This window comes from Mesorhizobium sp. M7A.F.Ca.US.011.01.1.1 (genome assembly GCF_003998295.1).
In the GTDB taxonomy this organism is placed as follows: domain Bacteria; phylum Pseudomonadota; class Alphaproteobacteria; order Rhizobiales; family Rhizobiaceae; genus Mesorhizobium.
Window position 1 is genome coordinate 54,280 of the sequence record NZ_RZRT01000005.1, and the last position, 55,654, is coordinate 109,933.

Below are 55,654 nucleotides of genomic sequence, written 5' to 3' on the forward strand. Positions count from 1 at the left end.
TCCGGTGCTCACGTACCCAAACGTACGCTCCGCTCCGGTTCTCGGAACCCACCATTTTCGGCTCGGCCTGACCTGAATCTCAACAGACCTGGGGCGAGAAACAATCGCCCATGTCTGCCCACGGCCGCAGGCAACGGACATATGACAATCAGATGTCGAAACTGACGACCTGATCCATCGTCTGCGACGGCAGAAGCTGGTCCATCTGGCGCGACGGCTGATCGCAGCCGGTCTCGCCGACGACGCGGGCCGGCACGCCGGCAACCGTCTTGTTGTGCGGCACCGGCGACAGCACCACCGAGCCGGCCGCTATCTTCGAGCAATGGCCGATTTCGATGTTACCGAGGATCTTGGCGCCGGCGCCGATCAGCACGCCGTAGCGGATCTTGGGGTGGCGGTCGCCACCGGCCTTGCCGGTGCCGCCCAGTGTCACGCCATGCAGGATCGACACGTCGTCCTCGATGACCGCGGTCTCCCCGACCACGAGGCCGGTGGCGTGGTCGATGAAGATGCCCTTGCCGATGCGGGCGGCCGGGTTGATGTCGGTCTGGAAGACCGAGGACGAGCGGCTCTGCAGATAGAGCGCGAAATCCTTGCGCCCCTGGTTCCACAGCCAATGCGCCAGCCGATGGGTCTGGATGGCGTGGAAGCCCTTGAAATAGAGCACAGGCATGATGAAGCGGTCGCAAGCCGGATCGCGATCGTAATAGGCCTGGATGTCGACACGCACCGTCGTCGGCCACTCCTTGTCGTCGGCCAGCATGGACTTGAACGTCTGGCGGATGAGATCGGAGCCGATGTCCTGGTGCGCCAGCCGCTCGGCCAGCCGATGAATGACCGCCTCCTCCAGGCTGTCCTGGTTGAGGATGGTCGAATAAAGGAATGCAGCGAGCAGCGGATCGCGGTTGACAGCCTCCATGGCCTCGTCGCGGATCGAACGCCAGATTGGATCGACCGGCTTCAATGCGCTGTGTCGGGAAATGCTGATGCTGTTCATCGCCGTCTGGTCCTGCGTCCTGCCTGGCTTGCCTGTTGTGCTTGCCTGTTGCCTGGCCGCACATATAAGCCAGATCATAGCACGATTGAACTCAATTTTCCTTAGTGCTTTGTCAAATGGATTTGGTTCGCGGGAATTCAAGCAGCCATGAAAAACGAACCCTTGATCGACGACGCGCTGAAAAGCGAGCTTTCGGCTCTCTACCGGGCGCCAGGCCGCCACTATCACAACCTTTCCCATATCGAGGCAATGCTGGCGCTCGCTGGCGACTATCGAAGGTTGCTCGGCGACCCCGAGGCGATCGAAGCGGCGATCTGGTTCCACGATGCCATCTACGACAGCAAGGCCAAGGACAATGAGGCGCAAAGTGCGGCCCTTGCCGAGAAAGAGCTGGCGGGCCGCGCGGATTCTTCACGTCTCGACCGCATCTCGGCAATGATCGTCGCCACCGCCACGCATCAGGTGCCGCCGTTCGACGACGCGGCGGCCATACGGGACGCAAGTCTTTTTCTGGATATGGACCTGTCGATCCTGGGAGCCGCGCCGGACGCCTTCGACGCCTATGAGCGCGCCGTGCGGCGCGAGTACCACTGGGTGGAGGAGCCGATGTGGCGAGCCGGACGCAGTGCGGTCTTGAAGAACTTCCTCGCCCGCCCGCATATTTTCCACACCGAAGAGTTTCGCCGGCGTTTCGAACCGCAAGCCCGGGAAAACATGACGCGGTCATTGCAGGCCCTGCAAACCCCTTCCTGATCTTCGCCGCAGGCGCGCTTGCTCGTGGCCCTATCCTGCCACGGGCGTTGCATCGAACAATGCGCCGAGAAACGCCTGAACGAGCGAGCGCTGGGCGTCGGTCTTGCGATAGGCGACGCGGTGTATGGAACTGAACGAATAGGCCCTTGGCTTGATTGCCCGCATGTCTCCGGCCGTGATCCAGGGATCGGCAAAATGGCACGGCAGAAAGCCGATGAAGTTGCCCGACAGGATCAGCATCAACTGCGCTTCCATGTGAACGACCGATGCACTCGCCCTGGGATGGCCGACCAGGTAGAGGTCGTCGAAATGCCGATAGCTGCGCACCGAGAACCGCGCTGCGTCGACGGCGCCTTGATCGATCCTTGAATCGGGCACTGCAAAGAGCGGGTGCCGGCGGCCGCAATAGAGAAGATGCGGTTCGCCGCAATAGTCCCGATAGACGACCCCAGGAGCTTTCTGCGACAGCGGCCCGATGACGACGTCGCGACCGCCATCGGCGACTTGTTGCTCGAGTTCGGACGGCGTGCCCACCGAAAGGTCGATGAAGACGTCGGAATCGGGCCCCATAAAGCGGCTGAGGGCGTGCTGGATACCCAGTTCGCCGCTGGTGAAGACCCCATCCGACGTGCCGACCCGCAAGCGGCCCGACAGGCTGCCGCTGGCTGCATTGATGCGATGTCCGAAATCGTCAAGGTCGCGGAACAGCTTCTGCGCCGCATCATAGGTCGCCTGTCCAACCTCGGTCAGGCGGAATTGCTTGCGTCCGCGATGGCAGAGCTGGGCACCGATGCGTTTCTCCAATTCCGCCAGATGCGTGCTCAGCGTCGGCTGTGACAGGTTGAGCGTGATTTGCGCAGCGGCGAACCCGCCTGAATCGGCCAGCGCCACGAAAACGCGCAGCAGGCGGATGTCGATATTGTCCAGCCGGCGCATGCCGCCCCCCAATAATGCACGGAACGATACATCGATGTTATTCGATGTATCGTTCTAAATAAACTCATTTACATCAATGTCTGAAATCGCGAGCCTGTACGGAACAAAATTGGGGAACAATTATGAAACCGTTACTCGGCACCGCCTTGTCCGCAGCCCTGCTGCTCGCCAGTTCGGAGCTCGCCCTCAGCGCCGACCAGATCCGCATCCTTGCGCCGACATGGCTGGGATTTGCGCCTGTCCATATCGCCAGCGACCTTGGCTGCTTCGCCGCCAAGGGCCTTGATGTCAGCATCAAGTTCGAGGACGACCTGACCAACGTCATGGCGGCGATGGCGCGCGGCGACATCGAGATGCAGATGCGCTCCGTCGGCGAATATCAGGGGCGCCCGCGCGATGCTTCGACGCCCGGCATCATCATCGGCACGATCGACGAATCCGTCGGCGGCGACGGCGTCATCACGGATGACAAGATCAAGTCGGTTGCCGATCTCAAGGGCAAGGTTGTCGCGGCCGAGCCCAACATTCCTTCGCGCCTGCTGTTGCAGATGGAGCTGAAGCAGGCCGGCCTGTCGCTGAAGGATCTTCAGATCAAGGACATCGCGACGGCCGATACGGGCGCGGTTTTCGTCGATGAATCGATCGCCGCGATCGCGACCTACGAACCGTTCATGTCGCAGGCGCTGAAGGCCTCGACCCGCCCCGGTGCCCGCATGCTGATCTCGTCCAAGGATCATCGCGGCATCATCATCGACGCGATCATCGCCCGCAACGACGATTTCAAGGCGAACCCCGACAAGTACACAAAATTTCTCGGCTGCATCTATGAGGCGGTCGACTTCATCAAGGCCGAGCCGGACAAATTCGCCGACATGGCCTCCAAGCATTTCGGCCTGACGCCTGCCGAAGTGACCGATATCGTCAACTCCAGCCTGTCCTACACGACGCTTGCCGAATCCCTAGCCTATATGGGCAAGCCGGGAGAAAAAGGCACGCTGCACGGGATCTTCGACACGGTGATGGATCTCAACCTGGAAAATGGTGCGGCCGACACCAAGCTGGTGGCGGCCGACCAGGTCGACAATACGGCAATCAACAAGCTCCCGGCAAAATAGCGGCCGCGCGGCCGGACCGGCAGCCGCTCGGCGGCTGCCGGCAGGTCATTCCGGCTCGCCGTCGGTGACGGCCGTTCTTTCGATCATCCGGGGATAGTGATTTGTTCAGCAGCCTGTTTGTCTTCCGCGGTCGCGCATCGCCGATGCTGGAGTTTGCCGTCAGCGTCGCCGCGGCCGTGCTCGTCGTTGCCCTGTGGGAGCTGGCGGCGCGCGCGGGCATCATTGCGCCGCAGTTCCTGCCGTCGCCGAGCCGCGTCGTCGTCGCGCTGTGGACGATGCTGACCGAGCAGAACCTGCTCTGGCACGTCGCGGTTTCGGGCACCCGTGTCTGGATTGCCTTCCTGCTGGCCGCCGTCATGGCGATCCCGATCGGCATCATGATGAGCAGCTACCGGATCGTCGGCGCCGCCCTCGAGCCGATGATCGATTTCATCCGCTATCTGCCGGTCCCCGCGCTGGTGCCGCTGTCCATCATCTGGTTCGGCGTCGGCGAGGAGACCAAGATCTTCCTGCTCTGGCTGGGGACGTTCTTCCAGCTCGTGCTGCTCGTCGCTGACGACATGCGGCGCGTGCCGCAGGAGTTCGTCGAGGTCGCCCGCACCGTCGGCGCCAATTCGAGGCAGGTCATGGTCGACGTCGCCCTGCGCTGGATGGGGCCGACGCTGCTCGACAATCTGCGCATCACGCTCGGCTGGTGCTGGACCTATCTGATCATCGCCGAAATCGTCGCCGCCGATTCCGGCATCGGCTATATGATCTGGACGGCCCGGCGCTTCGTCAAGACACCTGAGGTCATGGCCGGCGTCGTCGTCATCGGCCTGATCGGCCTTGTCACCGACCAGCTTTTGCGCCTGCTTCACCGCCGGCTGTTCCGGTATCTGTGAGGAGCATGACATGACCGGATATGTTCAATTCGTCGACACGGCCAAGTCCTTCGGCCCCGTCGATGTCGTGCGAAACACCAGCCTTGGCCTCGAGCGCAATTCGCTGGTCGTCTTTCTCGGCCCATCGGGCTGCGGCAAGACCACCTTGATGCGCATGGTCGGCGGCCTCGACGAGCCGAGTTCGGGCTCGATCCTGCTTGGCGGGGAAAAGGTCGTCAGGCCGGACCGTCGGCGCGGCATGGTGTTCCAGTCCTATTCGTCGTTTCCCTGGCTGACGGTCAAAAACAACATCGCTTTCGGCATGCGCTACAGGAAGGATCTCGGCGCAACCGAAAGGGCCGAGCGTATCAGCCACTATCTCAAGCTGTTCGGGCTCGCCGACTTTGCCGACTCCTATCCCAACCGTATCTCTGGAGGCATGCGCCAGCGGGTGGCCATAGCGCGCACGCTCGCGGCGGGTTCGGACGTGCTGTTGATGGACGAGCCCTTCGGCGCCCTCGACGCGTTGACGCGCGAGCGGCTTCAGGTCGAGCTGCGGCAGATCCAGATCCGCGAGGAAAAGACCATCATCTTCGTCACCCACGACGTCGAAGAGGCGGTGTTTCTCGCCGACCGGATCATCCTGTTCTCGCGCCGTCCAGCCTCGATCGTCGCCGATATCGACGTGACGGCAGAGCTTGGCCCGGACCGGCCGCTGGAGATCCGGGAAACCCAGAAATTCTTCGAGCTGCGCAACAAGGTCCTGCATCTGATCCGCAACGAAACCGGAGTGGTCGTATGAGCCTCTCCTTTTCCGGAAAGACGGTCGTGATCACCGGAGCGAGCCGAGGCATCGGGCTCGGCATCGCCAAGGGCTTCGCCCAGGCCGGCGCCAGCCTGCACCTCATTGCCAACGACGCGGCCGTGCATGAACGAGCCCGCGACTTGGGCGCCATCGGCATGGAGGCCGACATCGCCGACCGCGAGGCGGTCGGGGCGGCACTCGAACCGATCTCCCGGATCGACGTGCTCATCAACAATGCCGGCCTCGAGCTGATGACGCCGATCACCGACAGCAGCGACGAGGCCGAAGCCGCCTTCCGGCGCATCATCGAGATCAACATCATCGGGACGGCGGTGGTCACCGCGCGCGCCTTCCCGCGCATGCAGGCCGGCGCTTCGATCATCAACACCGCCTCGATCTGGGGCCGCGTCGCCGAAGCGCGGTTCGGCGCCTACGTCGCCTCCAAGCACGCCATCATCGGCCTGACGAAAACCTGGGCCAAGGAACTTGGATCAAAGGGCATCCGCGTCAATGCGGTCTGCCCCGGATGGGTCCGCACGGAAGCATCGATGCGCTCGCTTGGCCGGATGGCCGAGCAAGGTGCCGTCAGTGAAGCAGCACTGCTCGAAGACATCGTCGGCGCGCAAGCCCTGCCCGGCCTGATGGAGCCGGCCGACATGGCCGGCACCTATCTGTTCCTGGCGTCGAATCTCGCGGCCAACATCACCGGGCAGTCGCTCGGTGTCGACAGGGGAGAAGTGCCTTGGTAACTCCATTGCACGGAAAACGCGCGCTGGTCACCGGTGCGGCCAGCGGCATCGGCCGTGCGACCGCGCTTGCCTTGCGGGACGCCGGAGCTATGGTTCTCGGCTTCGATCTCAAGGCATCCGAAGGCGATATCCCGATCCTTGCCTGCGACCTTGCCAATGAGGCCGACATCATTGCCGCGGTCAGGCAAGGAGCGCAACGGATCGGCGGCTACGACATTCTGGTCAACAATGCCGGCATCCTCCAGGAAGCACCGCTTGAGGCGATTTCGCTCGACCATGTCGACCGCATGTTCGCCGTCAATGTGCGCGGCGCCATCATCGTGGCACGGGAAGTCCTGCCGCACCTTCCCGATGGCGGCCGCATCGTCAATATCGCCTCCGAGCTCGCCTATCTCGGCCGGGCGAGCGCCTCGGTCTATTGCGCGACCAAGGCGGCATTACTCGGCCTGACCCGATCCTGGGCGCGCGAGCTTGCCCCTCGCATCCTGGTCAACGCCGTGGCGCCGGGGCCGACAGACACGCCGCTTCTCGGTTTCGAGGCGCTGAACGAGAGCCAGCGCGCGCTGGAAACGACACACCCGTTGGGGCGGATCGGCCGGCCGGATGAAATCGCCTCCGCTGTGGTCTTCCTTGCCGGCCCCGGCGCCACCTTCTTCACTGGACAATGCCTGGGCGCCAATGGTGGCGCGGCGATGCTTTGAAATGAGGTGATCATGAAAGACCGGGTTTTCCTCGCTGAACTGCCATGGCCCGAAGCCGAGAAGCGGATCGCCGCCGGCGCGCCAATCTTCCTGCCGCTCGGCTCGACCGAGCAGCACGGCCACCACATGGCGATGAATGTCGATGTCGTGCTTCCCACCGCCATCGCCGAGACGGTGGCGAAGCAGGTTGGCGGCCTCGTCGCGCCGACCATTGCCTACGGCAACCGCTCGCAGCCAAGAACAGGCGGCGGCCCGGCCTTCCCCGGCACGATCAACATCACGGCGCATACGTTTTCGCTGCTGGTCAAGGATGTGATCTGCGACCTCTATCGCCAGAAGGTCCGGCGCATCGTTGTCCTCAACGGCCATTACGAGAACATCGGCCCGTCGATCGAAGGCATCGAACTGGCGCTCGATGCCATCGGCCGCGAGCGTGCGGCGGATCTGACGATCCTGCGCATCGATCATTGGGAAATGGTGCGCACAGAGACGCTGGCGAAAGTGTTCCCCGACGGTTATCCCGGCATCGAGCTGGAACATGCCAGCGTCATCGAGACCTCGATGATGCTGGCGCTGCGTCCCGAGCTCGTCGACCTCGGCAAGGCACTGCATGACGGCCCGGCGCAGTTCAGGCCATATGATCGCTATCCCAAGCCAGCCGAGGAAGTGCCGCCATCCGGCGTGCTGTCGCTGACCGAGGGCTCATCAGCCGAAAAGGGCCGGTGGCTGCTCGACGACTGCGAGACCCGCATTGCGGAAATCGTCAAACGTGAATTCTTCTGAGGTGCCGACACCATGAGCAGCAATTTCTTCCAGCCGATCGACGCTTCCGCCGTTCCTCGCTTCGCCGGACTTTCGACCTTCATGAGACTGCCGGCCGTGGCAAGCGCGGAAGGGCTCGACATCGCGCTCGTCGGCATTCCGTGGGACGGCGGCACCACCAATCGGGCCGGCGCACGGCACGGCCCGCGCGAGATCCGCAACCAGTCGAGCCTGATGCGGCGCGCCCATCACGTCTCGGGGACCGAGCCGTTCAGCATCGCCAACGTCGCCGATGTCGGCGACCTCTCGGTCAACCCGATCAACCTGCTGGACGGGCTGAAGCGCATCGAGGACGGCATCGCGGCGATCGTGGCAGTGGGCGCCATTCCGCTGGCAGCGGGCGGCGATCATCTGACGACGTTGCCGGTGCTGCGCGCCGTGGCCCGCAAGGCGCCCGTCGGCATGATCCATTTCGACGCGCATTCCGACACCAACGACCGTTATTTCGGTGACAATCCCTACACGCATGGCACGCCATTCCGCCGCGCCATCGAAGAGGGGCTGCTCGATCCCAAGCGCATCGTCCAGATCGGTATCCGCGGCTCGATATACGAACCCGGCGAACATGACTGGGCGGTCGCCCAAGGCATCCGCATCATTTACATGGAAGAGTTCGTCAGGCGGGGCGCGGCCAGCGTCATGGAAGAGGCGCGCGGCATCGTCGGAAACACGCCCATTTATGTGACTTTCGACATTGACTGCATCGACCCATCAATGGCCCCCGGGACCGGTACGCCCGAGTTAGGCGGCTTCACCACCCGCGAGGCGCAGGAAATGGTCCGCCTGCTCGACGGATTGACCATTGTCGGTGCCGACGTCGTCGAGGTGGCGCCGCCTTTCGACCTGGGCGGAATGACGGCGCTCGCAGGCGCGACGATGATGTTCGAGCTGCTGTGCGTGATGGCGAAGTCGGTTCAAGCAGCGAGAGCGCCGGACTGAGCACAAGCATCAAATCCGCCTGATGCATCGCCGTCCGCTCAGAGCGGATTCTCAGCATAGAATTCCAGCACGCGCTGCTTGAAGGTCTTGTCCCCGACGGCCAGCATATGATCCCGGCCCTCGATGTGAAAGGCGCTGGCGTTCGGCATCAACGCTGCAAGCTCATCGGGCGAGCCGCCAATGTCGTCGGTGGTTCCGACGGCGACAAGCGTCGGCTGGGCGATGCGCGCGATATCCTGCTCGCTCAGCAATTCCCGCGATTTGGCGATGCAAGCGGCTAAGGCACGACGATCGCTGCGGGTCTGGTCGGCGAAGGCGCGAAACGACCGGCCGCGCGGATGGGTAGTCGCGGCTGGATCTTCGGCAAGCAGGGCGGCGGCGATCGGATCCCAATCGCCGACACCGTCGACCATGCCGATGCCGAGACCGCCGAAGACCAGCGTCGCCACCTTGTCCGGATCGGACAGCGCCATGAACGCCGCGATGCGGGCGCCCATCGAATAACCCATGACATGGGCGCGCTCGATGCCGAGATGGCCGAGCAAGGCGGCGGCATCGGAAGCCATCTTGACCGGCGTGTAGTCGGCCTCCTCATAGCTCTTCGACGACGAGCCGTGGCCGCGATTGTCGAAGGCGATGGCGCGGTAACCGGCATCGTTCAGCGTCTTGAACCAGCCGGGCGATACCCAGTTGACATAATGGCTCGAGGCGAAGCCATGGATCATCAGCACCGGATCGCCCTCGCCCGATGCCGGCTGGCGGTCGAGGAAGGCAAGCTCGAAGCCGTCATGGGTGAAAGACTGCATCTGCGATCCCGCCTGTGTGCTCAACCGCCACCGCCATTCGGCACATCGCCATTGTCGGCTGGTGGCATGCCGGGGCCGGATACCGTGCCCACGGTCGGGTGGCGCAAAAGGTCGCCATACTCGATGCCGTTCCTGGCGGCAGTGCCGGCCTTGAGCTCGAGCACGAAGCGCACCGGCACGCCGGGCGAGATGACGGCGTCCGATTGCGGCTCGCCGTGCTTGACCGCCCGGACCTTGCCATCCTGGCCGACGAAAATCAGATCAAGCGGCATTGGCGTGTTGTGCATCCAGAAGCCAACCTGCTGCTGGACCTCGAAGACGAACAGCATGCCGTGGTTGTCCGCCATGTCCTGGCGGTACATCAAGCCGGCCTCGCGCTCCGCGGCGGTGTCGGCGACTTCGATGGAAAAAGAGCGATCACCGCCTTTCGTCACCACGACCAGTGGCGCCGGATCGGCCGGAAGGATCATCGCCCGGCTGTCCGCCGAGGTCGGCTTTTCGGAATAGAAGTAACCACCGGCGGCGGCGATGAAGGCAATCGCGCACATCGCGCCCGCGGTCAGCCAGTTCCTGTAAGCCATTCGAGGTCCTCGGCCGGAAACGCCCTAATGCGAGACCGGCAAGGTCCCCATATCGGGGTGAATTTCGGCGGCCATAAGGCCTTTGTCGCCGCGCCCGAAACGAACCAGCACGACCTGCCCAGGCCGAAGCTCGGTGATACCGTAACGGCGCAAGGTCTCCATATGGACGAAGATGTCCTCGGTGCCCTCGCCGCGGGTGAGAAAACCAAACCCCTTGGTGCGGTTGAACCATTTCACCAAGGCGCGTTCGAGACCGCTCTCCGGCGTCACCGCGACATGGGTGCGCTGCTCCTGCATCTCGGCCGGGTGGACCGCGGTGGTGAGGTCCATGGAGAGCACCCGGAAGGCCTGCAATCCGCGGTCGCCATGTTTGACAAGGCAGACCACGCGCGCGCCCTCCAGGGCCGTCTGAAAGCCGTCCTTTCGAAGACATGTCACATGGAGGAGGATGTCGCCCGAAATGCCGTCATCCGGGAGGATGAAACCATAGCCCTTGGCCACATCGAACCACTTGATGGCGCCGGCAATTTCTCGCAGGTCGGCGGCGTCGCCGCCTTCGTCACGCTGCGGGGCGTCGCCAAGGGGTCCGTCCCGCCCCATGAAAGAGGCCTTTTCCCCCATAAGAATGCCCCCTCTTTTCAAGAACACCGCAACTGATTCTTGCCAACAGATTAACACTGCGGCTTCCGGTCTGTGCAAGACCTGCCGTGCCTTTTTTCACGGTTCATTTGGGCAATACCGGATTTGTTCTTTGCCGGCATTGCGCACCGCCGCACGATTGCCCTTTGACAGGGCCGACCCTATGTTGCGCCGCAACGCAATTTATCAAGGAAATCACATGCGCTATCTGCACACCATGATCCGCGTCACCGACGTCGATGCCTCGCTCGACTTCTACTGCAACAAGCTCGGCCTCAAGGAAGTGCGCCGCTACGAAAACGAGCAGGGCCGCTTCACGCTGATCTTCCTCGCGGCCTCCGAAGACGAGCAAAGCGCCATCGCCGACAAGGCGCCGCTGGTCGAACTGACCTACAATTGGGACCCGGAAGACTACAAGGGCGGGCGCAATTTCGGTCATCTCGCCTATGAGGTCGACGACATTTACGCCACCTGCCAGCATCTGATGGACAATGGCGTCATCATCAACCGGCCACCGCGCGACGGCAACATGGCCTTCGTCAGATCGCCGGACGGCATCTCGATCGAGCTTCTGCAGAAAGGCCCGGCCAAGGCCAAGGCGGAGCCCTGGGCTTCGATGGCGAACACCGGAAGCTGGTAAGCAATCACGCTATCTTGAGCGGATAATGCTCGGCTGACATGCCTGGCACCGTTTGGTTTTTCCGGAACGGTGCCTATCTGTCCGGCTAAACAGGCGCTTGCCCAGGAGAGTTCATGCCGACCAGCCATGCCGACGTCACCACCGAACATGCCAGCCGCTACCTGCAGCAGCTGTGCAAGCACTGGGCGCACAAATTCCCGGTCGAGTTCGATCCCACCCATGGCACCATCGATCTCTCGATGGGCCCTATCGTCATGGATGCCGATGCGGCGACGCTGCATATCACGGTATCGACTGACGAAGCAGGATCGATCGAGCGCCTGGAAAGCGTTGTCGCCGATCATATCAAGCGCTTTGCTTTCCGCGAAGAACTGACCTTCGACTGGAAACCCGCTCCGGCAGCTTAGGCGACGACCTATTTACCCCCGGCCTGGGCGGCCATCTCCAGCAGCGCCTGCACGGAGCGCCAATTGCGCGCGGTGCCCGGCACTTTCAGCGTGCGCGGGATCAGCCCGGCAAACACCGATTTGCCCAGCCCGTCCGGTGCGTGCAAGTAGAGCACATCGCCCTTGATCTCGAAGCGTTCGGGGCCGGTACACTTTTCTGTCAGCCGCGCCACCTCGTCCGCTGTCGGCTCGCGCTCCAGCACATAGGCGTGCAGCTTCGTATGCTCCGCGGCAACTTCCGGGTAAGGGTTTTCGTTCACCAGCCGCTCGAACCAGGAGAGATCGCGCACCATGATGCGCGAATGGAACCCCCATTTCTTCTCGAAGGCTGCTTCGAGCTGTTTCGCCAGCACCGCCGCGTCGCCCTTCTTCGCCCGGAACACGGCATTGCCGCTCTGCACGTAGGTGGCGGCGTCGGAAAAGCCGAGCCCCTCGAAGAACGACCGCAGCTCCGCCATCTTGACGATGCGCTTGCCGCCGACATTGATGCCGGAAAACAGCGCGACGAAGATTTTTCCTGCCTCCTTGCCGCTCATATGATGAACCCGGCCAGTGTCTCGTTGTCGGTGATGTCCTGATACTGGACGCCCTCGGCCTCGAACTTCGCCTTGAGCAGATCGAAATTGCGGCGGTCCCTGGTTTCGATGCCGATCAGCACCGAACCGAAATTGCGCGCCGATTTCTTCAGATATTCGAAACGGGCGATGTCGTCGTCGGGGCCGAGCAATTCGAGGAAGTCGCGCAGCGCGCCCGGCCGCTGCGGAAAGCGGATTATGAAGTATTTCTTCAGGCCCTCGAAGCGCAACGCCCGTTCCTTGACGTCCGGCAGCCGCTCGAAATCGAAATTGCCGCCCGAAACCACGGCGACGATGGTCTTGCCCCTGATCTCCTTCCTGGAGAAATCCTTGAGCGCATCGATCGCCAGCGCGCCGGCCGGCTCCAGCACGACGCCTTCGACGTTGAGCATTTCGATCATGGTGGCGCAGAGCCGGTTTTCCGGGATCAGCCGCACTGTGTCGGCCGGAAAATCCTTGAGATGACGCAACGGCTCGCGGCCGATCTCGGCCACCGCGGCGCCATCGACGAAATTGTCGACCTTGGCGAGTTTGAGCCGTTTTCCCGCCGCGAGGCTCTCGCGCAGGCTCGGCGCGCCGGCCGGTTCGCAGAAGACGAAGCGTGCTTGCCTGCCCTGATCGGCGAAATAGTGGGTGACGCCCGCGGCAAGTCCGCCACCGCCGACCGGCAGCATGACGATATCGGGCATGCGGGCGCCCGGCATCTGGTCTGCGATCTCGTAGGCGACGGTTGCCTGGCCCTCGATGATGTCCTTGTGATCGAAGGGCGGCACCATATGGGCGCCGGAACTGTCGGTGAATTCCAGGGCCGCGCGATAGCAGTCGTCGAAGAAATCGCCGACCAGCCTGATCTCGATGAAATCGCCGCCGAACAGCTTGGTCTTGTCGATCTTCTGCTGCGGCGTCGTCACCGGCATGAACACGACGCCTCGCCTGCCGAAATGGCGGCAGACGAAAGCAAAGCCCTGCGCGTGGTTGCCGGCGGACGCGCAGACGAACAGTTCGGCCTCGTTGCCGGCCGCCAGTGTCTTGCGGAAGAAATTGAAGGCGCCGCGGATCTTGTAGGAGCGGACCGGCGACAGATCCTCGCGCTTCAACAGCACCCGCGCACCGGTCTTTTTCGACAGATAATCGTTTTCCTGCAGCGGCGTTTCAGGGAAGATCTGGCGGATCGCGGCGGCAGCGGCAGCAACACGGGAAGAGAAACTGTTCATCGGAAACCACCCTTGGGAAAGCCGCCTTGCGTTGCACGCTGTCCGCGGACCTCTATCGTTGATCGGGTCGCGCACGTCGGTTGTTGAGCGCCTGGACAAGGTGCGGCGCGAGCCCGCGTATTGCATATCCGGCTACGCGGCGCCATCGTCCATCGTGTGCGTCCTTCCGGGCGGAAATTTTGCGGAATACTTTCAGCTACTTGCGGGTGCATTCTAATGCCCCCTGGCACCGGGCGGCTTGAAATCGCTATCTCTGCGGGAATTGGAAGGCCGGCGGCGACGCCGCTCATTGCGCGGATCACGCAGGCGTTTTCCGCCATTTTGGCTTTCGCGCAACACTGCGATGCCCGCAGCGGGGCGCCGATCACATTTCGACTGTACATGACTTAGTTCTGCCGCACTCTGCCTGTCCGGGAGGTATCGTGAGGATAGACAGGCCTTTCGGCCGGAGTTGGAAATTCAGGCGTGCCTTTGAAGAAGATTTTTACCGTTGTCCTGGCCTTGTTCGTCGCCGGCTGCGCCGGCCAGCAAACACAGGAATTGTTGGGCAGCGCCATGGTGTCCGCGCCGGTGACGGAGATTGCCGGCAACCACTCGATCTTCATCGCCACGACGCGCAAGAAATCCGACGATCCCAACAAGGTTTTCGACGGCGAACGCTCGGCGACGCTGAACTATGCCCGCGTCAACGTCACCGTTCCGGGGCTTCACAAGACCGGCCAGATCGAGCGCCGCTCGCGCGGCAAGTCGGACGACCCGGCCAAATATTTCATGGCTTCCGAGGTCGTCGGCTACGACACGCAGCCGAAATTCTCCAGCGCGCTCAACGCCGACATCGCGGCGCGTGGCGGCCGCGTCATGGTCTTCGTGCATGGCTACAACACCGGCTTCGACGCCGCCGTCTATCGCCTCACCCAGATCGTCCATGATTCCGGCTATCCCGGCACACCAGTGCTGTTTTCCTGGGCATCGGGCGCCAGGACCACCGACTACGTTTATGACAAGGAAAGCGCCAGCGCCGCCCGCGACCAGTTGGAGGTGACGCTCAGGATGCTGGAGCAGTCCGGCGCGCGGCGCATCGACATCGTCGCGCATTCGCTCGGAACCTGGGTCACCATGGAAACGCTGCGGCAGATGGCCATCACCGGCGACCGCGATCTCGGCGGCAAGCTCGGCGACGTGGTGCTGGCCTCGCCCGACATCGATGTCGACGTGTTCAAGAGCCAGATGCGGCGCTATGGCAAGCCCGACAAGCCGTTCATCCTGCTGTTGTCGGACGACGACCGCGCGCTGCGGCTCTCCGGCCTGATCGCCGGATCCCGGCCGCGCGTCGGCGACTACAAGGATGCCGCCGATCTCGCCTCCTATGGCGTGACGGTCGTCGACCTGTCCAAGGTCAAGGGATCGGACAGCTTCAACCATACGAAGTTCGCCGACAATCCGACGCTGGTGAAGATGATCGGCCAGCGGCTGCGCGAGGATGACGGCTTTGCCAGCGACCGTGACGTGACAGACCGCATCAGCCTGCTTGGACAATAGATGCGGTCCCGCGGTTTTCGCCGTGCCTGTTCACCACTGCGGATGTATCGATTCACTTTGAACTGGACCGCGCCGGTCTCCGGCCTTATCGGAATAGCCAGCGACGTCATGCGTTTGACGTCCCCCTTTGCGGGAGCCGGCGTATGACCATGCGTTCGAAGAGTTATCTCGTCGTTGCATTGACGCTCGCTGTCACTGGCTGCGCCGGCGGGAAAACGCACGACCTGCTCAACAAGACGACGGTCACGGTGCCCGCTTCCGACATCGCGGCCACGCATGAGATCTTCGTCGCCACGACACGCCAGAGGGCAACAAACGACCCGCGACAGGTGTTCGACGGCGATCGCTCGCTGACCACCAGCTTTGCCCGTGTCGACGTCACCGTCCCGAAAAACCATCAGGTCGGCGCCATCGAGCGGGCCAAGGGATCCGCGAACAGCAATCCGGCCAAGGATTTCACCGCCAAGGACGTCACCTTCTATGAAGGCGCGCCGCAATTCGCCAAGGCGGTCGGCGCCGACATCGCCATGCGCGGCGACCGTGCGCTGGTTTTCGTGCACGGCTTCAACAACGGCTTCGATGACGGCATCTACCGGCTGACGCAGATCGCGCACGACACGAAATACCCCGGCACGCCGGTGCTGTTCTCGTGGGCTTCGAGCGGCAAGACCACGGGTTACATCTACGACAAGGAAAGCGCCAACGCAGCGCGCGACGACCTCGAGGCGACGCTCAGGATGCTGGCCAAGACCAAGGTCAAGAGCATCGACATCATCGCCCATTCGATGGGGACCTGGGTGACCATGGAGGCTCTGCGCCAGCTTGCCATCACCGGCGATCGCGATCTCGACGACAAACTCGGCTACGTCATCCTGGCCTCGCCCGACATCGATGTCGACGTCTTCAAGAAGCAGATGATCCGCTACGGCAAACCCGACAAGCCATTCGCCATCCTGCTCTCGGCGGATGACCGGGCTCTCAAGCTGTCCTCCCTGATCTCGGGCGATAAGCCGCGCGTCGGCGATTACGGCGATGCGGCCGACCTCGCCAGCTATGGCGTGTCGGTGGTCGACCTTTCCCAGGCCAAGGGCGGTGACCGCCTCAACCACGCCAAATTCGCCGACAACCCGATGCTGGTGCAACTGCTGGGCGACCGGCTGCGGGCGCCTGCCGGCCTTGCCTCGGACGAGCCCGTCCCGACTCAGCTCAATAATCTCGGCCAGGGCCTCGGAAAGGCCGTCGGCTCGGTCGCCGAGATCGTCATCACCACGCCGTTCAAGGTGCTGACCATCGCCACCGGCGGGTGAACCGGCGGGCGACATTGGCCCTAGGATTGTTGAGATTCGGGTCAGGCCGAGCCGAAAGTGGTGGTTTTCGAGAACCGGAGCGGAGCGTACTTAAGTACGTGAGCACCGGAAGCGCAGAAAATCGCTACTTGCAGGCCGGCATGGCCTGAATATCAACAATCCTAGACGAACAGATCGACCTTCTGGAATGTCGTCACGTCGATCAGGCCGACATCGGAAATCCTGAGTTCGGGAATGACGACCAGCGCCAGCAGCGAGTGCTGCATGTAGGCGTTGTTCAGCGAACAGCCCATCTTGCGCATCGCCTCGGTGAGCTTCTCTGCCTTGGCCGCGACGATCTCGGCCCGCTCGTCCGACATCAGCCCGGCGATCGGCATTTCGACCAGCGCCAGTTCCTTGCCCTTGGAGAACAGCACGACGCCGCCGCCGACCGCACCCAGGCGATTGACGGCCAACGCCATGTCCTGCTTGTTGGTGCCGACGCAGATGATGTGATGGGCGTCATGCGCGACGCTGGACGCCATGGCGCAGTCGCCCATATAGCCGAAGCCGGAAACGAAGGCGTTGGTGACGCCGCCCGTGCCCCGGTGGCGCTCGACCAGCGCTATCTGGCAGATGTCGTTGCGGCGGTCCATGGCGACCAGCCCGTTCTCGACCGCCAGATCGGCCTCCAGCGCGCGCGTCGGCGCCTGGTTCTCGATGACGCCAATAACACGCACCCGCACCTCGTTGGCGCCTTTGGGAGCAACGATATCGAAGTCGCCGCCCTTCAGCTTCTTGCCGAGCTTGACGGTGTTCTTCGCCGTCCGGGGGTAATCATAGGCCGGGATGTCGACTTCTAGCTTGCCACCCTTGGCCAGCCTGACGCCGCGTGCATAGACCTCGTCGATGGTCATTGCGGCGAGATCCGAGACGATCAGCAGGTCGGCCAGCCGGCCCGGCGCGATCGAGCCGATCTCGCGCTCCAGTTTGAAATGCTGGGCGGTGTTGAGCGTCGCCATCTGGATCGCCGTCACCGGCTTCAACCCCTGTTGGATGGCGTGGCGCACCACGCGGTCCATATGGCCTTCCTGGACCAGCGTGCCGGAATGGCTGTCGTCGGTGCACAGGATGAAGTTGCGCGGGTCGATGCCGCTCTCCGTCACCGCCTTGATCTGCGAGGCGACGTCGTACCAGGCCGAGCCCAGCCGCAGCATCGCCTTCATGCCCTGGCGCACGCGGGCGATGGCGTCCTCGGCGCGCGTGCCCTCATGATCGTCCTCGGGACCGCCGGCGACATAGCCATGGAACGGCAGGCCGAGATCGCGCGAGGCATAGTGGCCGCCGACCGTCTTGCCTGCCTTGACCGTCGCCGCGATCTCGCCCGACATCACCGGATCGTTGGCGGCGACGCCGGGGAAATTCATCACTTCGCCAAGACCGATGATGTTTTCCCAGCTCATTGCCTCCGCGACATCGGCGACCGTCAACTCGGCGCCTGCATGTTCCAGCCCGGGCGCCGAGGGCACGCAGGACGGCATCTGCACATGCACGTTGATGGGCATGGCAACGGCCTCGTCATGCATCAGCCGCACGCCGGGCAGGCCAAGCACATTGGCGATCTCGTGCGGGTCGATGAACATAGAGGTAGTGCCGTGCGGAATAACGGCCCGGCAGAACTCGGTCACCGTCACCATGCCGCTCTCGACATGCATATGCGCGTCGCAGAGGCCGGGCACCAGATAGCGCCCGCCGGCGTCGACCACCTTGGTGCCCTGGCCGATGGCATGGCTGGCATTGGGCCCGCAATAAGCGAAGCGCCCGCCGGCAATGGCGATGTCGGTGCCGGCGATGATCTCGCCCGAATGGACGTTCACCCAGCGGCCGTTGCGCACGACCAGGTCAGCGGGCTTCCGCCCCATGGCGACATCGACCAGATGTGTCGCCATCTCGGTCCACGGTCTGGGTTTTGTGGGCGTTGCTTTCGTCATTGGCGATTCCTCGGTTGCGGCCAGTCTCGCAAATGTCGGCGGGCGCCGCCAGAGCCGTCGGTCCGACACGCCGCGCAGGCCGGGCTTGTTGACTAATCCGGCTGGAAGGCGATGCTGACCGCGGACCGAACCATATGAGGGAAAAAACATGACCCGTTTTTGGAAAGCGTTCGCCATCGTCATCTTGTTCGCAGCGTCGACCACTTTTGCCGCCGCCGAGGAACGTTGGCAGACCTTGCCGGAACCAGCGGCCATGCCCAAACCCGATCAGAGCGGATATGCGCCGGTGAACGGCATCCAGATGTACTACGCCGTTTTCGGCGCGGGCGACCCGGTGCTCCTCATTCACGGCGGCCTCGGCCACGCCGACATCTGGGCCAGTCAGGTGGCCACGCTTTCCAAGACGCACAAGGTGATCGTCGCCGACAGCCGTGGCCACGGCCGCTCCACCCGCACCGAGCAGCCCTATGGCTATGACTTGATGGCGTCGGACTATCTGGCGCTGCTCGATCACCTGAAGATCGACAAGACCGCGCTCGTCGGCTGGAGCGATGGCGGAATTATCGGTATCGACATCGCACTGCATCATCCGGAGCGGCTGACAAGGCTCTTTGCGCAAGCCGCCAACGTAACCACCGACGGCGTCGATCCGGGCGTGATGACCAACAAGACCTTTGCCGCCTACATCGACCGCTCCGGCCGCGACTACAAGAAGATGTCGAAAACACCGGACCAGTATGACGCCTTCGTGGCGCAGATGAGCCATATGTGGGAGACCGAGCCGGCGTGGACCAAGGAGCAGCTCGCTGAGATAACCACGCCGACGGCGATCGTTGCCGGCGACCATGATGAAGCGATCAAGCGCGAACACACCGAATATATCGCCTCCGCCATCCCGGGCGCGAAGCTGATTATCCTGCCCAACGCCAGTCATTTCGCCATGCTGCAAGCGCCGGATGAATATAACCAGGCTGTGCTGGACTTCATCGACGCCAAATAGAGGATTCTGTGCGGCGACAGGGGGATTGCGATTGCGGCGAATGCGGTTATCCTTCTGGCGAGGATCTTTCTGAATCGTCATTTGGGGAGTTCGATGCGTCGACTGATAGTCGCAAGTGCCGGTTTTCTTGCCGTTCTGGCCGTGCCGGCTTTTGCAGCCGACCCAACGGTCGACGTGCCGATGACCGCGCCCGGCTTCGACTGGACGGGCTACTACGCTGGTCTGCAGGCCGGCTATGGCTGGGGCCAATCCGATATATCGGTGACAGAAGGCGCGCCGTTTTCCATCGCGCCCGACATTGACGGCGGTTTTGTCGGCGGCCATGTCGCAGGCCTGTGGCAGTTCAACCAGGCGGTGCTCGGCGCCGAGGCGGACCTCAACTATTCCTCGGTCGGCGGCACGACGGTATCGGCGCTGGGAAGCACATTCGGCACCGACATCAAGTGGTTCGGGTCGGTCAACGCCAAGGCCGGCTACGCCATGGATCGCCTGCTGGTCTACGGCATTGGCGGCATCGCCTTTGCCGGCATCGAAACATCGCAAGTGGCGGGTCCGGCGTTCGCCAGCACGCGCACGAATGTCGGCTGGACCGTGGGTGCCGGCGTCGACTACGCGTTGACCGACAAGTTCGTCGTCGGCGCACAGTATCGCTACTATGATTTCGGCTCCGAGCACTACGACGTGGCGGAACCCTTCAACGATCGCGATCAGAACGTGAAGCTCAACACGGTAGGCATCAATTTGAGCTACAAGTTCTGAGCAGGGCCACAATCGCGACGCTGCCGGACCAGGCAACCACTCAAAGGGCTCTTTCATGGAAGGGCGGCCGACGCTCCCAGTGGGCGGGGGGAATGGGTTGGGCCTGAGAGGCGCCGGCCTTGGCAGATCAAATCCACCATACAGGCATCCTACCACTACCCGCCGCGCCGATAATTCCGTGATCGCGCCAGTATCATCAAGCCGCCCCGTCTGTTTGCACGTTCGGCGAACGCTCAACAACACGACTTGACGGCCTGTGTCAGGCGTCTGAAAAGGGCTGGCCTGCGGACGTGGCGGAATTGGTAGACGCAAGGGACTTAAAATCCCTCGATCTCTGATCGTACGGGTTCGATTCCCGTCGTCCGCACCAGCCTTCGCTCTTCGAGCTTCGGGTGGCGGGCCGCCGAAGCTCGGCAGGTTCGAACTTCATCCGTTCAGGCGCACCAAGTCACCAGCTACGGCTTGTCGACATCTCTACGCCTCGAACACTTTCTCAGTGAACCATTCCGCCAGCCTGGCAAGCTCCGGCCCCAGCACGCGATCGGCGCCGACAGGCGGCACGATAGCTCTGACTTGATCGACGAAGGACCGTAGTGCCGGCGGCGGCGTGCGTTCGGTGATGTGCAGCGCCTGCGAGGCGATCATCGCCAGCATCGCCATGGCCGCGTCGACGCAGCGGCCGGCGGTCGCTTCCTTGGTCCATGCGAAGAATGCCGTCGTGGCGACGTCGTCCTGCCCCGCGCCGGCCGATTCCGTGCCCGGAATGAAGGTGCGTTGCGCCGCCAGCTTGGCCTGTTCGAGATAGCCGGTGATTGCCATCGGCACGTAGCCGACATTGCCATGGCCGTCGCTGTCGGCCGAGTGTCGTCCGGTCATCAGAAGATCGGGCAGCAGCGACACCTTGCCGTTCAGGAGTTTTGAGGCGTGGCGGTCGCAAAGCAGGCAGATGTCGGCCCATATCGCCGCCAGATCATCCAGCGCCGGCGTCGCCATGGCGTTGTGATAGCCGCCGGTCGAGATGCAGCGGCCGAGCGGATGTGCATCGTCGGGCGGGATGTAGACCGGATTGTCCGATATAGAGGCCAGCGACACATTGGCTGCCCGCCCGGCCGACGACAGCGCACGATGCGCCTGACCGAGGACGCGCGGCACGATGCGGTAGCTGACCGGCGCCTGATAATTGCGTCGCCCATCGCCGGCGCCAACCAGAAATTCCCGCAAACCCTGCAGGGCCGCGGCCTCATGCTCATCGCCCCAGAGCGTGTCGAGGGCGGCGTCATAGTGTTCGAGCGGGGCACGAAACGCCTCGATCGACAGCGCGAACACTTTTTGCGCCATGCGGATCCGGCGGCGCGCCGCGAGCGCCGCGTCCGCTACGAGGGCTGCAGCGCAGGGCGAGCCGTTGATCAGCGAGCCGCGTTCCTTGACCTCGAGATCGAAGCGCGTCGAAAGCTCGGCAAACAGCGGATAGAGCGCCAGGATTTCGCCGGCGCCGCCCTGGCCCGAGGCCGGCACTGTTGGCATCGGCCCACCATTGAGCATTGCGGCCACGGCAAGCGCGATGCGTGGCGAGGTGGCGGCGTTCCCCTCGATGAAGTTCGTCAGGCGGGCAAGCACGATTGCCCTGACCACGCGATCCGGCAAGGGATCGCCGAACGAGGTGGCAGCCGCGAACGCCTTGATGCGCGCGTGGCGGTCCCGCTCGTCGAGTTCGAGCTTTCGGCTCGCCAGCTCTCCCATGGCCGTAGTGACGCCATAGATGATCGGTGGCGGATCGGATTCAATCAGCTTCAAGAACGAGGCACGGCATTCGGCAATACGCTGCAGGGCCCTCTCGCCGATCTCCACCGTGTCCTTCTTCCAGGCGACGCGAAAAACAGTGTCGAGGTTGATGTCCTCACGCTTCGACAGGCTAACTGGCATGCTTCACACCACTGGAAATAAGGGACTTAGTAGAGTGGTTCCTCGAACAGCGTCTTGTCGCCGTCCACCAGCGCCTTGATCTGCGCGGTGCCGTCGCCGGCGAGCGCAAGACGGATGCCGAACGGCCGCACCCGCATGTCGTTCTGGATCGCCATCCCCTCGCCTTCCGGCAGATAGAAGCGCTCGATGCCATAGTCCGGCGCGATGGTCGCCTCTTTGCTGCGAAGGTCCCAGCCCTCGGCGACGTGGCCTGATATATCGGCCTCGTCGGCGGTTGCCGTCGTTGGCGCCTTGCCGAACCAGGCGGTCGCCGGCTGCCAATAGCCGTCGGCGCCCTTCTTCAGGCGCACGACAATCGACGTATCGTCGCTTGAAAATTTGTCGGGCGGGATGTTGGCGATCATTTTCACCGGTATGCGCGAAATCTCGTAGCCCAGGATAATATAATCGCCGCGCAGGAGGTCGCGCGGATCGACGGGCTCGATCTTCAGAAGCACCTCTTTGCCGTTGCGCAGGATCGCCGCGCGGCCGGCGATGATCCAGCTCAGGAAGCCGATTTGAACGAGCGCCAGCACCAGTGCCGAGATGACAAGCCTTTTCCCGGTGATCATGCCGTGGCTCCTTTGGCATCTGGACCTTTCATACGCTTTTCCACGCGGATGATGACGATCGCAAGGATGCCGAGCAGCACTGCGGCGGCCAGGAAGAAGCCGGCCGTATCGAGCATCGATTGCAAGGTCACCACATAGATGATGGCGAGTTCGAAGGCGAAGCCGGCATAGGCAAGCCAGCGCAGCCCACGGCTCTCCGGTCCTGCCAGCACGATCGCGGCGACAATGCCGGCCAGCGCGATCACCGAAGCGAGGGCAAAACCGCTGTTGTAGGTGCTCTCGTCGGCGAGTTCGAACTGGATCATTGCGAGGCCGGTGAGGAAGCCGAGCAGTGCGTGCAAGGGCAAGCGGCCGCCGAGCTGCACGACCCGGTCGACCGGATCCGGCGCGAAGACCGAGGCCGCGAACAGCAGCGCCGAGACGACGACCAGCGGGATAGCCACCTGCAGCGTGTCGTGGTCGGTGACGAGCACAAGATAGAACAGAACCGACAGGATGATCAGGTGGCGCGCCGCCTGGCTGCGGGTCCAGAACGAGACGGCAAACAGCACGATCGCCATGATCACGAAGGCATGCGGAAATTCGCTGCGGCTGTAGTAGTCGAAGCCTTTGAGGAACAGCCAGGCATCGGCGATGCCGACCGAAGCGACCGTCAGCGGATTCGAACGCAGCGCAACCGCCGCCAGCGCCGTGCCGGCGCCCCAGGTCACCAGAGCCGAGGCCTCGTCGCCCGAGAGATGATACATCTGGCCGATCAGCGCGATCGAGCCGCCGAAAGCCGCAGCCGCCACGATCCAGAGCGCTTCCCCGATCGCCGCATGGTCGCGGGCCTTCAGCACCGCGCCGCCGACATAGCCGCCAAGGATGACGGCAAACAGTGCCGCCACGCGCGCCAGCCGCGGGATCGCGTCCCAATTAGCGGCGACGAAAATCAGGATGGCGGCGCCGAACAGCAAGGCAGCCATCATCGCCAGGATCGAGCCGAAGCTGAGCGACTTGCGCGCGTTGGCTTCGACATCGCGCGAAAGCGAATCGGCAATGGCGGCGTCGATCAGCCCGGCCTGTAGCCAGCGCGCGATATCCGCCCTGACCCGCGACGAATAGCTCGCCATGCTGCATCTTCCCCAGTTCGGTCTTTTTTTCAGCCGATCCGGTCAACCCGCTGACGCAGCGGCATTTTCCGATTCGGGTTTCTTTGTGTCAGGTCCGTGAACGCTCGTTAATGCTGCATTGCACAATTTGCATTGCTGCCATGCAGCCATAGCGCTTTTAAATCGATATGGGTCCGCCTATTTATAGTTCGTACACAAACGGAATGATCCGCAAGAAAGACGAAACGAGAACTACCATGAACCTGATCCGCAACTACCGCAACTGGCGCCGCTACAGGGACACCGTGTCCGAGCTGAGCCGCCTGAGCAACCGTGAACTGACCGACCTCGGCATCAGCCGCAGCGACATTCCTTACGTCGCTCGCAAGGCGGTCTAATTCTTCGGACCGCGAATGGTCCGAACCAGTTTTGAAAAAGAGAACGACGATGAACCTGATCCGCAACTATCGTAACTGGCGCGTTTACCGCGAGACGGTTACCGAGCTGGGTCGCCTTTCCAACCGCCAGCTGCATGATCTCGGTATCGTCCGCGACGAAATCAAGATCATTGCCCGCCAGGCGATCTAGACAGAATTTCGCCAGGGTCGACCTCCTCCCCGACCTTGACGGATACGGTCACCCCTTACCTCCTCCCAAGGGTTGACCACAAAAACGGCGCCCGCCGCACCTCCTCCCGCGGCGGGCGCTGTTTCCCCGGGGCAAATCAAATTTGCCCCAAAGGGTTTCGCCCCTTTCAAAATTAGCGAAAGAGATTTCGTCAAAGCCGACCTCCTCCCCGGCAATGACGAATAGGTCCGACCTTCACCTCCTCCCGAAGGTTGGCCACCAAAACGGCGCCCGCCGCACCTCCTCCCGCGGCGGGCGCTGTTTCCCGGCCCCAGAAGGGTTTCGCCCCTTTCAAAATTAGCGAAAGAGTTTTCGTCAAAGCCGACCTCCTCCCCGGCGATGACGAATATGGTCGGCCTTCACCTCCTCCCGAGGGTCGACCCCAAAAACGACACCCGCCGGACCTCCTCCCCCGGCGGGTGTTGTTGTTTTCAGGGGCGCTCCGATCAGCAGCTGTTTGCTCCGCACCGCGCACGGCAATTGCAATCGCCGCACCAAGCGATTATTCCGGCGTTCATGAGCAAAAACCCAATCCACATCATCGGCGGCGGCCTCGCCGGTTCCGAAGCCGCATGGCAGGCAGCCGAGGCCGGCGTGCCCGTCATCCTGCATGAAATGCGGCCCGTTCGCGGCACCGATGCGCACAAGACCGATAGCCTGGCCGAGCTGGTCTGTTCGAACTCCTTCCGCTCCGACGACGCCGACAACAATGCCGTCGGCCTGTTGCATGCCGAGATGCGGCTGGCCGGCTCGCTGATCATGAGCGCCGGCGACGCCAACCAGGTGCCTGCTGGCGGCGCGCTTGCCGTCGACCGCGACGGATTTGCCGACGCGGTGACGAAAAGGCTTGAAGCGCACCCGCTGATATCAATCCAGCGCGAGGAAGTGCCGGGCCTGCCGCCGGCGGATTGGGACCAGGCGATCGTTGCCACGGGTCCGTTGACCGCCCCCGGGCTTGCCCAGTCGATCGCGGAAGCGACCGGCGCCGATGCGCTCGCCTTCTTCGACGCCATCGCGCCAATCGTCCATTTCGACACGATCGACATGGATACCTGCTGGTTCCAGTCGCGCTACGACAAGGTCGGGCCCGGCGGCACCGGTAAGGACTACATCAACTGCCCGATGGACAAGGACCAGTACCTTGCCTTCGTTCAGGCGCTGGTCGACGGCCAGAAAACCGAATTCAAGCAATGGGAAGGCACGCCCTATTTCGACGGCTGCCTGCCGATTGAGATCATGGCCGAACGCGGCGTCGAGACGCTCCGTTACGGCCCGATGAAGCCGATGGGGCTGACCAATGCACACAATCCGACGGTGAAGGCCTATGCCGTCGTCCAGCTGCGGCAGGACAATGCGCTGGGCACGCTCTATAACATGGTCGGCTTCCAGACCAAGCTGAAGCATGCCGAGCAGGTGCGCGTGTTCCGCACCATACCGGGTCTCGAAAACGCCGATTTCGCCCGCCTCGGCGGCCTGCACCGCAACACCTACATCAACTCGCCGACCTTGCTCGACGCTTCGCTGCAGTTGAAGTCGCGCCCTGGCCTGCGTTTCGCCGGCCAGATCACCGGCTGCGAAGGCTATGTCGAAAGTGCCGCGATCGGCCTGCTCGCCGGCCGTTTCGCCGCCGCGGAAAGGCTCGGCCATGCGCCGTCGCTGCCGCCGCTGACCACGGCCTTCGGCGCGCTGCTCAACCACATCACAGGCGGCCACATCGTTTCGGATGACGAGCCGGGAAAGCGCTCTTTCCAGCCGATGAACGTCAATTTCGGCCTGTTCCCGCCTGTGGAGGCGCCGAAGACCGAAGGCAAACGCATGCGCGGCAAGGACAAGACTGTCGCCAAGCGGCATGCCATCACATCGCGCGCACGTGCCGATTGTAGGCAATGGCTGGGACTGCCGGTGCAAACGGAAACGGCCGAAGCTGCAGAGTAGCCAGCTTCCTCTCTGATTGGACCTTAGGCGTCAAGTAGGATACTATCCCACTTCTTGCCTAAGAGAGACAGCCATGGAATCCGCCGAGAAACTATCGGTCACCGTCACTTCAGCCATGGCGCGCATGATCCGCGAAAAGGTCGAAGATGGCTCCTTCGGATCGGCCAGCGAGGTCATCCGTGCAGCCCTTCGCGCCTTCCAGCGCGAAGAGGAAGAGCATGCCGAGCGCATTGCGTCGATCAGAACCCGGGTGAAGGCGTCGATCGAGAATACAAGGCCGGGCCATTCGGGAGAAGAGGTTCGCACTCACCTCCGGGGACTCTTCGCCCAGTATTCGAGCCGTGCTGATGATTCGGCGGCTTGAGGTCGAGTATCGTGAAGATGCCAGAAATGATCTGGCCAACATTTTCAGACATATAGTCGAGGCCAGCGGAAGTCCTGACGTCGCGCTGAAGTTCGTTCTGCGCATCGCATCTCCTCCCGGCGGGCCTGTTGTCTTCGGCAACAGTTTGGCGCCGGGACGTCTTAACATGATTGACGTTTACGTCAAAGTGCCGGCCAACCCTTGCTCGCGCGACGCAGCAGCAGCCAATGCCGGCGCAAGGCCGACAGCCGCGCCACGCCTTCGAGCGGCGAACCATTCTCCATCTTGCCGAGATAGGCACGTGACAGGGCAAGCGGCAGGAATGCCGGACGCAGCGATACAGGCAGAGCCGATGCGCCTCGCTCGAAGGCGGAAAGATGTTCCCGTGCCAGCGCCATCATCGCCGCCACCGCGCGTTTGGCGCCGGGTCCGCCATCACCGGCAACGAACTCCTGCGGCGAAGAGCCGGCCGCTGCAAGGATATCGGCCGGGACAAAACACTGTCCGCGCCGGCGATGCAGCGGCAACAGCAGCAGCAGACCGGTCATCGCCTGCGCACAGCCTGCCCTGCCCGCCAGATCGGCAAAGCGCGGCGCCTCGACGGGATCGAGCACCATCGCCGCAAGCTGGATGAGTGCTGCGGCCGTCTCGCCGCAATAGCCTTCCAGATCGGTGCGCGACGGCATCGGGTCGTCGTAGAGGTCGAAGATGCGCGCATCGAGCATGTTCTCGAAGGCCGGCTCCGGGAGGCCGAACGTCGCTATCGTGGCGTTCAAGGCTTCGGCAGTGGGATGGCCGGCGCCGGCCTCGTCGCCGGCGGCAATAACATCGCGCCACCACTGCAGCCGCACTTCGCCCGGCAGCGCTTCATGGATGCGATCGCGAATGCCTGCGATCTCGGCATTGAAGGCATAGAGCGAAAACAGCGCGTCGCGCTTGTCCGCCGTTGCATAGAGCGCGGTCAGATAGCGGTCATGGTCGGTGGCGCGCACCGCGTCCATGACGATTTCAGCGCTTCGAGACATGTCAATCGACGGCAATGAGCGCCGCGGCCACCGCGCGCTCTTCCGCCAGAAGGACATTGTAGGTCCGCACCGCGGCCCCCGTCGACATCGGGTCGGATGCAATGCCGGCGGCCTTCAGCGCGGCCCGCAATGCGGCGGGCAATGGCCTGAGATCCCTGCCCATGCCGACCAGCAGGATTTCGACCTTGTCGGCCTCAGCCAGCAGCCTGTCGAAATCCGCCACCGTCAGCGCCAGGGGATCAGCCGGTTCCCAACCATGGATGCCGGATGGCAGGCACATGAGCGAACCGCGATGCGACATGTCGGCAAAGCGGAACCCGCCATTGCCATAGGCTTCGATCGGCGCGCGGCCCGGAAAATGCGCCTCGCGGATGACGATGCCTTTGCTGGTCATCGTTCTGTCATCCCTTCGGGGCGGCGCGTCAGGTCGCGACCGCCTTGCCGCCATTGACCGGCTTCTCCTCGTCGGCAGTTGCCTGCGGCCGCAACTTGAACAGGATCAGCAGCGGTGCGGCGATGAAGATCGACGAATAGGTGCCGAAGACGACGCCGAACAGCATAGCCATGGTGAACGAGCGGATCACCTCGCCGCCGAACAGCACCAGCGCCAACAGCGCCAGGATCGTCGTCACCGATGTCAGTGTCGTCCTCGACAGAGTCTCGTTGATGGCGTTGTTCAACAGTTGCGGCAGCGGCATCCGCTTGTATTTTCGCAGATCCTCGCGAACACGGTCATAGACCACGATCGTGTCGTTCAGCGAATAGCCGATGATGGTCAGGATCGCCGCCAGTGACGACTGGTTGAACTCCAGCCCGGTGATGACGAAGAAGCCAAGTGTCATGACCACATCGTGCACCGTCGCCACGATGGCGCCGACCGCGAACTGCCATTCGAAGCGGAACCAGACATAGATCAGAATGCCGAGCAGCGCGATCAGCATGGCGATCGTGCCTTGCTTGGCGAGTTCTCCGGAGACTGTCGGTCCCACCACTTCCACGCGGCGGAAGTCATAATTGTCCTGCAGTTCGCCGCGCACCTTGTCGATGACGGTCTGCTCGGCATTCTCGCCGCCATCCTGCGTGCCGACGCGGATCAACACGTCGTTGGGCGTACCGAACTGCTGGACCTGGACTTCGCCGATGTTGAGTTCGGTCAGGCGCGAGCGGAGGTCGGCGAGGTCGGCATTGCCGCTCTTGGCCTGCACCTCGATCAGCGAACCGCCCTTGAAATCGATGCCGTAATTGATGCCGACGGTCATGAACATCACCACCGAGAGGATCGACAGTGCGCTTGACAGCGTGAACGTCCAGCGACGGATGCCCATGAACGGAATTTTCGTGCCGGGCGGGACGAAGGTCACCGGCGCGCGCGGCAATTCCTTCGGGCGAGCCCGGCGCAACCAGATGGAGACCAGCAGCCGGGTGAAGGTGAAAGCGGTGAACACGGTCGTCAGGATGCCGATGGCGTAGGTGATGGCAAAGCCCTTCACCGGCCCGGTACCGAGATAGAACAGCACCACGGTGGCGATCAGCGAAGTGATGTTGGAATCGACGATGGTCGCCAGCGCCTTGGTGAAACCGGTATCGATCGCCTGGATCACGGAGCGGCCGGCGCGTCGCTCCTCGCGGATGCGTTCGTAGATCAGCACGTTGGAATCGACCGCCATGCCGATGGTCAGCACGATACCGGCGATACCAGGCAAGGTCAGTGTCGCGCCAAGCAACGAGAGCACGCCGACGATCATCGCCACGTGCACCGCCAGCGCGATGTTGGCCAGGAAGCCAAGGAAGCCGTAGGCGACGAACATGAAGGCGACGACGAGGATAGAACCGATGATGCCGGCGACCTTGCCGGCATGGATCGAATCCTGGCCAAGGCCCGGACCCACCGTGCGTTCTTCGATGACCGTAAGCGTTGCGGGCAACGCACCGGCGCGCAGCAGCACCGCAAGGTCATTGGCGCTCTGGGCGGTAAAATTGCCGGAGATCTGACCGGTGCCGCCGAGGATCGGCTCGCGGATCTGCGGCGCCGAAATCACCTGGTTGTCGAGGATGATGGCGAACAGCTTGCCGACATTCTGCGCAGTGGCCTGGCCGAAGCGCGCCGCCCCCTTCGAATCAAAGCGGAACGACACCACCGGCTCGTTGTTCTGCGAATTGTATGTCGCCTGTGCGTCAACGAGGTTTTCGCCCGAGACGATGACGCGGTTTTCGATCAGATAGGGGACCGGCGGATCGTCCTGCGAGTACAGCACCGACGAGCCGGCTGGCGGACGGCCATTGAGCGCGTCCTGCACCGGCATCGACTGGTCGACCATCTGGAAAGTCAGCTTGGCGGTCTGGCCAAGGATTTCCTTCAGCCTTTGCGGATCCTGAAGACCCGGCACCTGCACAAGGATACGGTCGTCGCCCTGTCGCTGCACGATAGGTTCGGTCGTGCCCAGTTCGTTGACGCGGCGCTCGACCACCTCGATCGACTGCGTCAGCGCCGTCGATGTGCGATATTTGATGCCGGCGTCGGTGACGTTGAACTTGAGCAGGCCGGGCTCGGAATCGTCGAGCGTCATTTCCTGGATGGAGCCGCCGGTGAACAGGCCGGCGGCGACCGGATCGGTCAGCGTCTTCAGCGCCGCCTTGGCGGCATCGATCTGGGCGGGATCGGTGATGCGGACCTGCAGGGTCCGCCCCGTGCCGGCAAGTCCGGTATAGCCAATCTTGGCGTCGCGCAGCAGCGTGCGGATCTCGTCGCGCGTCGTCTCCAACCGGTCCTTGATCAGATCGTTCTGGTTCATCTCCAGCAGGATGTGCGAGCCGCCCTGCAGATCGAGGCCGAGTGTCATCTGACGCTTCGGCACCCAGCTGGGCAGTTGGGCCAAGGTGCTTGCTGGGATGAGATTGGGCGCGGCGAGGATCACCGTGATGGCCACGGCCACCCAGATCAGGATCATCTTGAAGCGCGAGAAATACAACATATGGCGTCGTCCGTCAGAGCGTGTCCGCGGATCGCTCCGCCTAAAATTGGATTATTTCTTGGCGTTCTGGTTGGCCACCGGCTCGCCCTTGACGCGCACATCGGCGATCGTGGAACGCAGCGCCGTCACCTTCATGCCACCGCCGAGGTCGATCTCGAGCTCGTTGTCGTCGATCACCTTGGTCACCTTGCCGACGAAGCCGCCGCCGGTGACGACCGTGTCGCCGCGACGGACCGCGGCCAGCATCTCGCCGCGCTTCTTCAGCTGCGTGCGCTGCGGCCGGATGATCAGAAAATACATGATCACGAAAATCAGGACAAACGGCAAAATGCTGATGAACATGTCGGGAGAAGCGCCGACGCCTTGGGCGTATGCCGGTGTCACGAACATCGAGGTACTCCTGAATTTTGAAAACAGCCGCCAATTTGGCGGCTCCTTGAAATTTGGCCGGAATATAGTCGGTAAAGTTGTCAATGCAACTGCGCGGCCGGCCAAATCGGCTGCTTTTCCGGCCTGTTGAGCCGTGTTAGAGCAGGATCGCGGAAAGCGCGAGCCGGTTTTTGGAAAAGATCACGCTCGAACAAAAGGTTGCAACCGGTTTTGTATCAGACGGAATCGGCCAGCTTCACGCCCCCACACGTCAAAAACGCGAAAACAAAAGACAACCATGACCGACAGCAGCATTGAAGCCCTGAACCAGAAACTCGACCGGCTGATCGAGGCGGTGAGCCGCCTTGCCCCGCCGTCGGTGCCCCAAACCGACCTCGGCGAGGCCGATTGTTTCGTCTGGCAGGCCGATCCGGGCTATCTGGAGCCGGTGCGCAAGGTTAACCGCGTCGACATCGGCCTGATCCGTGGCGTCGACCGCGTCCGCGACATCCTTGTCGACAACACCCAACGCTTCGCTGGCGGCTATCCGGCCAACAACGTATTGTTGTGGGGCGCGCGCGGCATGGGCAAATCGTCGCTGGTCAAGGCCGTGCATGCCCAGATCAACGCCAGGACCAAGTCCGACCTGCCGTTGAAGCTGATCGAAATCCACCGCGAGGACATCGACACGCTGCCGAAGCTGATGGGATTACTCAAGGCGGCGCCCTTCCGCTTTATCCTGTTTTGCGACGACCTCTCCTTCGACCATGACGACACCTCCTACAAATCGCTCAAGGCAGCGCTCGAAGGCGGCGTCGAGGGCCGCCCCGCCAATGTCATCTTCTATGCCACCTCGAACCGCCGGCATCTTTTGCCCCGCGACATGATCGACAACGAGCGCTCGACCGCCATCAACCCGTCCGAGGCGGTCGAGGAAAAAGTGTCGCTGTCCGACCGGTTCGGGCTGTGGCTCGGCTTCCACAAATGTTCGCAGGACGAGTATCTCGACATGATCGACGGCTATGTCCGGCACCATGGCCTGATCATCGATCCCGAGCAGTTGCGTGCCGAGGCGCTGGAATGGGCGACCACCCGCGGCAGCCGCTCAGGTCGCGTCGCCTGGCAGTTCACCCAGGACCTGGCCGGCCGGCTCGGCAAACCGCTCAAGGATTGATCCGCTCGCAACCAACTGAAAAAGCCCGCTCCTTTCGGAACGGGCTGAGCCGGCGGGCCGGACTGGAGGTCAGACGGCCCGCAAATTGCTTTTTTTCTTCTATTCGAGATAACTCCCGACTATTCGAGATAGCCGGAGGGATCGACCGGGGCGGAGTTCTTGCGCACTTCGAAGTGCAGCTTCGGCGAGTCCGTCGTGCCGCTCATGCCCGACAGCGCGATTTCCTGGCCGCGCTTGACCTTCTGGCCGCGCTGCACCTCGATCGAACTGGCGTGGCCGTAGACGGTGACCAGGCCATCCTCGTGGCGCACCAGCACCGTGTTGCCGAATTCCTTGAGGCCGTCGCCGGCATAGATGACGACACCGTTCTCGGCTGCCTTGACCGGCGTTCCCGTCGGCACGGCGATGTCGACGCCGTCCTTGCCGGAACCGAAACCGGAGATCACGCGGCCGCGCACCGGCCAACGCATCTTGCCTATGCCGGTGGCGTCTGGCGCGACGGCATCGTCGGCCTCGGCCTGCTGGATGACCTTCGAATCCTTTTTCGGCGGCGTGTAGGACGCCAGCGTTTCCGACGGCGTGATCTTTGCCGCGGGCTGCGTCGTGGCCGTCGTCACCGGATCGACCTTGGCCGGCTTGGCGGCGGCGACGGTCGCGCTCCCACCGGCCGGCACCTTCAGCGTCTGGCCGATCTTGAGCAAGCCATCCTTCATGCCGTTGGCCTGCTTCAGCGCAGTGGCGCCGACGCCGGTCTTCCTGGCAATCGAGGAAAGCGTGTCGCCCGACTGCACCGTGTAGGTGCCAGCAGCGCCAGTCGCCTTGGCCACCTGCGGCTTGGGTTCCTTGGGCTGGCTTGCTGCGGCCGACGTGTCGACCTGAGCAGCGGATTTGCCTTCCTTGAGTTTCGGCTGCTGCGGCAGGACGGCGACCTTCTCCGGCGCGGTGGCCGGCAGGTTGTGCTTGGTGTCTTTCGCCGGCTTGGCATCCGCGAGCTTCGGCTCGCTCTTGCTCGAATAGGCGTAGGCCGGGATGACCAGCTTCTGGCCTGTCTTCAGCCCCTTGGTCGCGCTCAGCCCGTTGACCTTCATGATCACGTCGGACGGCACCTTGTAGCGCTGCGCTAGGCCGCCGATCGTTTCGCCGTCCCTGACGACGATCTCGGTTGCATGCGGAGTGCCGGAAGCTGTCACGCGGGGTTCGTCAGGTTGCGAAACCTTGAAAGGCGACGCCGCCGGAGCGACGGTGCCGGTCGTGGTCCTGTCGACATGCGGTGACGGGGCCAATGCGGTGCGCACCGGCTTCGATGCCGGCGCCGGAGCCTGCTGCGCCTGGGCCACGGGCGGCGGTAGCGGCCGCGTCGAGACCGGCTCGAGGCTGGAGCGGCTGACCGACTGTGTATGGCTGCCATCGAGTGGAGCGGCCGCGACATCGCCCGGATAGGGCTGCTGTACGGCATCCTGCTTGTTGATGATGGCGCGCTGATTGTTGGTCGAGGATGTAAAGACGTCGTCGACGCCATTGAACCGCGAAACCTGGGAACTGCACCCCGCAGCAGCACCCGCGACCATCAGTATGGCGCAGCCTCGCGCCAGATTGCGACCGTTTGTCTTCAAAACACTGAGTTGCATCGCACTAACCCGCACATACCCGGTACAAACTAGGCATGATTAAAGCGCGTTAATGTTACTCGACGGTTAACCCCATGGAATCCGACGCAATTTTTCTTAAAATATTAGAGAGCGAGCCCAGGGGAGATTTTCAGGTCATGCCGGCCGGGGTCGAAGACGGCGCGCGCACCCGACGCGGCGTGGCCTGAACATCGACATACGCGCTAGATGACAGCGGCGATACCGCGCAGGATCGGCTGCAGGCGAACGAGGCCGATGTCTTCACGCTCGAAGCGGCTGCCAACCTTGGTCAGCTTGGCCAGCACCTGTTCGCCCTCTTCGGGGCCGATCGGAGCGATGACGATACCGCCGCTCGACAACTGGTCGAGCAGGAAGCGCGGCAGGCTGTCGAAGGCAGCCCAGGCGACGATACGGTCAAATGGCCCTTCATTCGGCAGCCCGCCGGAACCATCGGCGTGGCGCACGATCACATTGCCGATGCCGAGCGCCTCGAAGCGCTGCCGCGCCTGCTCGGCGAGCGTCTTGTAGCGATCGGTGGTGATGACCCGCGCCGCCAGCCGCGACATCACCGCCGAAGTGTAGCCCGAGCCGGTGCCGATCTCGAGCACGCGGTTGCCCTGCTCGATAGCGAGCGCCGCGATCACCGCCGCCTGCATGTCGGCACCTTCGATCGCCTCGCCGCATTCGATCGGCAGCATACGGTCCGACCAGGCGATCTGATGGAACTGGGCCGCCAGGAAGCCGCGCCGCGGCGTCGCCTCGAAGGCCGCGATCAGCGCCTTCGGCACAGTCCCCCGACCGCGCAGACGCAGCAGAAAGGCAGCAAAACCTTCGCGGTCATCGATCGGGAGGCCCTGGTTCATGCAAGCGCCTTGCTCAATTGGTCACGGATTTCATGCGCGGTCAGGTCGAGCTGCAGCGGCGTCACCGACACCAGCCTGTTGCGCAAGGCGTAGAGATCGGTGCCTTGCTTGCCCTCGACCGGCTCGCCGCCGAAGCGCAGCCAGTAGTAAGGCAGGCCGCGCCCGTCGCGGCGCTCGTCGACCCAAAGGCTGTGCACCAGCTTGCCTTGCGAGGTGACCACCGTGCCGGCGACCTCCTCGGGCGTGCAATTGGGAAAATTGACGTTGAGCAGCACGCCGTCCGGCAACGGCGTCGCGACAAGTTTCTTCAGCAACGCCGGCGCCAACGCCTCTGTCGTCTCGTAAGGCACGACGCGATCTTCGCCGACATAGCTGTAGCCCTGGCTGAGCGCGATCGAGCGGATGCCGAGCAGCGCACCCTCCATGGCGCCGGCGACGGTGCCGGAATAGGTGACATCGTCGGCGATGTTGGCGCCCGAATTGATGCCGGACAGGATCAGGTCGGGTGCGCCAGGCAGGATCTTCTTGACGCCCATGATGACGCAATCCGTCGGCGTGCCGCGCACGGCAAAATGCTTCTCGCCAATCTTGCGCAGCCGCAGCGGCTCCGAGATCGACAGCGAATGCGCATAGCCGGACTGGTCCTGCTCGGGCGCCACCACCCAGACATCGTCGGACAGCGTACGTGCGACGCGTTCGAGCGACGCCAGTCCCTCGGCATGAATGCCGTCGTCATTGGTCAGGAGAATGCGCATTATTTCGCTTCGATCTTTTCCAGACCGCCCATGTAAGGCCGCAGCACTTCAGGAATGGTTACGCTGCCATCTTCATTCTGGTAGTTTTCGATGACGGCGATGAGCGCGCGGCCAACGGCTGTGCCCGAGCCGTTGAGCGTGTGCACGAAGCGGTTGCCCTTGCCGTCTTTGTCCTTGTAGCGCGCGTCCATGCGGCGCGCCTGGAAATCGCCGCACACCGAGCAGGACGAGATCTCGCGATAGGCGTTCTGGCCGGGCAGCCAGACCTCGATGTCGTAGGTCTTGCGCGCACCAAACCCCATGTCACCAGTGCACAGCGTCATGGTGCGGAACGGCAGGCCGAGCCGCTTCAGCACTTCCTCGGCGCATTGCGTCATCCGCTCGTGCTCGGCAAACGACGATTCCTGATCGGTGATCGACACCAGCTCGACCTTGTAGAACTGATGCTGGCGCAGCATGCCGCGCGTGTCGCGCCCGGCCGAACCCGCTTCCGAACGGAAGCACGGCGTCAGCGCGGTGTAGCGCAGCGGCAGTTTTTCATGCGCGGTGATTTCTTCACGCACAAGGTTGGTGAGTGGGACCTCGGCGGTCGGGATCAGGCCAAGCCTGCCCTCCCCGTGCGGCGTGAAGAACAGATCTTCCTCGAACTTAGGCAATTGGTTGGTGCCGAACAGAACATCGTCCTTGACCATCAACGGCGGGATGACTTCCTCGTAGCCGTGTTCGGTCGTATGCAGGTCCAGCATGAACTGGCCGAGCGCACGTTCCATCCGGGCCAGTCCGCTTTTCAGCACCGTAAAGCGCGAGCCCGACAGCTTTGCCGCGCGCTCGAAATCCATCATGCCGAGCGCTTCGCCGATCTCAAAGTGCTCCTTCACCCAGTTCGGCCGCGTCGGCACCTTGCCGACGAGGTGCTTGACGACATTGTCGTGCTCGTCCTTGCCGACAGGCACGTCGTCGAACGGCACGTTGGGAAGCACTGCCAGCGCATCGGTCAGCGCCTTGTCGAGCTCGCGTTCGCGCGCCTCGCCGTTCTGGATGAAGACCTTGATCTCGCCGACTTCGGCTTTCAGCTTTTCGGCCAAGGCGGCATCGCCCGAACGCATGGCGTTACCGATCTCCTTCGACGCGGCATTGCGGCGCTCCTGCTTGGTCTGCAGTTCGGTAACGTGCTCGCGCCGCGCCTCGTCCGAGGCGATCAGTCCGTCGACCATGGACTGCGCCTCACCGGCCGACCACGAGCGCTTCACCAGCGCCTCGACAAGGGCCTTCGGGTTGTCGCGAATCCATTTGATGTCAAGCATGGTTTGAACGCTCCTGGGTAGCATGTCGCCCAAAAGTGCACAGCGATTTTGGGACAACGACATGCTCAAAACAAAACTGAAACGCATCGCTTTGAGCGCGATGCGTTTCAGCCAGAGGGCGTAAACCGCATCCGAGATCGATGCAAGATGGGCGGGGCGACGACTATGTTTTTCCGCCGCTGCAGCCGCTCTGTTGCCTATGAGGAGGCGGGGGCCGGGGGCTCGTCCGGTGCTTTGTCCGCCACCTCGTCCGCCGCGTCCTGCTTCTCGCGTGCCACGCGCTGCTTTTCCTGATCGCGCTCGATCAGCCGGGCAGCCCAGATGGAGACCTCGTAGAGAAGAATGGTCGGGATGGCCAGACCGATCTGGCTCATCGGATCGGGCGGCGTCAGCACGGCTGCGACGACGAAGGCGATGACGATCGCCCATTTGCGTTTCTCGGCCAGCCCCTTGGACGACAGCATGCCGACACGCGTCATCAGGCTGGTCACCACCGGCAGCTGGAACACCAGGCCGAAGGAGAAGATCAGCGTCATGATCAGGCTGAGATATTCCGACACTTTCGGCAGCAGCGAAATCTGCACCTGATCGTCGGTGCCTGCCTGCTGCATGGCGAGGAAGAACCACATCACCATCGGCGTGAAGAAGAAATAGACCAGCGATGCACCCATCAGGAACAGGATCGGCGACGCGATCAGGAACGGCAGAAAGGCGTTGCGCTCGTTCTTGTAGAGGCCGGGCGCGATGAACTTGTAGATCTGCGTGGCGATCAGCGGAAAGGCGATCACCATGCCGCCAAACATGGCGAGCTTGACCTGGGTGAAGAAGAATTCCTGCGGCGCCGTGTAGATCAGCTCGACCTTGTGCGGATCGAGCCCTGCCCATTGCGTCGCCCATTTGAACGGCACGACCAGGAGGTTGAACAGTTTCTTGGCGAAGAAGAAACAGACCAGGAAGGCAACGAAGAAGCCGCCCAGCGACCAGATCAGCCGCCGGCGCAACTCGATCAGATGCTCCATCAGCGGCGCCGACGATTTCTCGATCTCGTCCTTTTCGGTGTCCGAAACGCTCACTTGGCGGCTCCAGCCGTCTTCTTGGCCACCGGCTTCTTCACCGCTGCAAGCTTCGGTTCGGCTTTCGCCCCCGTCTTGGTCGCTACAGTCTTGGCCGCGATAGCCTTGGCCGCAGCGGGCGTCTTGGCCCTGAGCGTTTCAGGCTGTGCCGTTGTCACGGCCTTCGCCGGCGTCTTGGACGCAGACGCTGCCTTCGCGGCAACCTTTACACCATTTGCCGAAGCTTTTGCAGCCGGCGTCGCTTTTGCCGGTGCAGGCTTGGTTAGTTTCTTCGCCGCGGACGCCTTCGGTGCCGCAACGGGTTCCGCCGGCGCTGACGAGGTCACCACCGATTCGTCGGTCATTGCCGGAAAAACCGGCGCTGCTGGCGCTGCTTCCGGCCCGTTGACGCCAGGCATGGTCGTTGCACCGTTCTTCAACGGCTCGGCCGCCTGCGGGGTCGATGCGACAGAGCTTGCCGGATCGGCTGCCGGCTTCGGCTTCATCGCCGCATCCACGCCGGAGCGAACGTCGGCCGCGGCCTGTTCGAACGGATTGAGCTGCTTCCTGATCTCGGCCATCGGGCTGAGACCCCTGAGCTCGTCGACTGACTTCTTGACGTCGTCGAGTTCGGCTTCCTTCAGCGCCTCGTTGAACTGTTTCTGGAAATCGGACGCCATGGCGCGCAGCTTCGCCGTCGTGCGGCCGAAGGTGCGCAGCATATTGGGCAAATCCTTGGGTCCGACGACCACGATCATGACGATCGCGATGACCAGCATTTCGGTCCAGCCGACTTCAAACATGGCACTCTGTTCCGACTAGAACCTTGGGCTCAGCTCTTGCTGGCTTTTTCCTTCGCGGCCGCAACAGTCTCGTCGGCACGGTGTTCGACGGTGCGCTTGTCTTCGGCAACCTCGTCGTCGGCCATGCCCTTCTTGAAGCTCTTGATGCCCTTGGCCATATCGCCCATCAGCTCGGGAATCTTGCCGCGGCCGAACACCAAAAGCACGATCACCAGCACGATCAGCCAATGCCAAATCGAAAATGAACCCATAGCAAATCTCTCTCGAATGTTTTCCCTGGCGATGATCTATGCGTTTTCGCGTTGGGATTCAAACACAACTGCGACAGAGTTTATGAAAGGGTGACGGATGTCACGCATTTTCGACGGGAACGCCCGCTACGAATCCGCGCATCCTCATCAAGTTCGCCGCCAATGCCAGTCAATCTTCCGTGACGCGCGGCGTCAGCAGGCCGAGTTCCTCAAGATCGATATCGGTCAGCGCATCCTCGTCGTCGGTCAATGCGTCGGGATCGGCCGGCGGCTGCGGAATGGAGAAATTCGACGGCATGCGGCCCGAAAGCAGTCCAGCCCCCTTCAGTTCCTCCATGCCGGGAAGATCGCGAATCGCTTCCAGCGCGAAATGGTCGAGGAAGGTCTCCGTCGTGCCGTAAGTGACTGGGCGTCCGGGCGTCTTTCGCCGTCCGCGCATGCGCACCCATTCTGTTTCCAGGAGCGTGTCGAGCGTGCCTTTTGAGGTCTCCACGCCCCTGATGTCCTCGATCTCGGCACGCGTCACCGGCTGGTGATAGGCAATGATCGCCAGCACTTCGAGAGCCGCGCGGGAGAGCTTCCTTTGCTGGACGGTATCGCGGCTCATCAGGAAGGCCAGGTCGCCGGCGGTGCGGAACGCCCAGGCGTCGCCGACACGCACCAGATTGACGCCGCGCCGCGCATAGATCTGCTGCAGCTCGGCCATGGCCAGGGCGATGTTGATGCCGTCAGGGAGGCGGGCCGCAAGCTGCTTTTCGCTGACGGGTTCGGCGCTGGCGAACACGATCGCCTCGGCCATGCGCACGGCCTCGGCCAGATGCAGCCGTTCGGCCGGGTTCTGTAGCTGCTGCTCGGCCGGATCCTGGGAAAGCGACTCCTCTTCGGGTTCATCGCCGACCTTGAACGGGACAACCGAAGCGTTGGCGCGTTCGCTCATGATGCCACCTCGACTGCCTTGAATGCCTGCGTGCGGCCGCGCAGGTAGATCGGCGCGAACGTCTGATCCTGCCGCACGTCCATCGTGCCGTCGCGCACCAGCTCCAGCGTGGCCGCAAACGAACTGGCGATCGCCGTGCGCCGCTCCTCGGGACTGGTCATGTATGCGATCAGAAAACTTTCCAGCGCCGTCCAGTCGCTTGCAGCCCCGACCAGGCGGGTCAGGATGTCGCGCGCGTCCTTGAGCGACCAGACACCGCGCCTGGCGATGGTCACATTGTTGATCGCCTGCTTCTGGCGCTGCTGGGCATAGGCGGTCAAGAGATCGTAGAGCGAGGCCGAATAGGCGTTACGCTTTTCGACGATGACCATTTCCGGCATGCCGCGCGCGAACACGTCGCGGCCGAGCCGGTTGCGGTTGACCAGGCGCGCCGAGGCGTCGCGCATGGCTTCCAGCCGCTTCAGACGGAACTGCAGCACCGCCGCCAGTTCCTCGCCGCTTTCGCCCTCGTCGCCGGGCTGCTTGGGGATCAGGAGCTTGGACTTGAGGAAGGCCAGCCACGCCGCCATCACCAGATAGTCGGCGGCAAGCTCCAGCCTGAGCGCCCTCGCCGTCTCGACAAAGGTCAGATATTGCTCGACCAGCGCCAGGATCGAAATGCGAGCCAGATCGACCTTCTGGGTGCGGGCAAGATGCAGCAGAAGATCAAGCGGACCTTCGAAGCCGGCCACGTCGACAACCAGCGACGGGTCGCCGGTAACGCGTGAATCGTCATTCTCGGCCCACAGACGGTCCATCGGTGCGGCCTTCGCGGCCTTGCTTTCCAATGTTTCCGCCACTGCCTGTCGCTTTCCCTTTGCTATGCCACCGCATCGAAGTAGGTGGCGAATTCGGCACGTATTTCGGTTTCTTCAACCGTGTCACGGTTCTTTATATAGGTCAGCGCCCGCTTTGCGCGCTCCAGCGACGTGCCCTCAAGCCCCGTGGTCCGCGATGCGATGCCGGCCATCTCCTCAAAAACGCCGTTGCAGTGAAGGACCAGATCGCACCCCGCCGCAAGGATCGAGGCCGCCTTTGTCGGGAAATCCCCAGAAAGTGCCTTCATCGAGGTGTCGTCGCTCATCAGCAGTCCGTCGAAGCCGATTTCGCGCCGGATGATCTCGTCGATGACCTTGCCGGAGGTGGTCGCCGGATTGTTGGGGTCGATCGCGCTGTAGACGACATGGGCTGTCATCGCCATCGGCAGATGGCTAAGCTCCTTGAACGGGGCGAAATCATGCCGCTGCAGATCGCTGAGCGAGGCATTGACCACCGGCAGTTCGAAATGCGTGTCGGCAAAGGCACGTCCATGACCCGGAATATGCTTCATGACCGGCAGCACGCCGCCCGACATCAGCCCTTCCGCGGCTGCGCGGCCGAGCTCGATCACCGGTCGCGGATCCTTGCCATAGGCCCGCGCGCCGATGACATCGCTGGCGCCTTCGATCGGCACATCGAGCACCGGCAGGCAATCGGCTGTGATGCCGTAGCGCAGCAGGTCGAAGGCATGCAGCCGCGCCATCAGCCAGGCCGCTCGGGCGCCGGCATCATGATCGTCGCGCCACAGCGCGCCGAGCGCGCCGCCGGCGGGATAGTTCGGTGCCAGCGGCGGTCGCAAGCGCTGCACACGGCCGCCTTCCTGATCGATGAACACCAGCGCGTCCGGACGCCCTATGCAGTCCCGCATCTCGGCGACCAGATCGCGGATCTGTTCAGTCTCGCCAATGTTGCGCGCAAACAGGATGAAGGCCCACGGGCATTCATTGCGATAGAAATTGATTTCTTCGCGGGTAAGCGATTTCCCGGCACAGCCGAGGATCATGGATTTTGATTCGGTCATGTCGGCAGTTTAGGGCTTTGTGCGATCAAAGGGAATCGCCAGGGATTCATCCGGGACAATGCCGGATCTGCTTTCCCCATGAAAAAAGCCGGCGCGGTGGACCGCGCCGGCTTTTGATGGTTGGCTCCGGCTTTAGCGCGAGACGAAGCAGTTGCCGCCGGCGGCCTTGTAGCTGGTGCACAAATTGATCGCGTCATTGCGTGACTGGGCCGGAACGCGCACGCGGTAGAACGTGCCTTTGCCGGCGATCTCGGCCTTGACGATGTTGGCGGTACGCCCGGCAAGCACGCTGCCATAGCGGCGCTGCAGATCCTGATAGCTGGACTGGGCGCTTTCGACGGTCGGCTGCGAGGCGATCTGCATCGACCACGAGCCACCGCCGGCCGCGGTCGATGCCGGATCTATGGACGCAACCTGATCGGGCTTGACCTCGCCGACAACATCGACCGGCTGGTCGGACGGACGCTGCGGCGCGAGCGGAACCTTTGCCGGCGTGTTCGCCGATTGGGCCTCGGCTTTCGGCTTGGCGACCGGCTTGAGGGCCGGCTCGTCGTCCGCCTGGGCGGCGGCAGGCGCCACGGTGCCGGTCTGGTCCGCGTCGGCTTGCGCCGCCGGAGCAACATGCTGCGGCGCCGGATCGACCGGCTCGGTAGCGGCCACTAGCGGCGCGGCGGGCGCTGCCGGATCTTCACGCGGCACCAGCGAACCGTCCGACTTGACCACCATGGTCCTCACCTTGCGCGGCGCAACGGCGACGACATCGGCATTGGTGCCCTTGTCGGCGTCCTGCAGCACCTGCGCGATGCGGTCCTCGGACTTGGGCGCTGGCGCCGTGTTGTCGGCCGAAGCGGCGCCGGACATCGGCGCGGCATTGCCGACATCGGTTCCAGCGGCAGCTGCATTCTGGTCCGGCGAAAGATCGATGGCGCGGGCCGGGTCCTTCGCCTGCACGTCCACCGGCTCTTCGACGTTGGTGACCAGCTTTTCCTGGACCGGCTCGGCTGGCTTGGCGCCCCTGACCGCGTCATAGACCTTGTTGTTCTGGTTGGGCACCACGGCGCCGCCCGGATTCTCCGGCTTGACCTTGATCGGCGCGTTATCGGCCTTGACGATGACAGGTGCTTCGCTGCCGCCCTTGCCGCCAAAAGACAGCGCAAAGGCGCCGAGACCGCCCGCGACCGCGACCGCGCCGACAATCGCGGCGATGAACAGGCCGCGTCCGCGCGTCGGCCTCGCGGCCTCACGCTCGCCGAGACCCGGAACGGCCATAGCCTCGTCGAGTTCAGGATCGTAGTCGAGTTCATCGACGGTGAAATCATCGGCTTGCGAAACCGGCTGGCTCCCTGGCAGACTGTCGAGGTCGAAGCCGGAGGCGTCGGCATAACCCGTGGGCGCCGCCGCGCGGGCGGACATGTCCATCGGCCGCGCGGCATAGGTCCGCGCTTCCGGCTCATAGCCCGGCTTGATCCCATCATAGCCCGGCTTGACCCTGTCATATGCCGGCTTGAGGCTGTCATAGCCCGGCTTGAAGCCCGCGGCATAGGAGTCATCATCGTAAGACGCGCCGGCCACATTGCCTGTGGGGGCGGCAGCGACCTCCACCGCGTTCATCTCGGAGAGGAGGCTGGAGAACTCCGCATCGAGATCGTCGTAGCCAGGCGACGCTGGCTGGTCTTCGTCGAAGTGCAGTTCGGGAATATCGAGATCGTCCGCCAGCGCGACGACACGCTCGGGTACATCGACCGTTTCGACGTCGGGCATGCCTTCGTAATGCGCCGGCTGGCGCGATTGCGGCGCGGACACCGGGGCAGCGGGAGCCACGGCCTCGACCGGCTCGGACGAACGGTAGGATGTCATGGCGGTGACTGCCGGCGCGGCGGCCACGGATGCCACCGAAGCGGCCGGCTGAGCACCAAACGCAGGCTGAGCGCTGAATGAAGGCTGTTGCGGAACCGGCGTCACGCGGCTCCACGAACGCGTCGGCTCTGCGGGTTGGGAACGCTCCGCAAGCCAATCGAGAGAATCCGCCGAATTGTCCCGGTCGGCGGCTTCGTCACGCGGATCAAGATCTTTGGGCAAAGCCGCGTCGAACGCATCATCGTCGAAATCGACATCGCCAACCGTGTTCCAGGTCGCATCCTGGAGTTCATCAAGCATAAGGTCGTCAATATCCGCATCGGCCGCTTGGGCCGTGCCAACATGCCGGTCCTGCTCAGGCGCGGGTTCGTCAAGATCCCAGTCGAGGTCGCCGACAAGGTCGGCCGGCTCCTCGGTGGTCTCGGCAACAGGCGGCAGGGCGGCGACAGCCGGCTGAGCCGTGACGGGCTCACTGGCCACCGGCACTGCGCGCGCCGTCATGGCACCCAGCAGCGCATTCAACTCGTCTTCCAGGCTCCGTTCGTCCGCGGTCGGGGCATGCACCGCGGCTGCGATGTAAGCTTCCGGCGCCGCCGGCTGGGCGGCAACGGCGGCAACCTCTGTGACCGGCTCTTCGACCGTTTCGGCAAACGCGTCGTCCAAATTCAGGTCAAAAGCATCGTCCGGCACGCCCTCAGGGCTGGGAAGCTCGCCCTTCGCGTCAGCGACATCGGCAAACGCATCATGCGTTGGCGGCTCGTCGAAGGCATTCGGCCCATCCGCGCGAACGTCGAAATCCATGTCGACATCAGCCATGGCGTCGTCGAAATGGCCGGCAAAGCTCTCATCGGAGATTGCATGGCCGTCACGCGCCGCCGCCTGCTCCGGCATGGGATACTCGACGGGCTCGGCGACCACGAATGACTGTTCGGCCGCCGAATGGTCGTCGAGCACCAGCTCGTCTTCAAGCGAGACTGCCACCGCATCGTCGAATGCGTCATCGGAGGCAACTGGCTCGACAGAAGCGGGCGTGTCGGCAACGGCGTATTGGGCCTCTTCGGCTTCCTCATCGATCCGGAGGTCCTGGTCGAGCGAAGTGGCAAGCTCGTCCGCCATCGACTGATCGTCCTCGAAGGGGGAGACGTCCTCAAGCGAACCGGCGACGGCATCGTCAAAATCAGACGCGAAAGCCGGCTCGACGGACGGCGCGGCTTCAGCTGCGACCGCATGGCTGGTGCCGGCGACGTGGCCGTCGATCTCAGCCATGTCCAGTTGGAAATCGTCGTCGAGCGACACCGAAAGCTCGTCGTCCATCGCGCTGGCGTCAGCCGCTTGGAATGCCGGCTCATGCACGAAGGTCGGCTCATGAGCCTGGACAACCGGAGCGGCGTCGCTGTCGTCAGCGCCGAACTCGCCCATCATTTCTTTCTCGAGATCGATATCGAAATCGCCCTCTTCGAGCCCGCGATCGGCGGCTGGGGCCTGCGGCTGGGCGGGCGATTGCGGCCTGACCGGCTGGCGCGGGTCGAATCCCATGATCCTGGTCAGTTCCGCGAACGGATCATCGTCAGCGATGTCGTTGTTGTCGGCTACTCTCAGCTGGGTTCTGTCTGCCATTATTGTTCCCGAACTCGCACTCATTCGGACGCCATGGACGTCGCGTAGGGTTGGCCCTTACCAGCGCAATGTGGGCAAAAGGTGACAGGTTATTTAGTCAAACCTAACGCATTTCGGTGGGCGCGGCGGCCCCGATCAACGTCAGGCCGGACGTCAAAACGTCCGAAACAGCCTGCACCAGCCCTAGTCTGGCATGCGTCAATTGTCGGTCGTTAACCTTAACAAAACGTAAGTCCGGATTATCCGTGCCACGGTTCCAGTGTCCGTGGAAGCTGGAAGCCAGATCATAGAGGTAAAATGCCAGCCGATGCGGCTCGAGCGCAAGGGCGGCGGACTCGATCAGCCGCGGGTATTCGGCGAGCTTGCGGATCAGGCCGATCTCGCCCTCATCGGTCAGCAATGCCGCGGCCGACGCCAGGCTGTTGCGGTCGAAATTGGCTTCGCCCAGTTGCTCGCTCGCCTGCCGGAACACCGAATGACAGCGCGCCGAGGCGTACTGGACATAGAACACCGGATTGTCCTTGGACTGCTCGGTCACCTTGGCGAAATCGAAATCCAGCGGCGCATCGTTCTTGCGGTAGAGCATCATGAAGCGGATCGCGTCGCGGCCGACCTCCTCCACCACTTCGCGCAGCGTCACGAAATCGCCCGACCGCTTCGACATGCGCACCGGTTCGCCCTCGCGAAACAGCTTGACCAGATTGCACAGCAGGACAGTGAGCTTCACCTCGTCGCCGGCAATCGCCCGCGCCAAAGCCTCCAGCCGCTTTACGTAGCCGCCATGGTCGGCGCCGAGCACATAGATCAGGTCGACGAAGCCGCGATCGACCTTGTCCTTGAGATAGGCGACGTCGGCGGCGAAATAGGTGAACGAGCCATCGGACTTGACCAGCGCCCGGTCCATGTCGTCGCCGACCGCGGTCGAGCGGAACAGCGTCTGCTCGCGGTCCTCCCAGTCGTCGGGTTTCTCGCCCTTGGGCGGCGGCAGCTTGCCCTTGTAGATATGGCCCTTCAGCGTCAAATCGTTGATCGCCGAGCGGATCTTCCTGGCATTGTCGGCGTGCAGCGTGCGCTCGGAGAAGAACACGTCGTGATGCACGTTGAGCATCGCCAGGTCCTCGCGGATCATCGCCATCATCGCATCGATGGTGCGATCCTTGACGATGGCGAGCGCCTCGTCATCGGGCATCTGCAGAAGCGAGCGGCCGAATTCCGCGACCAGCGCCTGGCCGACGGGCACCAGGTAATCGCCGGGATAGAGACCAGCGGGTATTTCGCCGATATCGTCGCCCAGCGCTTCGCGGTAGCGCAGGAATGCGGAACGGCCGAGCACGTCGATCTGCGAGCCGGCGTCGTTGATGACATATTCCTTGGTCACGTCGTAGCCGGCGAAGGCCATCAGATTGGCAAGCGCGTCGCCGACGACAGCACCCCGGCAATGGCCGACATGCATCGGCCCGGTCGGATTGGCCGAGACATATTCGACATTGGTCTTCCTGCCGCCGCCAACCGTCGAGCGGCCATAGTTGCGGCCCTCGCCGAGCAGTGCGGTCAGATGTGTCTGCCAAAAGCCGTCCTTGAGCCTGAGATTGACGAAACCGGGCCCTGCCACTTCCGTCGCCGCGACATCCTTGTCGTCACGCAGCGCCTGCGCCAGTCTTTCGGCCAGCGCGCGCGGGTTCTGGCCGGTCGGCTTGGCCAGCACCATCGCCGCATTGGTCGCCAGGTCGCCGTGGCTGGCGTCGCGCGGCGGCTCGACGGCAATGCGCGACAGGTCAGGCGAAACGCCGTCCTTATCTTTCAGATCAAGCGCTTCGACGGCTTTTATGATTCGCGCGGTGAAATCGGCGAAGATGTTCATTTGTGTGACTCTGGGGTCTGGCTCTGGCGGCTTTGCAGCGAATCCGGCTCGGTGGCCGGCAAAATCGAGCCCGCCCTAGCCCAATTCAGGCGTATGGTCAAACAAACGCCGGTGTTCCTTGAGTGCGTAGGTGTCGGTCATACCCGCCAGGAAGTCGGCGACGCTGCGCGCCTTGATGCGGTCGTCGGCCCGATCCAGCCCCTCGCGCCAGCCGTCCGGCATGGCGCGCGGATCGGCGAAATAGGCGTCAAACAGATTTTTGACGATCTGCTCGGCGTCCGCGCGCACCCGCATAACCTCCGCGTGCCGGTAGAGGTGCTTGTACAGGAAGGCCTTCAGTTCTTTCTCCAAGGCAGCCATTTCGGCCGAGAAAACCACCATCGTCTCGCCAGCTGCCCTCACTGCATCGGCGCTCCGCGGCCTGATGCGATCGAGATTGGCAGTCGTCGACTTGATCACGTCCTCGACCATGGCGGTTATCTGCCGCCGCATCAGCTCGTGGCCGGTGCGAACATCATCGAGGGAGGGATAGCGTGAGCGAACGCCTTTCAGGATCGTTCCCGGCAGCGAAACCGTCTCCAGCATGTCCAGCGTCAGTAGCCCTGCCCTCAAACCGTCATCGATGTCATGCGTGTTGTAGGCTATATCGTCGGCGATCGCCGCGCATTGCGCCTCGATGCCGGCGAACCGGTCGAGTTCGAGATCGTGCAGTTCAGAGTAATCACGGATCGCCTGCGGCACCGGCCCTTTCAGACCCTTGCCGTTGGCGTCCGTCAGCGGCCCATTGTGCTTGACCAGGCCTTCCAGGGTTTCCCAGGTCAGGTTGAGCCCATCGAACTCGGCGTAGCGCGCCTCCAGCCTCGTCACGATGCGCAGCGATTGCGCGTTGTGGTCGAAGCCGCCCCAGGCGGCCATCTTCTCGTTCAGCGCGTCCTCGCCGGTGTGGCCAAAGGGCGTGTGGCCGAAATCATGCACCAGCGCCACCGCCTCAGCGAGATCCTCGTCGCCGCGCAGCGCCCGTGCCAAGGCGCGCGCGATCTGCGCCACTTCGATCGAATGGGTCAGCCGGGTGCGATAGTGGTCGCCTTCATGCGCGATGAAGACCTGCGTCTTGTGCTTGAGCCGCCGGAAGGCCGTCGAATGAATGATGCGGTCACGGTCACGCTGGAATGGCGTGCGGGTCGGGCTTTCCACCTCGTCGAACAGCCGTCCGCGCGACTTTGCCGGATCGCAGGCATAGGCGGCGCGCGGCCGATAGCCGAATCCGATGTCGCCCAACTCGTTGGTCATGGCTGATGCTGCCGCGTTTGACTTAGCCAGGTTGACTTGGCCCCTCGCGCTTCATACCTATCATGTGAAACCGAAAGCAAGGTGACGCCCATGGGCGCTGATGCCAAGACTGCCATGAAAGTCGATATGACCGAGGCCGCCGCCAAGCGGATCGCCAGGATTGTCTCGAACGAGGCCGGCAAGACGGCGCTGCGCGTGTCGGTCGAAGGCGGCGGCTGCTCGGGCTTCTCCTACAAGTTCGATCTGGTCGATACGCGCAATGACGATGACGTCGCCATCGAGAAGGACGGCGCCACCGTGCTGATCGACGACCTGTCGCTGGTCTATATGGGCGGCTCTGTGATCGATTTCGTCGACGATCTGATGGGCCAGTCATTCCAGATCCGCAACCCGAACGCCGTCGCCTCCTGCGGCTGCGGCACGAGTTTCTCCATATAGAATGCCTGCCATTGGTGCGGTCCGTCAGATCGCGCTGTCGGCCGGCCGTGATCTCGACGCCACGCTGGCTTTCTGGCGCGACGTGCTCGGCATGGCGGTTCATGCGCGCTTTGACCCGCCAGGCATCGCCTTCATCATGGCCGGCGATATCAGGCTGCTGTTCACCGACGGCATACCGGCCGGAACCGTCTATCTCGACATATCGGGCCTCGATGACTTCCATGCCTCTGCGATCGCGGCCGGCGTGCCCTTCACCGCGCCGCCAACACTTGTCCATCGCGACACAGAGGGCCAGTTCGGTCCAGCGGGGGAAAGCGAATGGATGGCCTTCCTAAAGGACCCGGCTGGCAATACGATTGGCCTCGTCGAACGCCATCCGCCGCAAGAATCCAACTGAACAGCATCGAGACCGCCATGAAAATCGTCACCTGGAACATCAACGGTGTCCGCGCCCGCATTGGCAACCTCACCCATTGGCTGACCGAGAGCGCACCCGACATCGTCTGCCTGCAGGAGATCAAGACCGTCGACGAGCAATTCCCGCGCGCCGAGATCGAGGCGCTTGGCTACAATGTCGAAACGCACGGCCAAAAGGGTTTCAACGGCGTCGCCCTGTTGTCGAAGCTGCGCTTCGACGAAGTCATCCGGGGCCTGCCTGGCGACGATGCCGATGAACAGGCGCGTTTCATCGAAGGGGTTTTCTCGACCGACAAGGGCGCCTTGCGCGTCGCCTCGCTCTATCTGCCGAACGGCAATCCAATCGATGACGAGAAGAAGTTTCCCTACAAGCTGTCGTGGATGGCGCGGCTGGAGCGCTGGGCCGAAGAGCGGCTGAGGCTGGAGGAGGCTCTGGTGCTCGCCGGCGACTACAACGTGATTCCCGAGCGGATCGACGCGCGGTTTCCGGAGAACTGGCTGGGCGACGCGCTGTTCCAGCCGCAGACGCGACAAGCCTTCCGGCGGCTGCTCAACCTTGGTTTCACCGAGGCGGTGCGCGCGGTCACCGACGCGCGCGACACCTACACGTTCTGGGACTATCAGGCCGGCGCCTGGCAGAAGAACAACGGCATCCGCATCGACCACCTGCTTTTGTCGCCGGAAGCCGCCAACCGGTTTTCGTCCGCGTCGATCGAAAAGCACGTGCGCGCCTGGGAAAAACCGTCAGATCACGTCCCGGTGGCGATCGATCTCGCGCTTCAGCCGGCCTGAGAGAACCCTCGTCGGGCACGCAGGCGCTGGACCTCATATCGCCACATTTCGCGCCGTTCATTGCGGGCCAGCATGGCGGCTGGGGTTCCATGAGCACACGATTTCATCTTTGTCCGATCGGCCTGGCATTTGCCATGGCCGCTCCCGGTGCGGCATTTGCCGACCAGGAATGCCTGGCCAATGGAAAATCCTACCAGATCGGTCAGATCGCCTGCCTGACGGTGGCCGAACAGAGCCATCTGGCCCGCTGCGACATGGTGCTCAACAACACATCGTGGACGAAGATCGGGGATAGCTGCCCGGAAAACACCTTGGCGCCACACCCCCATGTCAAGCCGATCTCGACGCCGGCGCCCAGCATGGTGCCGGCGGAGCCGATCGAGAACTGATCACGGCCGAAAATCGAGTGCTGCTGGTGAAGCTGACGCGGCCGCGAGACTACTGGTCCGCGTTGTTGCCCTTGGTGAGGATATCATCGGCCAGCGAGATGGCGGTGCGGCGGTCGGCCTCGCCGGCGGTGGCAAATGCCTCTTCCTGCATGCCGCGGATCCAGGGCTGGTCAGCCGGTGAAGCGCGTTCGAGCGCTGCCGTCATCATCGCCAGGCCGCGAACGATCTTGCCGCTCTGGAACAACAAATGGCCCAGTGTCGCCTGGGCGCCGGCATGGCCTTTCTCGGCGGCGAGTTGGAACCAGCGCCCGGCCTGCTTGACGCTGGCCTTCACGCCGCCCTCGCCCTTCAGGAACATCTGCCCCATCTCGAACTGCGCGTTCGGATTGCGGTAGTTGGCGGCGGCGCGCATGTAATATTCCTGGGCCGCCACCTCGTTCTCGGCGACCGGGCTGCCGGGAATGCCCGTGCGCAAATAGTCGCCAAGCGCCACCAGCGCGTCGGAGACATAGCTTTCCTCAGGCGAGCCGGGCTCGACGTCCTGATCGACGATCTCGGAGAAGAACTTGAACGCCTCATAGTCGTCGCGCGCCACGCCGTCGCCCTCGGCATACATGCGGGCAAGCTTCCAGGTGGCACCGATCTGGCCGTTTTCGGCAGCGTATTTGTAGGCCTCGGCAGCCTGTTCCTTGTGGCCGTTCTTGTAGGCGGAGAAGCCGAACTGGAAGACCGCCCAGGGGCTGGATTGCGGCTTCACCCCGGTCTTGTCGTCGAACACCTTGTCGTCGAAGGCCATGGCCTGGCCCACGGCGCCAAAGGTCGCGCCAAATGTGGCGGCCACGACCAGTGCCGAAAAGACAGACGACCTCAACAACTCTGGTGTTGACTTCAACAACTCAGATGTCCGCATAACAGTGTGTTTCTTTTGCACCGCCCGGATGGGTCACCGCGCCATCGCGCGCCGGCCCTACCGTCTGTGCATATTTCCATATCGCGCCCGACTGATAGTCGGTCGCGCGCGCCTTCCAATTCTTTGCCCTCGCCGCCAGTTCGCCATCGGACAACGCCACGTCGATCGTGCCGCTCACCGCGTCGATCGAGATCACGTCACCATCCCTGAGCAGTCCGATCGGGCCGCCTACGGCTGCCTCGGGGCCGACATGGCCGATGCAGAAACCGCGCGTCGCGCCCGAGAAGCGCCCGTCGGTGATCAGCGCCACCTTGCCGCCCATGCCCTGGCCGTACAGCGCTGCCGTCGTCGACAGCATCTCGCGCATGCCGGGGCCGCCGCGCGGCCCCTCGTAACGGATGACGAGAACCTCGCCCTCCTTGTAGTTGCGATGCGTCACCGCCTCGAAACATTCCTCTTCCGAATCGAAGCAGCGTGCCGGGCCGGAGAACTTCAACTCCGCCATGCCCGCGACCTTCACGATCGCGCCTTCGGGGGCAAGGTTTCCCTTCAAACCTACGACACCGCCGGTTTGGGTAATGGGTGTGTTGGCCGGGCGGACCACATCCTGATGCTCATTCCAGACAACGTGCTGCATGTTTTCGGCCAAAGTGCGGCCAGTCACGGTCATGCAGTCGCCATGCAGATAGCCGTGGTCGAGCAGCGTCTTCATCAGCAGCGGAATGCCGCCGGCCTCGAACATGTCCTTGGCGACATATTTGCCGCCCGGCTTGAGGTCGGCGATGTAAGGCGTCTTCTCGAAGATCTTGGCCACGTCGAACAGGTCGAACTTGATGCCGGCCTCGTGGGCGATCGCCGGCAGATGCAGTGCCGCGTTGGTCGAACCGCCGGTGGCCGAGACCACGGTCGCCGCATTCTCCAGCGCCTTCAGCGTGACGATGTCGCGCGGCCGGATGTTTTTCGCGATCAGTTCCATGATCTTTTCGCCGGAGGCGAAATTGAACCGGTCGCGCATTTCATAGGGGGCCGGCGCGCCACAGGAATAGGGCAGCGCCAGGCCGATCGCCTCGGCAACGGTGGCCATGGTGTTGGCGGTGAACTGGGCGCCGCAGGAGCCGGCCGACGGACAGGCGGCCTGCTCGATTTCAAGCAGTTCGGCATCATCGATCGTGCCGACCGAGTGTTGGCCAACAGCCTCGAACACATCCTGCACGGTGATCTGGCGGCCGCGATAGCTGCCGGGCAGGATCGAACCGCCATAGATGAAGATCGACGGCACGTTGAGGCGCACCATGGCCATCATCATGCCGGGCAGCGACTTGTCGCAACCGGCCAGCCCGACCAGCGCGTCGTAGCAATGGCCGCGCATGGTGAGTTCGACCGAATCGGCGATGACCTCGCGCGACACCAGCGACGATTTCATGCCCTGGTGGCCCATGGCGATGCCGTCGGTGACGGTGATGGTGCAGAATTCGCGCGGCGTGCCGCTGGCCGCCGCGACGCCCTTCTTGACCACCTGTGCCTGGCGCATCAGCGAAATATTGCAGGGCGCCGCCTCGTTCCAGCAGGACGCGACGCCGACCAGCGGCTGCGCGATCTCGGCCGCCGACAAGCCCATCGCATAGAGATAGGAACGGTGCGGCGCACGCGCCGGACCGACAGTCACATAGCGGCTGGGGAGCTTGGCCTTGGAAATGACTTTGGCGTCCATACTCTTCCTTGCCCCACATCTTTCCTGCAAAGCGGGCGGTGCGGCCTGCCCCATCGCCGAGCCTTTTGGCGCGTATCCCGAGACAAGATCGAGGTGCGCCGGGTTTATGGCGGGAAATGGGCAATCCCCCTGGCCTGACTTCTAGCGCAGGGGTTGTTCAGAAAGTGTTGCCAAAACGTCACAATCACGCGAGGTGAAAGAGGTGCGGCTAATATGCAACGCAGCTTGGATACGGGGCGCACGGGCGATGCCGGCTCAAACGAAAAAGGCCGAGCAACGCCCGGCCTTTTGCTAGAATTTCAGTTGCTTAGAACTTTATCTTGATACCGCCAGAAAACGCTGTGACCAGATCGTTGCCGAAATCGTAGCTAGCATCCTCGCCTGCGACATATCCGTTCTCACCGGCCAACTCCCCTGAGTGGCCGCTGGTCAGCACGCCGATCGCTCCAGCAAGCCGCACTTCGATATTGGGCCGCGGTGTATAGGCGACGCCACCACCCAGGGTCCACGTATCGGACTGCGCGCCGTAGCCATGCGAGGTGCCACGATCCCAGGAAAGCTGGCCAGCGGCACTCCACTGATCGTTGAACTTGTGGCCGACACCACCTGAAACGGTCCAGCCATCTCGGTACATCAGGTCGAGCGAAGTCACAGCAACCGGAGAACCCGTGACGCATGACGATGCCGGAAAGCCCACTGGGCAGATCGGGACGCTTTGCAGCAAGCTCCAGTTGACCCACTTGATCGAGCCGAAAGCGAGCCAGCCGGGCGCGATGCCTGACTGCAGTTTCAACTCCACCGAATCCGGCATGTACTCCGTCGCACCGAAGATCGGTATAATTTGCCCGCCGATACTGGTGAGATCGAGCGTTCCCGAGATATTGTCGAGCTTGACTTTCGAATTGTAGACGAGGCTCGCACGCAACGCGATGTCGGGGATTTCGTAGGCGACGCCGGCTCGCCAACCCCAGCCGTTGGCCTCCAGGTCGACGCGGCCGATCGGTGACGGCCCAAATGGATTGAAACCCACCAAGCTTTCCTTGAAGCCTGAAATTTCCTGGTAGAACAGGCCTCCGATAAAACGGAGCTGGCCCTTGCCGACATCGAACTTGTAGGAGCAGGTGCCGGCGTAGTTGTTGCTCTTGATATCCGTTTCGACGTTGGAAAACGCGCCGTTCCACGACGCCCCGGGGGCTGTGTGCGCGCCCCATGGCTGTGAATAGTCAACCATGCAGTCGACGCCCTGCACAACCTGGACCTTGGCTCCGATGCGCGGAACCCAATAGCCCTCGGCGCCATCGGCCGTGGAATTGAGGAAATTAAACCCGGCTGGACCAGTTGCATTCTTGTACTTGCGATCCGGCATGACATAGGTCGCTTCAGCTTCCGTAGCGAACGGCGTCGGATCAAACAGCAAATCGATATCGTAGCCGCCGCGCTCCAGGCCGCCGGCATGTGCCGAGTTCATCGCCGTCCCGATCAACGCCAGCGAAAAGCAGCCCGCCCCCAGCAGCGCCTTCAGTCGCAGAATAGTCATGAAATGTCCTCCCCGAATTCGAGTGCATCAAGCTAGAACCAATTCAGGTTAACGGTGCAACAACGAATTCACGGGCGTACATGTACACATTGGCCAGGCGCATTTTCCAGGAAATGCAACCGGGTGCGGCAAGGCCGAAAAATGGTCTGTGAGGGCTGAGCGGCTCTCAAAAAACAGAGAGAACCATCCAAAAAGGCTCGAAACAGGCCTTTTTTGGGCTCCAGGAGCCCCATTGTTACATTATGGCAACAATGGGGCTAAAACTTCCGTTTACGTCAATATTAACGCAACGGCATGCTGATTTTCGAGGCGAAAAACAAGCACTTTAGAGAAGGCTAAAGTCTCGCGAATCTACCTTCAACCGGCGTCGCGAACCCTGGTTAGCGCGACCGACAGCTTGTCCTGCGCATCGCGGTATTCAGCGAGCTTTTCACGCTCGGCATCGACGATCTCGGCAGGCGCGCTGGCGACGAACCTTTCGTTCGACAGCTTCTTGTGCAGGCGCGCGATCTCCTCGGTCACCTTGGCCAGCTCCTTCTGCAGCCGTGCAGCCTCGGCGGCGAGATCGATCAGGCTGCCAAGCGGCAGGCAGATCGTCGCCTCGTTGAGCACGATCTGCGCCGACCCCTTGGGCGCGACTTCGGCAAGCGAGATGTCGCCGACCCGCGCCAGCCGCTTGATCGCCGACTCGTCGCGAACGAGGCGCTCGCGTGTCACAGCATTGGCGCCCACCACGACGAGCGGTGCAATGGCTGCCGGCGGCACGTTCATCTCCGAACGCACGGAGCGAATGCCGGAGACGAGGTCGACCAGCCAATTGATGTCGGCGGCGGCCTCGGCGTCTTCGAAATCCGGCGACGGCCACGCGGCATGGCACAGCAGCGAGGGGCGTTGCTTGCCTTCGCCGGCGGTCTGCGCCCACAGTTCCTCGGTCATGAAAGGCATCATCGGATGCAGCAGCTTGTAGATCTCGTCGAGTACGAAGGCGACGCAGGCTCGGCTTTCGGCCTTGGCCGCCTCGTCGGCGCCCATGAACACCGGCTTCAGCAGTTCCAGATACCAGTCGCAGAACAGGTTCCAGACGAAGCGGTAGGCGGCACCCGCCGCCTCGTTGAA

General features: G+C 63.0%; 55 protein-coding genes and 1 tRNA gene (1 of these 56 cut by a window edge). 24 read left to right on the forward strand and 32 right to left on the reverse strand.

The window, feature by feature from the left end; genetic code table 11:
• Nucleotides 1-148 precede the first annotated feature (148 nt).
• Nucleotides 149-997, reverse strand: coding sequence for a serine O-acetyltransferase (cysE, locus tag EOA13_RS08770; RefSeq protein ID WP_013531333.1), 849 nt, complete (start codon nt 995-997; stop codon nt 149-151).
• Between the two features lie 147 nt (nt 998-1,144).
• Between cysE and EOA13_RS38600 the strand changes: the two genes are divergently transcribed.
• The gene (locus EOA13_RS38600) at nt 1,145-1,750 is read left to right on the forward strand and encodes a hypothetical protein (protein ID WP_245490333.1); all 606 of its coding nucleotides are present in this window, start codon (nt 1,145-1,147) and stop codon (nt 1,748-1,750) included.
• Nucleotides 1,751-1,780: 30 nt separating this feature from the next.
• Here the strand turns inward: EOA13_RS38600 and EOA13_RS08780 are convergent, their stop codons facing one another.
• Complete coding sequence (locus EOA13_RS08780) at nt 1,781-2,686, reverse strand: LysR family transcriptional regulator (protein ID WP_127291447.1); 906 nt, start codon at nt 2,684-2,686, stop codon at nt 1,781-1,783.
• 122 nt (nt 2,687-2,808) lie between these two features.
• Here EOA13_RS08780 and EOA13_RS08785 point away from each other — a divergent pair, with 122 nt between their 5' ends.
• From EOA13_RS08785 to speB, 7 genes are all read left to right on the forward strand, one after another.
• Nucleotides 2,809-3,801, forward strand: a complete 993-nt coding sequence (locus EOA13_RS08785) for an ABC transporter substrate-binding protein (protein WP_127291450.1) — start codon at nt 2,809-2,811, stop codon at nt 3,799-3,801.
• A gap of 101 nt (nt 3,802-3,902) precedes the next feature.
• Nucleotides 3,903-4,685 (forward strand): ABC transporter permease, encoded by a 783-nt coding sequence (locus EOA13_RS08790; RefSeq protein ID WP_245490334.1) that lies wholly within the window; start codon nt 3,903-3,905, stop codon nt 4,683-4,685.
• A 10-nt stretch (nt 4,686-4,695) separates the two neighbouring features.
• Nucleotides 4,696-5,466, forward strand: coding sequence for an ABC transporter ATP-binding protein (locus EOA13_RS08795; RefSeq protein ID WP_127291453.1), 771 nt, complete (start codon nt 4,696-4,698; stop codon nt 5,464-5,466).
• Nucleotides 5,463-6,218, forward strand: coding sequence for an SDR family oxidoreductase (locus EOA13_RS08800; protein WP_127291456.1), 756 nt, complete (start codon nt 5,463-5,465; stop codon nt 6,216-6,218). Before EOA13_RS08795 ends, EOA13_RS08800 begins: the two co-directional genes overlap by 4 nt.
• Nucleotides 6,212-6,919 (forward strand): SDR family oxidoreductase, encoded by a 708-nt coding sequence (locus tag EOA13_RS08805; RefSeq protein ID WP_127291459.1) that lies wholly within the window; start codon nt 6,212-6,214, stop codon nt 6,917-6,919. The genes EOA13_RS08800 and EOA13_RS08805 overlap by 7 nt, the downstream gene beginning before the upstream one ends.
• Before the next feature lie 12 nt (nt 6,920-6,931).
• The gene (locus EOA13_RS08810) at nt 6,932-7,702 is read left to right on the forward strand and encodes a creatininase (RefSeq protein ID WP_127291462.1); all 771 of its coding nucleotides are present in this window, start codon (nt 6,932-6,934) and stop codon (nt 7,700-7,702) included.
• 12 nt (nt 7,703-7,714) lie between these two features.
• Nucleotides 7,715-8,680: an agmatinase gene (speB, locus tag EOA13_RS08815; protein WP_127291465.1), complete on the forward strand. Its 966-nt coding sequence runs from the start codon at nt 7,715-7,717 to the stop codon at nt 8,678-8,680.
• A gap of 38 nt (nt 8,681-8,718) precedes the next feature.
• Here speB and EOA13_RS08820 read toward each other — a convergent pair whose 3' ends face one another.
• From EOA13_RS08820 to EOA13_RS08830, 3 genes are read right to left on the reverse strand one after another with little or no spacing between them, the layout of a single operon-like run.
• Nucleotides 8,719-9,486, reverse strand: coding sequence for an alpha/beta hydrolase (locus tag EOA13_RS08820; protein WP_164780029.1), 768 nt, complete (start codon nt 9,484-9,486; stop codon nt 8,719-8,721).
• Nucleotides 9,487-9,506: 20 nt separating this feature from the next.
• Nucleotides 9,507-10,067, reverse strand: coding sequence for a DUF192 domain-containing protein (locus EOA13_RS08825; RefSeq protein WP_127291471.1), 561 nt, complete (start codon nt 10,065-10,067; stop codon nt 9,507-9,509).
• A 24-nt stretch (nt 10,068-10,091) separates the two neighbouring features.
• Nucleotides 10,092-10,667, reverse strand: a complete 576-nt coding sequence (locus EOA13_RS08830; RefSeq protein WP_348629753.1) for a cold-shock protein — start codon at nt 10,665-10,667, stop codon at nt 10,092-10,094.
• Nucleotides 10,668-10,905: 238 nt separating this feature from the next.
• On the opposite strand from EOA13_RS08830, the gene gloA reads away from it, so the two are divergent.
• Together gloA and EOA13_RS08840 are read left to right on the forward strand one after the other, a co-directional pair.
• Nucleotides 10,906-11,346: a lactoylglutathione lyase gene (gene gloA / locus EOA13_RS08835; protein WP_127291474.1), complete on the forward strand. Its 441-nt coding sequence runs from the start codon at nt 10,906-10,908 to the stop codon at nt 11,344-11,346.
• A 113-nt stretch (nt 11,347-11,459) separates the two neighbouring features.
• Nucleotides 11,460-11,753 (forward strand): DUF2218 domain-containing protein, encoded by a 294-nt coding sequence (locus EOA13_RS08840; RefSeq protein ID WP_127291477.1) that lies wholly within the window; start codon nt 11,460-11,462, stop codon nt 11,751-11,753.
• Nucleotides 11,754-11,761: 8 nt separating this feature from the next.
• Here the strand turns inward: EOA13_RS08840 and EOA13_RS08845 are convergent, their stop codons facing one another.
• Nucleotides 11,762-12,328, reverse strand: a complete 567-nt coding sequence (locus EOA13_RS08845; RefSeq protein ID WP_127291479.1) for a DUF1697 domain-containing protein — start codon at nt 12,326-12,328, stop codon at nt 11,762-11,764.
• A complete protein-coding gene (gene ilvA, locus EOA13_RS08850) occupies nt 12,325-13,581 on the reverse strand; it encodes a threonine ammonia-lyase IlvA (protein WP_127291482.1) in 1,257 nt (418 codons plus the stop codon). The genes EOA13_RS08845 and ilvA overlap by 4 nt, the downstream gene beginning before the upstream one ends.
• Before the next feature lie 465 nt (nt 13,582-14,046).
• Between ilvA and EOA13_RS08855 the strand changes: the two genes are divergently transcribed.
• Together EOA13_RS08855 and EOA13_RS08860 are read left to right on the forward strand one after the other, a co-directional pair.
• Nucleotides 14,047-15,120, forward strand: a complete 1,074-nt coding sequence (locus EOA13_RS08855; RefSeq protein ID WP_013531324.1) for an alpha/beta hydrolase — start codon at nt 14,047-14,049, stop codon at nt 15,118-15,120.
• Between the two features lie 143 nt (nt 15,121-15,263).
• A complete protein-coding gene (locus EOA13_RS08860) occupies nt 15,264-16,427 on the forward strand; it encodes an alpha/beta hydrolase (protein WP_127291485.1) in 1,164 nt (387 codons plus the stop codon).
• Between the two features lie 161 nt (nt 16,428-16,588).
• Here the strand turns inward: EOA13_RS08860 and ade are convergent, their stop codons facing one another.
• On the reverse strand, nt 16,589-18,397 hold the full coding sequence (gene ade / locus EOA13_RS08865; RefSeq protein ID WP_127291488.1) for an adenine deaminase: 1,809 nt from the start codon (nt 18,395-18,397) through the stop codon (nt 16,589-16,591).
• 148 nt (nt 18,398-18,545) lie between these two features.
• Here ade and EOA13_RS08870 point away from each other — a divergent pair, with 148 nt between their 5' ends.
• From EOA13_RS08870 to EOA13_RS08880, 3 genes are all read left to right on the forward strand, one after another.
• Nucleotides 18,546-19,397, forward strand: coding sequence for an alpha/beta fold hydrolase (locus EOA13_RS08870; protein ID WP_127291490.1), 852 nt, complete (start codon nt 18,546-18,548; stop codon nt 19,395-19,397).
• Nucleotides 19,398-19,490: 93 nt separating this feature from the next.
• On the forward strand, nt 19,491-20,156 hold the full coding sequence (locus tag EOA13_RS08875) for an outer membrane protein (protein WP_127291493.1): 666 nt from the start codon (nt 19,491-19,493) through the stop codon (nt 20,154-20,156).
• 284 nt (nt 20,157-20,440) lie between these two features.
• Nucleotides 20,441-20,526: transfer RNA gene (locus EOA13_RS08880), tRNA-Leu, on the forward strand.
• Nucleotides 20,527-20,630: 104 nt separating this feature from the next.
• On the opposite strand, the gene EOA13_RS08885 is transcribed toward EOA13_RS08880, so the two are convergent.
• Genes EOA13_RS08885 through EOA13_RS08895 form a run of 3 tightly spaced genes read right to left on the reverse strand, consistent with a single transcriptional unit; the run spans nt 20,631 to nt 23,802 of the window.
• Complete coding sequence (locus tag EOA13_RS08885) at nt 20,631-22,079, reverse strand: aromatic amino acid lyase (RefSeq protein WP_127291496.1); 1,449 nt, start codon at nt 22,077-22,079, stop codon at nt 20,631-20,633.
• Between the two features lie 26 nt (nt 22,080-22,105).
• Nucleotides 22,106-22,690 (reverse strand): GDYXXLXY domain-containing protein, encoded by a 585-nt coding sequence (locus EOA13_RS08890; protein ID WP_127291499.1) that lies wholly within the window; start codon nt 22,688-22,690, stop codon nt 22,106-22,108.
• On the reverse strand, nt 22,687-23,802 hold the full coding sequence (locus tag EOA13_RS08895) for a DUF2157 domain-containing protein (RefSeq protein WP_127291502.1): 1,116 nt from the start codon (nt 23,800-23,802) through the stop codon (nt 22,687-22,689). The genes EOA13_RS08890 and EOA13_RS08895 overlap by 4 nt, the downstream gene beginning before the upstream one ends.
• Before the next feature lie 236 nt (nt 23,803-24,038).
• On the opposite strand from EOA13_RS08895, the gene EOA13_RS08900 reads away from it, so the two are divergent.
• From EOA13_RS08900 to EOA13_RS08915, 4 genes are all read left to right on the forward strand, one after another.
• Entirely contained in the window at nt 24,039-24,179 is a 141-nt protein-coding gene (locus tag EOA13_RS08900) for a DUF1127 domain-containing protein (protein ID WP_013531315.1), read from the forward strand.
• A gap of 49 nt (nt 24,180-24,228) precedes the next feature.
• Nucleotides 24,229-24,369: a DUF1127 domain-containing protein gene (locus tag EOA13_RS08905; protein ID WP_013531314.1), complete on the forward strand. Its 141-nt coding sequence runs from the start codon at nt 24,229-24,231 to the stop codon at nt 24,367-24,369.
• 555 nt (nt 24,370-24,924) lie between these two features.
• Entirely contained in the window at nt 24,925-26,343 is a 1,419-nt protein-coding gene (gene trmFO / locus EOA13_RS08910; protein WP_127291503.1) for a methylenetetrahydrofolate--tRNA-(uracil(54)-C(5))-methyltransferase (FADH(2)-oxidizing) TrmFO, read from the forward strand.
• Nucleotides 26,344-26,416: 73 nt separating this feature from the next.
• Nucleotides 26,417-26,707: a type II toxin-antitoxin system ParD family antitoxin gene (locus EOA13_RS08915; protein ID WP_245490335.1), complete on the forward strand. Its 291-nt coding sequence runs from the start codon at nt 26,417-26,419 to the stop codon at nt 26,705-26,707.
• A gap of 182 nt (nt 26,708-26,889) precedes the next feature.
• On the opposite strand, the gene EOA13_RS08925 is transcribed toward EOA13_RS08915, so the two are convergent.
• Genes EOA13_RS08925 through yajC form a run of 4 tightly spaced genes read right to left on the reverse strand, consistent with a single transcriptional unit; the run spans nt 26,890 to nt 31,094 of the window.
• Nucleotides 26,890-27,732, reverse strand: a complete 843-nt coding sequence (locus EOA13_RS08925) for a phytoene/squalene synthase family protein (protein ID WP_164780030.1) — start codon at nt 27,730-27,732, stop codon at nt 26,890-26,892.
• A 1-nt stretch (nt 27,733) separates the two neighbouring features.
• The gene (locus EOA13_RS08930; protein WP_023812175.1) at nt 27,734-28,126 is read right to left on the reverse strand and encodes an Mth938-like domain-containing protein; all 393 of its coding nucleotides are present in this window, start codon (nt 28,124-28,126) and stop codon (nt 27,734-27,736) included.
• 28 nt (nt 28,127-28,154) lie between these two features.
• Nucleotides 28,155-30,704: a protein translocase subunit SecDF gene (gene secDF / locus EOA13_RS08935; RefSeq protein WP_127291505.1), complete on the reverse strand. Its 2,550-nt coding sequence runs from the start codon at nt 30,702-30,704 to the stop codon at nt 28,155-28,157.
• 51 nt (nt 30,705-30,755) lie between these two features.
• A complete protein-coding gene (gene yajC / locus EOA13_RS08940) occupies nt 30,756-31,094 on the reverse strand; it encodes a preprotein translocase subunit YajC (RefSeq protein WP_023812178.1) in 339 nt (112 codons plus the stop codon).
• Nucleotides 31,095-31,371: 277 nt separating this feature from the next.
• On the opposite strand from yajC, the gene EOA13_RS08945 reads away from it, so the two are divergent.
• Complete coding sequence (locus tag EOA13_RS08945; protein WP_127291507.1) at nt 31,372-32,247, forward strand: ATP-binding protein; 876 nt, start codon at nt 31,372-31,374, stop codon at nt 32,245-32,247.
• Nucleotides 32,248-32,366: 119 nt separating this feature from the next.
• On the opposite strand, the gene EOA13_RS08950 is transcribed toward EOA13_RS08945, so the two are convergent.
• The 13 genes from EOA13_RS08950 to EOA13_RS09010 form a co-directional block, all read right to left on the reverse strand.
• Complete coding sequence (locus tag EOA13_RS08950) at nt 32,367-33,875, reverse strand: peptidoglycan DD-metalloendopeptidase family protein (protein ID WP_127291510.1); 1,509 nt, start codon at nt 33,873-33,875, stop codon at nt 32,367-32,369.
• A 203-nt stretch (nt 33,876-34,078) separates the two neighbouring features.
• Nucleotides 34,079-34,738 (reverse strand): protein-L-isoaspartate(D-aspartate) O-methyltransferase, encoded by a 660-nt coding sequence (locus EOA13_RS08955; RefSeq protein ID WP_127291513.1) that lies wholly within the window; start codon nt 34,736-34,738, stop codon nt 34,079-34,081.
• Nucleotides 34,735-35,493: a 5'/3'-nucleotidase SurE gene (gene surE / locus EOA13_RS08960; RefSeq protein ID WP_127291515.1), complete on the reverse strand. Its 759-nt coding sequence runs from the start codon at nt 35,491-35,493 to the stop codon at nt 34,735-34,737. The genes EOA13_RS08955 and surE overlap by 4 nt, the downstream gene beginning before the upstream one ends.
• Nucleotides 35,493-36,797 carry a serine--tRNA ligase gene (gene serS, locus EOA13_RS08965; protein WP_127291517.1) on the reverse strand — a complete coding sequence of 435 codons (1,305 nt, stop codon included), beginning with the start codon at nt 36,795-36,797 and terminating at the stop codon, nt 35,493-35,495. Before serS ends, surE begins: the two co-directional genes overlap by 1 nt.
• A gap of 197 nt (nt 36,798-36,994) precedes the next feature.
• The gene (gene tatC / locus EOA13_RS08970) at nt 36,995-37,870 is read right to left on the reverse strand and encodes a twin-arginine translocase subunit TatC (RefSeq protein ID WP_127291519.1); all 876 of its coding nucleotides are present in this window, start codon (nt 37,868-37,870) and stop codon (nt 36,995-36,997) included.
• Entirely contained in the window at nt 37,867-38,652 is a 786-nt protein-coding gene (tatB, locus tag EOA13_RS08975; RefSeq protein WP_127291522.1) for a Sec-independent protein translocase protein TatB, read from the reverse strand. Before tatB ends, tatC begins: the two co-directional genes overlap by 4 nt.
• A gap of 29 nt (nt 38,653-38,681) precedes the next feature.
• The gene (locus EOA13_RS08980; RefSeq protein WP_023812188.1) at nt 38,682-38,903 is read right to left on the reverse strand and encodes a twin-arginine translocase TatA/TatE family subunit; all 222 of its coding nucleotides are present in this window, start codon (nt 38,901-38,903) and stop codon (nt 38,682-38,684) included.
• Nucleotides 38,904-39,072: 169 nt separating this feature from the next.
• On the reverse strand, nt 39,073-39,840 hold the full coding sequence (scpB, locus tag EOA13_RS08985) for an SMC-Scp complex subunit ScpB (protein ID WP_127291524.1): 768 nt from the start codon (nt 39,838-39,840) through the stop codon (nt 39,073-39,075).
• Entirely contained in the window at nt 39,837-40,637 is an 801-nt protein-coding gene (locus EOA13_RS08990; protein WP_127291920.1) for a ScpA family protein, read from the reverse strand. Before EOA13_RS08990 ends, scpB begins: the two co-directional genes overlap by 4 nt.
• Nucleotides 40,638-40,699: 62 nt before the next feature.
• Nucleotides 40,700-41,719 (reverse strand): beta-N-acetylhexosaminidase, encoded by a 1,020-nt coding sequence (nagZ, locus tag EOA13_RS08995; protein WP_127267596.1) that lies wholly within the window; start codon nt 41,717-41,719, stop codon nt 40,700-40,702.
• Nucleotides 41,720-41,851: 132 nt separating this feature from the next.
• Nucleotides 41,852-45,193, reverse strand: coding sequence for an SPOR domain-containing protein (locus EOA13_RS09000; protein ID WP_127291527.1), 3,342 nt, complete (start codon nt 45,191-45,193; stop codon nt 41,852-41,854).
• A gap of 103 nt (nt 45,194-45,296) precedes the next feature.
• Nucleotides 45,297-47,054: an arginine--tRNA ligase gene (gene argS, locus EOA13_RS09005; protein WP_127291529.1), complete on the reverse strand. Its 1,758-nt coding sequence runs from the start codon at nt 47,052-47,054 to the stop codon at nt 45,297-45,299.
• Between the two features lie 75 nt (nt 47,055-47,129).
• The gene (locus tag EOA13_RS09010) at nt 47,130-48,344 is read right to left on the reverse strand and encodes a deoxyguanosinetriphosphate triphosphohydrolase (RefSeq protein WP_127291532.1); all 1,215 of its coding nucleotides are present in this window, start codon (nt 48,342-48,344) and stop codon (nt 47,130-47,132) included.
• Between the two features lie 90 nt (nt 48,345-48,434).
• Between EOA13_RS09010 and erpA the strand changes: the two genes are divergently transcribed.
• The 4 genes from erpA (at nt 48,435) to EOA13_RS09030 (ending at nt 50,380) form a co-directional block, all read left to right on the forward strand.
• Nucleotides 48,435-48,782 carry an iron-sulfur cluster insertion protein ErpA gene (gene erpA / locus EOA13_RS09015; RefSeq protein ID WP_013531288.1) on the forward strand — a complete coding sequence of 116 codons (348 nt, stop codon included), beginning with the start codon at nt 48,435-48,437 and terminating at the stop codon, nt 48,780-48,782.
• Between the two features lies 1 nt (nt 48,783).
• The gene (locus tag EOA13_RS09020) at nt 48,784-49,179 is read left to right on the forward strand and encodes a VOC family protein (RefSeq protein WP_127291535.1); all 396 of its coding nucleotides are present in this window, start codon (nt 48,784-48,786) and stop codon (nt 49,177-49,179) included.
• 17 nt (nt 49,180-49,196) lie between these two features.
• The gene (gene xth / locus EOA13_RS09025; RefSeq protein ID WP_127291537.1) at nt 49,197-49,991 is read left to right on the forward strand and encodes an exodeoxyribonuclease III; all 795 of its coding nucleotides are present in this window, start codon (nt 49,197-49,199) and stop codon (nt 49,989-49,991) included.
• An 89-nt stretch (nt 49,992-50,080) separates the two neighbouring features.
• Nucleotides 50,081-50,380 carry a hypothetical protein gene (locus EOA13_RS09030; protein WP_127291540.1) on the forward strand — a complete coding sequence of 100 codons (300 nt, stop codon included), beginning with the start codon at nt 50,081-50,083 and terminating at the stop codon, nt 50,378-50,380.
• Nucleotides 50,381-50,429: 49 nt separating this feature from the next.
• On the opposite strand, the gene EOA13_RS09035 is transcribed toward EOA13_RS09030, so the two are convergent.
• The 4 genes from EOA13_RS09035 to EOA13_RS09050 all read right to left on the reverse strand — a co-directional run.
• Nucleotides 50,430-51,290, reverse strand: coding sequence for a tetratricopeptide repeat protein (locus tag EOA13_RS09035; protein WP_032901393.1), 861 nt, complete (start codon nt 51,288-51,290; stop codon nt 50,430-50,432).
• Nucleotides 51,277-53,001 carry a dihydroxy-acid dehydratase gene (gene ilvD, locus EOA13_RS09040; RefSeq protein WP_127291543.1) on the reverse strand — a complete coding sequence of 575 codons (1,725 nt, stop codon included), beginning with the start codon at nt 52,999-53,001 and terminating at the stop codon, nt 51,277-51,279. The genes EOA13_RS09035 and ilvD overlap by 14 nt, the downstream gene beginning before the upstream one ends.
• 307 nt (nt 53,002-53,308) lie before the next feature.
• A complete protein-coding gene (locus tag EOA13_RS09045) occupies nt 53,309-54,538 on the reverse strand; it encodes an OmpP1/FadL family transporter (protein WP_127291545.1) in 1,230 nt (409 codons plus the stop codon).
• A 357-nt stretch (nt 54,539-54,895) separates the two neighbouring features.
• Nucleotides 54,896-55,654: the final stretch of a valine--tRNA ligase gene (locus EOA13_RS09050; RefSeq protein WP_127291548.1), read on the reverse strand. Its footprint extends 2,025 nt past the window's final position; the window shows 759 of its 2,784 coding nt (coding positions 2,026-2,784); the start codon falls outside the window, past its right edge — the gene reads right to left on this strand; its stop codon occupies nt 54,896-54,898.

What these genes read in the sequence shown, in the direction of transcription:
- EOA13_RS09030 (WP_127291540.1), top strand. Translation starts at nt 50,081, where the DNA reads ATGAGCACACGATTTCATCTTTGTCCGATCGGCCTGGCATTTGCCATG.
- EOA13_RS09035 (WP_032901393.1), bottom strand. Translation starts at nt 51,290, where the DNA reads ATGCGGACATCTGAGTTGTTGAAGTCAACACCAGAGTTGTTGAGGTCG.
- EOA13_RS08810 (WP_127291462.1), top strand. Translation starts at nt 6,932, where the DNA reads ATGAAAGACCGGGTTTTCCTCGCTGAACTGCCATGGCCCGAAGCCGAG.
- EOA13_RS08840 (WP_127291477.1), top strand. Translation starts at nt 11,460, where the DNA reads ATGCCGACCAGCCATGCCGACGTCACCACCGAACATGCCAGCCGCTAC.
- EOA13_RS08830 (WP_348629753.1), bottom strand. Translation starts at nt 10,667, where the DNA reads ATGGGGCGGGACGGACCCCTTGGCGACGCCCCGCAGCGTGACGAAGGC.
- EOA13_RS09010 (WP_127291532.1), bottom strand. Translation starts at nt 48,344, where the DNA reads ATGACCAACGAGTTGGGCGACATCGGATTCGGCTATCGGCCGCGCGCC.
- EOA13_RS08870 (WP_127291490.1), top strand. Translation starts at nt 18,546, where the DNA reads ATGACCCGTTTTTGGAAAGCGTTCGCCATCGTCATCTTGTTCGCAGCG.
- serS (WP_127291517.1), bottom strand. Translation starts at nt 36,797, where the DNA reads ATGCTTGACATCAAATGGATTCGCGACAACCCGAAGGCCCTTGTCGAG.
- EOA13_RS08860 (WP_127291485.1), top strand. Translation starts at nt 15,264, where the DNA reads ATGACCATGCGTTCGAAGAGTTATCTCGTCGTTGCATTGACGCTCGCT.
- EOA13_RS08905 (WP_013531314.1), top strand. Translation starts at nt 24,229, where the DNA reads ATGAACCTGATCCGCAACTATCGTAACTGGCGCGTTTACCGCGAGACG.
- EOA13_RS08950 (WP_127291510.1), bottom strand. Translation starts at nt 33,875, where the DNA reads ATGCAACTCAGTGTTTTGAAGACAAACGGTCGCAATCTGGCGCGAGGC.
- EOA13_RS09000 (WP_127291527.1), bottom strand. Translation starts at nt 45,193, where the DNA reads ATGGCAGACAGAACCCAGCTGAGAGTAGCCGACAACAACGACATCGCT.
- EOA13_RS08885 (WP_127291496.1), bottom strand. Translation starts at nt 22,079, where the DNA reads ATGCCAGTTAGCCTGTCGAAGCGTGAGGACATCAACCTCGACACTGTT.
- EOA13_RS08915 (WP_245490335.1), top strand. Translation starts at nt 26,417, where the DNA reads ATGGAATCCGCCGAGAAACTATCGGTCACCGTCACTTCAGCCATGGCG.
- secDF (WP_127291505.1), bottom strand. Translation starts at nt 30,704, where the DNA reads ATGTTGTATTTCTCGCGCTTCAAGATGATCCTGATCTGGGTGGCCGTG.
- EOA13_RS08845 (WP_127291479.1), bottom strand. Translation starts at nt 12,328, where the DNA reads ATGAGCGGCAAGGAGGCAGGAAAAATCTTCGTCGCGCTGTTTTCCGGC.
- EOA13_RS08900 (WP_013531315.1), top strand. Translation starts at nt 24,039, where the DNA reads ATGAACCTGATCCGCAACTACCGCAACTGGCGCCGCTACAGGGACACC.
- EOA13_RS08780 (WP_127291447.1), bottom strand. Translation starts at nt 2,686, where the DNA reads ATGCGCCGGCTGGACAATATCGACATCCGCCTGCTGCGCGTTTTCGTG.
- argS (WP_127291529.1), bottom strand. Translation starts at nt 47,054, where the DNA reads ATGAACATCTTCGCCGATTTCACCGCGCGAATCATAAAAGCCGTCGAA.
- tatB (WP_127291522.1), bottom strand. Translation starts at nt 38,652, where the DNA reads ATGTTTGAAGTCGGCTGGACCGAAATGCTGGTCATCGCGATCGTCATG.
- ilvA (WP_127291482.1), bottom strand. Translation starts at nt 13,581, where the DNA reads ATGAACAGTTTCTCTTCCCGTGTTGCTGCCGCTGCCGCCGCGATCCGC.
- EOA13_RS08895 (WP_127291502.1), bottom strand. Translation starts at nt 23,802, where the DNA reads ATGGCGAGCTATTCGTCGCGGGTCAGGGCGGATATCGCGCGCTGGCTA.
- EOA13_RS08990 (WP_127291920.1), bottom strand. Translation starts at nt 40,637, where the DNA reads ATGGACCGTCTGTGGGCCGAGAATGACGATTCACGCGTTACCGGCGAC.
- EOA13_RS08945 (WP_127291507.1), top strand. Translation starts at nt 31,372, where the DNA reads ATGACCGACAGCAGCATTGAAGCCCTGAACCAGAAACTCGACCGGCTG.
- scpB (WP_127291524.1), bottom strand. Translation starts at nt 39,840, where the DNA reads ATGAGCGAACGCGCCAACGCTTCGGTTGTCCCGTTCAAGGTCGGCGAT.
- EOA13_RS08980 (WP_023812188.1), bottom strand. Translation starts at nt 38,903, where the DNA reads ATGGGTTCATTTTCGATTTGGCATTGGCTGATCGTGCTGGTGATCGTG.
- EOA13_RS08925 (WP_164780030.1), bottom strand. Translation starts at nt 27,732, where the DNA reads ATGTCTCGAAGCGCTGAAATCGTCATGGACGCGGTGCGCGCCACCGAC.
- EOA13_RS08955 (WP_127291513.1), bottom strand. Translation starts at nt 34,738, where the DNA reads ATGAACCAGGGCCTCCCGATCGATGACCGCGAAGGTTTTGCTGCCTTT.
- gloA (WP_127291474.1), top strand. Translation starts at nt 10,906, where the DNA reads ATGCGCTATCTGCACACCATGATCCGCGTCACCGACGTCGATGCCTCG.
- ade (WP_127291488.1), bottom strand. Translation starts at nt 18,397, where the DNA reads ATGACGAAAGCAACGCCCACAAAACCCAGACCGTGGACCGAGATGGCG.
- cysE (WP_013531333.1), bottom strand. Translation starts at nt 997, where the DNA reads ATGAACAGCATCAGCATTTCCCGACACAGCGCATTGAAGCCGGTCGAT.
- EOA13_RS08890 (WP_127291499.1), bottom strand. Translation starts at nt 22,690, where the DNA reads ATGATCACCGGGAAAAGGCTTGTCATCTCGGCACTGGTGCTGGCGCTC.
- erpA (WP_013531288.1), top strand. Translation starts at nt 48,435, where the DNA reads ATGGGCGCTGATGCCAAGACTGCCATGAAAGTCGATATGACCGAGGCC.
- EOA13_RS38600 (WP_245490333.1), top strand. Translation starts at nt 1,145, where the DNA reads ATGAAAAACGAACCCTTGATCGACGACGCGCTGAAAAGCGAGCTTTCG.
- EOA13_RS08825 (WP_127291471.1), bottom strand. Translation starts at nt 10,067, where the DNA reads ATGGCTTACAGGAACTGGCTGACCGCGGGCGCGATGTGCGCGATTGCC.
- EOA13_RS08875 (WP_127291493.1), top strand. Translation starts at nt 19,491, where the DNA reads ATGCGTCGACTGATAGTCGCAAGTGCCGGTTTTCTTGCCGTTCTGGCC.
- trmFO (WP_127291503.1), top strand. Translation starts at nt 24,925, where the DNA reads ATGAGCAAAAACCCAATCCACATCATCGGCGGCGGCCTCGCCGGTTCC.
- xth (WP_127291537.1), top strand. Translation starts at nt 49,197, where the DNA reads ATGAAAATCGTCACCTGGAACATCAACGGTGTCCGCGCCCGCATTGGC.
- ilvD (WP_127291543.1), bottom strand. Translation starts at nt 53,001, where the DNA reads ATGGACGCCAAAGTCATTTCCAAGGCCAAGCTCCCCAGCCGCTATGTG.
- EOA13_RS08930 (WP_023812175.1), bottom strand. Translation starts at nt 28,126, where the DNA reads ATGACCAGCAAAGGCATCGTCATCCGCGAGGCGCATTTTCCGGGCCGC.
- EOA13_RS09045 (WP_127291545.1), bottom strand. Translation starts at nt 54,538, where the DNA reads ATGACTATTCTGCGACTGAAGGCGCTGCTGGGGGCGGGCTGCTTTTCG.
- EOA13_RS08820 (WP_164780029.1), bottom strand. Translation starts at nt 9,486, where the DNA reads ATGCAGTCTTTCACCCATGACGGCTTCGAGCTTGCCTTCCTCGACCGC.
- yajC (WP_023812178.1), bottom strand. Translation starts at nt 31,094, where the DNA reads ATGTTCGTGACACCGGCATACGCCCAAGGCGTCGGCGCTTCTCCCGAC.
- EOA13_RS09020 (WP_127291535.1), top strand. Translation starts at nt 48,784, where the DNA reads ATGCCTGCCATTGGTGCGGTCCGTCAGATCGCGCTGTCGGCCGGCCGT.
- surE (WP_127291515.1), bottom strand. Translation starts at nt 35,493, where the DNA reads ATGCGCATTCTCCTGACCAATGACGACGGCATTCATGCCGAGGGACTG.
- EOA13_RS08800 (WP_127291456.1), top strand. Translation starts at nt 5,463, where the DNA reads ATGAGCCTCTCCTTTTCCGGAAAGACGGTCGTGATCACCGGAGCGAGC.
- EOA13_RS08795 (WP_127291453.1), top strand. Translation starts at nt 4,696, where the DNA reads ATGACCGGATATGTTCAATTCGTCGACACGGCCAAGTCCTTCGGCCCC.
- speB (WP_127291465.1), top strand. Translation starts at nt 7,715, where the DNA reads ATGAGCAGCAATTTCTTCCAGCCGATCGACGCTTCCGCCGTTCCTCGC.
- nagZ (WP_127267596.1), bottom strand. Translation starts at nt 41,719, where the DNA reads ATGACCGAATCAAAATCCATGATCCTCGGCTGTGCCGGGAAATCGCTT.
- EOA13_RS08785 (WP_127291450.1), top strand. Translation starts at nt 2,809, where the DNA reads ATGAAACCGTTACTCGGCACCGCCTTGTCCGCAGCCCTGCTGCTCGCC.